Annotated in this window: 49 protein-coding genes, 3 tRNA genes, 1 other RNA gene and 1 pseudogene (1 of these 54 running past the window's edge); 25 read left to right on the top strand and 29 right to left on the bottom strand. The window is 68.5% G+C overall.

Annotated elements, in window-relative coordinates:
• Positions 1–33 precede the first annotated feature (33 nt).
• Both FQ137_RS13565 and gcvT read right to left on the bottom strand, forming a co-directional pair.
• Positions 34–1,125 carry a branched-chain amino acid aminotransferase gene (locus FQ137_RS13565; RefSeq protein WP_149293125.1) on the bottom strand — a complete coding sequence of 364 codons (1,092 nt, stop codon included), beginning with the start codon at positions 1,123–1,125 and terminating at the stop codon, positions 34–36.
• A 32-nt stretch (positions 1,126–1,157) separates the two neighbouring features.
• On the bottom strand, positions 1,158–2,270 hold the full coding sequence (gene gcvT, locus FQ137_RS13560) for a glycine cleavage system aminomethyltransferase GcvT (protein ID WP_149293124.1): 1,113 nt from the start codon (positions 2,268–2,270) through the stop codon (positions 1,158–1,160).
• Between the two features lie 144 nt (positions 2,271–2,414).
• Here gcvT and FQ137_RS13555 point away from each other — a divergent pair, with 144 nt between their 5' ends.
• Positions 2,415–3,929, top strand: coding sequence for a leucyl aminopeptidase (locus FQ137_RS13555; protein ID WP_149293123.1), 1,515 nt, complete (start codon positions 2,415–2,417; stop codon positions 3,927–3,929).
• A gap of 14 nt (positions 3,930–3,943) precedes the next feature.
• Here FQ137_RS13555 and FQ137_RS13550 read toward each other — a convergent pair whose 3' ends face one another.
• Positions 3,944–4,309: an oxidoreductase gene (locus FQ137_RS13550; RefSeq protein WP_149293122.1), complete on the bottom strand. Its 366-nt coding sequence runs from the start codon at positions 4,307–4,309 to the stop codon at positions 3,944–3,946.
• A 290-nt stretch (positions 4,310–4,599) separates the two neighbouring features.
• Between FQ137_RS13550 and sucB the strand changes: the two genes are divergently transcribed.
• The 4 genes from sucB (at position 4,600) to FQ137_RS13530 (ending at position 9,093) form a co-directional block, all read left to right on the top strand.
• Entirely contained in the window at positions 4,600–6,453 is a 1,854-nt protein-coding gene (gene sucB / locus FQ137_RS13545; protein WP_149293121.1) for a 2-oxoglutarate dehydrogenase, E2 component, dihydrolipoamide succinyltransferase, read from the top strand.
• Positions 6,454–6,537: 84 nt separating this feature from the next.
• Complete coding sequence (lipB, locus tag FQ137_RS13540; RefSeq protein ID WP_149293120.1) at positions 6,538–7,215, top strand: lipoyl(octanoyl) transferase LipB; 678 nt, start codon at positions 6,538–6,540, stop codon at positions 7,213–7,215.
• 21 nt (positions 7,216–7,236) lie between these two features.
• Positions 7,237–8,253: a lipoyl synthase gene (gene lipA / locus FQ137_RS13535; protein WP_188065034.1), complete on the top strand. Its 1,017-nt coding sequence runs from the start codon at positions 7,237–7,239 to the stop codon at positions 8,251–8,253.
• Between the two features lie 84 nt (positions 8,254–8,337).
• Entirely contained in the window at positions 8,338–9,093 is a 756-nt protein-coding gene (locus FQ137_RS13530; RefSeq protein WP_149293119.1) for a DUF4191 domain-containing protein, read from the top strand.
• Between the two features lie 73 nt (positions 9,094–9,166).
• On the opposite strand, the gene FQ137_RS13525 is transcribed toward FQ137_RS13530, so the two are convergent.
• On the bottom strand, positions 9,167–9,652 hold the full coding sequence (locus FQ137_RS13525) for an RDD family protein (RefSeq protein ID WP_149293118.1): 486 nt from the start codon (positions 9,650–9,652) through the stop codon (positions 9,167–9,169).
• Positions 9,653–9,871: 219 nt separating this feature from the next.
• Here FQ137_RS13525 and glnA (FQ137_RS13520) point away from each other — a divergent pair, with 219 nt between their 5' ends.
• The gene (glnA, locus tag FQ137_RS13520; protein ID WP_149293117.1) at positions 9,872–11,305 is read left to right on the top strand and encodes a type I glutamate--ammonia ligase; all 1,434 of its coding nucleotides are present in this window, start codon (positions 9,872–9,874) and stop codon (positions 11,303–11,305) included.
• An 87-nt stretch (positions 11,306–11,392) separates the two neighbouring features.
• Here the strand turns inward: glnA (FQ137_RS13520) and FQ137_RS13515 are convergent, their stop codons facing one another.
• A complete protein-coding gene (locus FQ137_RS13515) occupies positions 11,393–11,797 on the bottom strand; it encodes a hypothetical protein (RefSeq protein ID WP_149293116.1) in 405 nt (134 codons plus the stop codon).
• A gap of 207 nt (positions 11,798–12,004) precedes the next feature.
• On the opposite strand from FQ137_RS13515, the gene FQ137_RS13510 reads away from it, so the two are divergent.
• Together FQ137_RS13510 and FQ137_RS13505 are read left to right on the top strand one after the other, a co-directional pair.
• Complete coding sequence (locus tag FQ137_RS13510; protein ID WP_149293115.1) at positions 12,005–12,415, top strand: hypothetical protein; 411 nt, start codon at positions 12,005–12,007, stop codon at positions 12,413–12,415.
• A gap of 40 nt (positions 12,416–12,455) precedes the next feature.
• A complete protein-coding gene (locus FQ137_RS13505; RefSeq protein WP_149293114.1) occupies positions 12,456–13,265 on the top strand; it encodes a DUF1206 domain-containing protein in 810 nt (269 codons plus the stop codon).
• Between the two features lie 35 nt (positions 13,266–13,300).
• Here FQ137_RS13505 and FQ137_RS13500 read toward each other — a convergent pair whose 3' ends face one another.
• The 5 genes from FQ137_RS13500 to glnA (FQ137_RS13480) all read right to left on the bottom strand — a co-directional run bounded on the left by FQ137_RS13500 (position 13,301) and on the right by glnA (FQ137_RS13480) (position 19,713).
• Positions 13,301–13,837: a DUF732 domain-containing protein gene (locus tag FQ137_RS13500; protein ID WP_149293113.1), complete on the bottom strand. Its 537-nt coding sequence runs from the start codon at positions 13,835–13,837 to the stop codon at positions 13,301–13,303.
• A gap of 15 nt (positions 13,838–13,852) precedes the next feature.
• Positions 13,853–14,818: an endonuclease/exonuclease/phosphatase family protein gene (locus tag FQ137_RS13495; RefSeq protein WP_255584362.1), complete on the bottom strand. Its 966-nt coding sequence runs from the start codon at positions 14,816–14,818 to the stop codon at positions 13,853–13,855.
• Entirely contained in the window at positions 14,815–15,174 is a 360-nt protein-coding gene (locus FQ137_RS13490; protein ID WP_255584361.1) for a hypothetical protein, read from the bottom strand. The genes FQ137_RS13495 and FQ137_RS13490 overlap by 4 nt, the downstream gene beginning before the upstream one ends.
• Before the next feature lie 118 nt (positions 15,175–15,292).
• A complete protein-coding gene (locus tag FQ137_RS13485; RefSeq protein ID WP_149293112.1) occupies positions 15,293–18,361 on the bottom strand; it encodes a bifunctional [glutamine synthetase] adenylyltransferase/[glutamine synthetase]-adenylyl-L-tyrosine phosphorylase in 3,069 nt (1,022 codons plus the stop codon).
• Between the two features lie 11 nt (positions 18,362–18,372).
• Positions 18,373–19,713 carry a type I glutamate--ammonia ligase gene (gene glnA / locus FQ137_RS13480; protein WP_149293111.1) on the bottom strand — a complete coding sequence of 447 codons (1,341 nt, stop codon included), beginning with the start codon at positions 19,711–19,713 and terminating at the stop codon, positions 18,373–18,375.
• 188 nt (positions 19,714–19,901) lie between these two features.
• On the opposite strand from glnA (FQ137_RS13480), the gene panB reads away from it, so the two are divergent.
• Both panB and pip read left to right on the top strand, forming a co-directional pair.
• Complete coding sequence (panB, locus tag FQ137_RS13475) at positions 19,902–20,780, top strand: 3-methyl-2-oxobutanoate hydroxymethyltransferase (RefSeq protein ID WP_149293110.1); 879 nt, start codon at positions 19,902–19,904, stop codon at positions 20,778–20,780.
• Positions 20,781–20,782: 2 nt separating this feature from the next.
• A complete protein-coding gene (gene pip, locus FQ137_RS13470) occupies positions 20,783–21,787 on the top strand; it encodes a prolyl aminopeptidase (RefSeq protein WP_255584360.1) in 1,005 nt (334 codons plus the stop codon).
• Between the two features lie 66 nt (positions 21,788–21,853).
• Here pip and FQ137_RS13465 read toward each other — a convergent pair whose 3' ends face one another.
• A complete protein-coding gene (locus FQ137_RS13465) occupies positions 21,854–23,353 on the bottom strand; it encodes an NAD(P)/FAD-dependent oxidoreductase (RefSeq protein ID WP_149293109.1) in 1,500 nt (499 codons plus the stop codon).
• Positions 23,354–23,466: 113 nt separating this feature from the next.
• Here FQ137_RS13465 and FQ137_RS13460 point away from each other — a divergent pair, with 113 nt between their 5' ends.
• Positions 23,467–25,131, top strand: a complete 1,665-nt coding sequence (locus FQ137_RS13460; RefSeq protein ID WP_149293108.1) for a CYTH and CHAD domain-containing protein — start codon at positions 23,467–23,469, stop codon at positions 25,129–25,131.
• 30 nt (positions 25,132–25,161) lie between these two features.
• On the opposite strand, the gene FQ137_RS13455 is transcribed toward FQ137_RS13460, so the two are convergent.
• From FQ137_RS13455 to FQ137_RS13435, 5 genes and pseudogenes are all read right to left on the bottom strand, one after another.
• Positions 25,162–25,371: an SPOR domain-containing protein gene (locus FQ137_RS13455; RefSeq protein ID WP_149293107.1), complete on the bottom strand. Its 210-nt coding sequence runs from the start codon at positions 25,369–25,371 to the stop codon at positions 25,162–25,164.
• Between the two features lie 75 nt (positions 25,372–25,446).
• An RNA gene (gene rnpB, locus FQ137_RS13450) (RNase P RNA component class A) lies at positions 25,447–25,874 on the bottom strand.
• Between the two features lie 15 nt (positions 25,875–25,889).
• Positions 25,890–26,558 (bottom strand): annotated as a pseudogene (locus FQ137_RS13445) (histidine phosphatase family protein); the annotation flags it as partial.
• 8 nt (positions 26,559–26,566) lie between these two features.
• Complete coding sequence (locus tag FQ137_RS13440) at positions 26,567–27,298, bottom strand: zinc ribbon domain-containing protein (RefSeq protein WP_149293106.1); 732 nt, start codon at positions 27,296–27,298, stop codon at positions 26,567–26,569.
• Between the two features lie 11 nt (positions 27,299–27,309).
• On the bottom strand, positions 27,310–28,467 hold the full coding sequence (locus tag FQ137_RS13435; RefSeq protein WP_149293105.1) for a Nif3-like dinuclear metal center hexameric protein: 1,158 nt from the start codon (positions 28,465–28,467) through the stop codon (positions 27,310–27,312).
• Between the two features lie 188 nt (positions 28,468–28,655).
• On the opposite strand from FQ137_RS13435, the gene FQ137_RS13430 reads away from it, so the two are divergent.
• From FQ137_RS13430 to FQ137_RS13420, 3 genes are read left to right on the top strand one after another with little or no spacing between them, the layout of a single operon-like run.
• Positions 28,656–29,324, top strand: a complete 669-nt coding sequence (locus FQ137_RS13430) for an HAD hydrolase-like protein (protein ID WP_149293104.1) — start codon at positions 28,656–28,658, stop codon at positions 29,322–29,324.
• On the top strand, positions 29,314–29,790 hold the full coding sequence (locus FQ137_RS13425; RefSeq protein ID WP_149293103.1) for a low molecular weight protein-tyrosine-phosphatase: 477 nt from the start codon (positions 29,314–29,316) through the stop codon (positions 29,788–29,790). The genes FQ137_RS13430 and FQ137_RS13425 overlap by 11 nt, the downstream gene beginning before the upstream one ends.
• Positions 29,791–29,841: 51 nt before the next feature.
• The gene (locus FQ137_RS13420) at positions 29,842–30,789 is read left to right on the top strand and encodes an SURF1 family protein (protein ID WP_149293102.1); all 948 of its coding nucleotides are present in this window, start codon (positions 29,842–29,844) and stop codon (positions 30,787–30,789) included.
• A 141-nt stretch (positions 30,790–30,930) separates the two neighbouring features.
• Here FQ137_RS13420 and FQ137_RS13415 read toward each other — a convergent pair.
• Both FQ137_RS13415 and FQ137_RS13410 read right to left on the bottom strand, forming a co-directional pair.
• Positions 30,931–31,003: transfer RNA gene (locus tag FQ137_RS13415), tRNA-Val, on the bottom strand.
• Between the two features lie 100 nt (positions 31,004–31,103).
• A complete protein-coding gene (locus FQ137_RS13410; RefSeq protein ID WP_149293101.1) occupies positions 31,104–31,538 on the bottom strand; it encodes a DUF3052 domain-containing protein in 435 nt (144 codons plus the stop codon).
• A gap of 306 nt (positions 31,539–31,844) precedes the next feature.
• Here FQ137_RS13410 and aceE point away from each other — a divergent pair, with 306 nt between their 5' ends.
• The 5 genes from aceE (at position 31,845) to FQ137_RS13385 (ending at position 39,017) form a co-directional block, all read left to right on the top strand.
• Complete coding sequence (aceE, locus tag FQ137_RS13405) at positions 31,845–34,640, top strand: pyruvate dehydrogenase (acetyl-transferring), homodimeric type (RefSeq protein ID WP_149293100.1); 2,796 nt, start codon at positions 31,845–31,847, stop codon at positions 34,638–34,640.
• Positions 34,637–35,890 carry a CdaR family transcriptional regulator gene (locus tag FQ137_RS13400; protein WP_149293099.1) on the top strand — a complete coding sequence of 418 codons (1,254 nt, stop codon included), beginning with the start codon at positions 34,637–34,639 and terminating at the stop codon, positions 35,888–35,890. Before aceE ends, FQ137_RS13400 begins: the two co-directional genes overlap by 4 nt.
• A 155-nt stretch (positions 35,891–36,045) precedes the next feature.
• A complete protein-coding gene (locus FQ137_RS13395; RefSeq protein ID WP_149293098.1) occupies positions 36,046–36,972 on the top strand; it encodes an ACP S-malonyltransferase in 927 nt (308 codons plus the stop codon).
• A gap of 101 nt (positions 36,973–37,073) precedes the next feature.
• Positions 37,074–37,325 carry a meromycolate extension acyl carrier protein AcpM gene (gene acpM / locus FQ137_RS13390; protein WP_095719155.1) on the top strand — a complete coding sequence of 84 codons (252 nt, stop codon included), beginning with the start codon at positions 37,074–37,076 and terminating at the stop codon, positions 37,323–37,325.
• A 255-nt stretch (positions 37,326–37,580) separates the two neighbouring features.
• Positions 37,581–39,017, top strand: coding sequence for an acyl-CoA carboxylase subunit beta (locus tag FQ137_RS13385; RefSeq protein WP_149293097.1), 1,437 nt, complete (start codon positions 37,581–37,583; stop codon positions 39,015–39,017).
• Positions 39,018–39,206: 189 nt separating this feature from the next.
• Here the strand turns inward: FQ137_RS13385 and FQ137_RS13380 are convergent, their stop codons facing one another.
• The 4 genes from FQ137_RS13380 to FQ137_RS13365 form a co-directional block, all read right to left on the bottom strand.
• Complete coding sequence (locus tag FQ137_RS13380; RefSeq protein ID WP_149293096.1) at positions 39,207–39,716, bottom strand: DUF3145 domain-containing protein; 510 nt, start codon at positions 39,714–39,716, stop codon at positions 39,207–39,209.
• A 202-nt stretch (positions 39,717–39,918) separates the two neighbouring features.
• The gene (locus FQ137_RS13375; RefSeq protein WP_149293095.1) at positions 39,919–40,785 is read right to left on the bottom strand and encodes a serine hydrolase; all 867 of its coding nucleotides are present in this window, start codon (positions 40,783–40,785) and stop codon (positions 39,919–39,921) included.
• A gap of 90 nt (positions 40,786–40,875) precedes the next feature.
• A complete protein-coding gene (locus FQ137_RS13370; protein ID WP_149293094.1) occupies positions 40,876–42,456 on the bottom strand; it encodes an ABC transporter permease in 1,581 nt (526 codons plus the stop codon).
• The gene (locus FQ137_RS13365) at positions 42,456–43,406 is read right to left on the bottom strand and encodes an ABC transporter ATP-binding protein (protein WP_149293093.1); all 951 of its coding nucleotides are present in this window, start codon (positions 43,404–43,406) and stop codon (positions 42,456–42,458) included. Before FQ137_RS13365 ends, FQ137_RS13370 begins: the two co-directional genes overlap by 1 nt.
• A 59-nt stretch (positions 43,407–43,465) precedes the next feature.
• On the opposite strand from FQ137_RS13365, the gene FQ137_RS13360 reads away from it, so the two are divergent.
• Positions 43,466–44,560, top strand: coding sequence for an alpha/beta hydrolase (locus FQ137_RS13360; protein ID WP_255584340.1), 1,095 nt, complete (start codon positions 43,466–43,468; stop codon positions 44,558–44,560).
• Positions 44,561–44,575: 15 nt separating this feature from the next.
• On the opposite strand, the gene FQ137_RS13355 is transcribed toward FQ137_RS13360, so the two are convergent.
• A tRNA-Ile gene (locus tag FQ137_RS13355) sits at positions 44,576–44,649 on the bottom strand.
• A gap of 52 nt (positions 44,650–44,701) precedes the next feature.
• Entirely contained in the window at positions 44,702–46,114 is a 1,413-nt protein-coding gene (locus tag FQ137_RS13350) for a carboxylesterase family protein (protein ID WP_188065032.1), read from the bottom strand.
• A 57-nt stretch (positions 46,115–46,171) separates the two neighbouring features.
• Here FQ137_RS13350 and FQ137_RS13345 point away from each other — a divergent pair, with 57 nt between their 5' ends.
• On the top strand, positions 46,172–46,594 hold the full coding sequence (locus FQ137_RS13345; RefSeq protein ID WP_149293092.1) for a nuclear transport factor 2 family protein: 423 nt from the start codon (positions 46,172–46,174) through the stop codon (positions 46,592–46,594).
• 82 nt (positions 46,595–46,676) lie between these two features.
• Here the strand turns inward: FQ137_RS13345 and FQ137_RS13340 are convergent.
• Both FQ137_RS13340 and dnaG read right to left on the bottom strand, forming a co-directional pair.
• Positions 46,677–46,749 (bottom strand) — tRNA-Asn (locus FQ137_RS13340).
• A gap of 81 nt (positions 46,750–46,830) precedes the next feature.
• Entirely contained in the window at positions 46,831–48,852 is a 2,022-nt protein-coding gene (dnaG, locus tag FQ137_RS13335) for a DNA primase (RefSeq protein ID WP_149293091.1), read from the bottom strand.
• Between the two features lie 68 nt (positions 48,853–48,920).
• Between dnaG and FQ137_RS13330 the strand changes: the two genes are divergently transcribed.
• Together FQ137_RS13330 and FQ137_RS13325 are read left to right on the top strand one after the other, a co-directional pair.
• Positions 48,921–50,969 (top strand): TPM domain-containing protein, encoded by a 2,049-nt coding sequence (locus tag FQ137_RS13330; RefSeq protein WP_149293090.1) that lies wholly within the window; start codon positions 48,921–48,923, stop codon positions 50,967–50,969.
• A 106-nt stretch (positions 50,970–51,075) separates the two neighbouring features.
• Entirely contained in the window at positions 51,076–52,413 is a 1,338-nt protein-coding gene (locus tag FQ137_RS13325; RefSeq protein WP_149293089.1) for a serine hydrolase, read from the top strand.
• 8 nt (positions 52,414–52,421) lie between these two features.
• On the opposite strand, the gene FQ137_RS13320 is transcribed toward FQ137_RS13325, so the two are convergent.
• The 3 genes from FQ137_RS13320 to FQ137_RS13310 form a co-directional block, all read right to left on the bottom strand.
• A complete protein-coding gene (locus tag FQ137_RS13320) occupies positions 52,422–53,684 on the bottom strand; it encodes a deoxyguanosinetriphosphate triphosphohydrolase (protein WP_149293088.1) in 1,263 nt (420 codons plus the stop codon).
• 77 nt (positions 53,685–53,761) lie between these two features.
• Complete coding sequence (locus FQ137_RS13315; RefSeq protein WP_149293305.1) at positions 53,762–54,379, bottom strand: YdcF family protein; 618 nt, start codon at positions 54,377–54,379, stop codon at positions 53,762–53,764.
• A gap of 55 nt (positions 54,380–54,434) precedes the next feature.
• Complete coding sequence (locus tag FQ137_RS13310) at positions 54,435–55,829, bottom strand: glycine--tRNA ligase (protein ID WP_149293087.1); 1,395 nt, start codon at positions 55,827–55,829, stop codon at positions 54,435–54,437.
• 189 nt (positions 55,830–56,018) lie between these two features.
• Between FQ137_RS13310 and FQ137_RS13305 the strand changes: the two genes are divergently transcribed.
• Both FQ137_RS13305 and FQ137_RS13300 read left to right on the top strand, forming a co-directional pair.
• Positions 56,019–56,387 carry a helix-turn-helix transcriptional regulator gene (locus FQ137_RS13305; protein ID WP_149293086.1) on the top strand — a complete coding sequence of 123 codons (369 nt, stop codon included), beginning with the start codon at positions 56,019–56,021 and terminating at the stop codon, positions 56,385–56,387.
• Positions 56,388–56,390: 3 nt separating this feature from the next.
• On the top strand, positions 56,391–56,757 hold the 5' portion of the coding sequence (locus tag FQ137_RS13300; protein ID WP_149293085.1) for a Fur family transcriptional regulator. 98 nt of this gene lie beyond the right edge of the window; 367 of the gene's 465 nt are visible here — the first part of the coding sequence; its start codon is at positions 56,391–56,393; its stop codon lies beyond the right edge, outside the window.

The raw sequence follows: 56,757 nt of genomic DNA, 5'->3' as shown, positions 1-56,757 counted from the left end.
CTCTGAGTTTTCTCCTGCGCTGGACGCAGGTCGTCAGACCAGCGTAGTCATCCAGCCGAAGGGGTCCTCCACGGATCCGCGCTGGATGCCGGTGAGCATCTCGCGGAGCTGCATGGTGATGGCGCCCGGCCCGCCGTCGCCGACGGTGTAGCCACCGTCCGCGTGCTGCACCGAACCGACCGGGGTGATGACGGCGGCGGTGCCACACGCGAAGACCTCGGAGATCTCGCCTGAGGCCACGCCAGACGCCCACTCATCCACGGAGACCTTGCGCTCGGTGACACGGTATCCGAGGTGGCGGGCCAGCTGCAGCAGGCTGTCGCGGGTGACCCCCGGCAGCAACGACCCGGACAGTGCGGGGGTCACGATCTCTGCAGAATCGCCGGAACCGAGGACGAAGAACAGGTTCATCCCCCCCATCTCCTCGACGTACTTGCGTTCGATCGCATCGAGCCAGACCACCTGGTCGCACCCCTTGGCGGCGGCCTGCTCCTGGGCTGCCAACGAGGCGGCGTAGTTGCCGCCGAACTTGGCCGCCCCGGTGCCGCCGGGGCTGGCGCGCACGTACTCGGTGCACAACCAGACGCTCACCGGGGCCACTCCCCGGGAGAAATACGCGCCCGCCGGCGAGGCGATCACCGAGTAGAGGTACTCGTCAGCTGGCCGCACGCCGAGCCCGGTCTCGGTGGCGATCATGAAGGGCCGCAGGTAAAGCGACTCCTCACCCCCGGCGGCCGGAACCCAGTCACGGTCGATTGCCACGATCTGGCGCAGCGACTCCATGAACAGCTCTTCCGGCAGTTGCGGCATAGCCAGGCGCTGCGCGGAGCGGTTGAAGCGGGCGGCGTTCTGTTCAGGCCGGAAGGAGGAGATCGAGTCATCGGCCTGGCGGTAGGCCTTGAGCCCCTCGAAGATGGTCTGGGCGTAGTGCAGGACCACGGCGGACGGGTCGATGGACAGCGGTGCGTAGGCCTCGACGACCGGGGTTCCCCACTGCCCGTTCGAGTACGGGAGGGTGACCATGTGGTCGGTGAAGTACTTGCCGAAGCCAGGGGCGGCAAGGATCGCCTGACGCTCGGCGGCTGTTCTCGGCGAGGTGGACGGACGGATGTCGAACTCGGACATTTACGGGTCTCGTTCCTGAATGAAGGGGCGGGTCAGCGGGTGCGGATCTCGACGAGCGGGGGCACCGCGAGGCGGCACGATACCTCTCGACCTCGTACGTCGACGACGACCTCGTCACCCTTCTTCAGGCCCGCTTCCAGTTCGATGAACGCGAGCGCGATCCCCGTCTTGAGGGTCGGCGAGAACGTGCCGGAACTGGTGACGCCTACGTCGCGTCCGCCGGCGCGGACTGCCTGTCCGGCCCGCGGGATCCCGCGCCCGGTGACCTCGAGCGCGTACAAGCGACGGGCGGGACCCGCCTCCTTCTGCCGAAGCAGTTCCTCGCGGCCCCAGAAGGCCGGCTTGTCCCAGCCGATCGCCCAGGCGCAGCGCGCTTCGAGGGGGCTGAGGTCCACGGACAGTTCGTTGCCGTGCAGCGGGTATCCGGCCTCGGTGCGCAACGAGTCACGGGCGCCGAGTCCACACAGCGCGCCCTCGCGGGACAGCACCTGCTCGGCGAGAGCGTCCCAGATCGCCCCGGCCTCGTCCCAGGCGGGCAGCACCTCGAAGCCGTACTCGCCGGTGTACCCGGTGCGGCAGATCCGCACAGTCTGCCCGTTCCAGTCGGCGTCGACGTACGCCATGTATTCGAGGTCGGTCGGCAGTCCCAGCGCCTCAAGCACCTCGCCCGCGAGAGGTCCCTGGACTGCGATCACAGCGCGGGAGCGGTGCTCGTCGGTAACAGTGACCTCGGGAGCCTGCTCGGACACGGCGGCCTGCATTCGCCTCACCACCTCGGCGGTGTTGGCAGCGTTGGGGATGAGGAAGATCTCCTCGTCTGAAACTCGGTAGGCGATGAGGTCGTCGACCACGCCTCCGCTTTCGTCGCAGCACAACGTGTACTGAGCGCTACCGGCGGAGATCCGATCGATGTCGTTGGTGAAGCACGAGTTGACGAATTCTGCGGCACCGGGGCCGGTTACGAGTGCCTTGCCGAGGTGACTGACGTCGAACAGGCCGACGGCCGTGCGGGTGGCGGTGTGTTCGGCGACGGTGCCTGAATACTGCACGGGCATAGACCAGCCGCCGAAGGGGGCGAAAGTCGCACCGGCCTCCACGTGACGGGAGTGCAGTGGCCCCTCGTGAAGGTCCCCTGTTTCTGTCATGTGGCCACTCCTCGCGCTCTCCGGTCCGGCTGCCTGCCCACGTTAGTCGATAGACTATGGTGCCCTCGCCGTGGCGGTCCCGCCACAGTGCCCGGGCGCAGAAGGAACCTTCCCGTCAGTCCCGCCGACCCCCAGGAGCGCTTCATGCCGACCGCGCAGTCGATCCTCACCCACAGCCCGGACCTTGCCCCGATCGAGGCGGTCACGACGCCGGTGGACGCCGATGTCCTGGTGGTCGGGATCGTCGCGGATGCCGGGGCCGCAGACGACGCTGCGCCTGTCGTCATCGCCCCCGGGTTGGACGACGGGGTCGCCTCAATGCTCGCCACGGTCGCCCGCTCGGTGGGCGCGTCCACCAAGGTCGCCGCCACCACTCGCGTGCCCGCACCGGACGGCGTGCAGGCCGGGTCGGTGGTGCTCGTGGGGTTGGGTGCGTCGGATGACGAGGTCACCGATGAGACGCTGCGCCGCGCGGCCGGTGCCGCTGCACGCGCCTGCCGTGGGCTCGGGTCCGCGTTGGTGTTGCTCGATGCCGAACGCGCCGAGCAGGTGGCCCTGGGGGCAGGACTCGGATCGTTCCGCCCGGCCAAGGTCACCGCGAAGAACGACGGCGACGACGAGACCATGGACTCCGTGAAGGTGTTCGTCTCCGACGGGGGTGCTGAGGCCGTCGCCCGCGCGGCCACCATCGCCGAGTGTGTCGGCCTCGCGCGAGACCTGGTCAACACCCCGCCCAACCTGTTGTTCCCCGGGTCGTTCGCCGATCGCGCGGCCGAGCTGTCCCGCGAGGCCGGGCTCGAGGTCGAGGTGCTCGACGAGGCCGCGCTCGCGGAGGGGGGGTTCGGCGGCATCCTCGCCGTGGGCGGCGGTTCCTCGCGCGGCCCACGCCTGGTACGCCTGACCCATCGTGGTCCCAAGGGGCGACCCACAGTCGCGCTGGTGGGCAAGGGCGTCACGTTCGACACCGGCGGCATCTCGATCAAGCCGGCCGCTGGCATGGAGCAGATGACCATGGACATGGGCGGCGCTGCGGCCGTGGTCGCCACCGCCATCCTGGCCGCCCGGTTGGGACTGGACCTCACCGTGGTCGCCACCGTGCCCATGGCGGAGAACATGCCGTCGTCGACCGCATACCGACCCGGCGACGTGCTGACCATGTACGGCGGAAGGACCGTGGAGGTCCAGAACACCGACGCCGAGGGCCGGCTGATCCTGGCCGATGCGATCGTGCGCGCTTGCGAGGACTCGCCGTCGCACCTCATCGACACCGCGACCCTCACCGGCGCGCAGATGGTCGCGCTGGGCAAGAAGACGCCGGGAGTGATGGGCACCGATGAATTCCGTGACCGGGTGGCCGAGCTCAGCCGTGAGATCGGCGAGGGCGGATGGCCAATGCCTCTGCCCGAGGAGCTTCGTGACGGCCTCGACTCCGAGGTGGCCGACCTGACCAACGTCACCCCGCATCGCTGGGGCGGCATGCTCTCAGCGGGCCTGTTCCTCTCCGAGTTCGTCGGCGAGGGCGTGGAGTGGGCCCACATCGACGTGGCCGGGCCTGCCTACAACGACGGCGCCCCCGAGGGGTACTTGCCCAAGGGCGGGACCGGTGTGCCCGTTCGGACGATGCTCGCCGTCTTGGAAGACATCGCGGCCGCCGGCTGAGGCACGACCCGCTGCTAGCGCCCGTCGGCCTCACGCATCTGTTCGCGGAGCCGACGGGCGCGCTCGCGCCGCTCGCGTGTGATGCGGACCTCCTCGAAGTCACGCATGCGCTGGGGATAACCCTGCACGGAAGCGTCGAACAGGGGCAGTTTCAGTTGCGCCGCGATTTTTCGCGCCGTGGTCACGTCGCCGACCGGGCGGCGGGTCCACTCGCCGTCGAAGGCGACCAGGCACAGGCCCGGGACCGAGACGAGCGTCTCGGGCTCGAGGTAGGCCTCGATGCCGACGCGGGTGCGGCACCACCTACGCAGGTGGTCGAGGTCGGCTGGGTCCGCAGGGATCCGCGGCCGACGACGCCGGAACAGGTCACCGATACCCACAGCCGGACTCCTCCCGTCGGCCCCCCGTACGGGGTGAAGGCCGTCTACGAGAAACGATCGTACCGACGCCCGACGGCTGTCACGCTGCGGACAACCCCCGGATCGGCACGTCCGCCGACGCCGACAGGTGGCAGAGGGCACAATGGACGACGATCCTGGGACGGGCGCTACCGCGCATCTACTCTCGGACCATCACAACGAATAGATAACTCACACCCACGACGCCGCTCACGCGGGCGCGGACCGCGCCGGCTGAGAGCGCTTGAGAACTCTTGAGGAGTCACGACACCATGGCCTTCTCCGTACAGATGCCGGCTCTCGGTGAATCCGTCAGCGAGGGCACGGTTACCCGCTGGCTCAAGAAGGAGGGGGACACGGTCGAGGTCGACGAGCCATTGCTCGAGGTCTCCACCGACAAGGTCGACACCGAGATCCCCTCGCCCGCGGCCGGCACGCTGACGAAGATCGTCGCCGAGGAGGACGAGACCGTCGAGATCGGCGGGGAGCTCGCCATCATCGACGATGGCTCGGGCGGATCGGACGATTCCGGTTCCGCGGATGCGGACCAGGCGGATGACTCCGCCGACGATGTCGACGACTCCGCGGACGAGCCCGCCGAAGAGCCCACCCCCGCGGCGAAGCCCTCGGGCAACGACACGGGGACGAGCAAGGGCGGCGGCGGCAAGGGCACCGACGTGGTCATGCCCGAACTCGGCGAGTCCGTCACCGAGGGCACCATCACCAAGTGGCTCAAGTCCGTCGGCGACACCGTCGACATCGACGAGCCCCTGCTCGAGGTCTCCACCGACAAGGTCGACACCGAGATCCCCTCCCCCATCGCAGGCACCCTCCAGAAGATCGTCGCCGAGGAGGACGAGACCGTCGACGTCGGCGCAACCCTCGCCATCATCGGCGACGGAGACACCGCAGACTCCGACGAGGACAACTCCGACGACCAGTCGGCCGAAGAGCAGAACGCGACCGACGACAAGACCGCAGATGTGGACGCTTCCGGTGAGGACGAGGTCCCCCAGGACACCCCGGAGACCGAGTCGAGGGCCGCCGCCGAGGCGGAAACCAGGTCCGAACAGAAAACCGAGAAGAAGGCCGAGAAGCCGCGCGAGTCGGAGAAGCCCTCCGGCGGTGAAGCATCTCGTGACGTGCCGAAGCGGGCCGAGCCCGCAGCGGCCGCCAAGGCCGGGACCTCACCGTATGTCACCCCACTGGTACGCAAGCTCGCACAGGAGCACGGTGTCGACCTGGACTCGGTCAAGGGCACCGGCATCGGTGGCCGGATCCGTAAGCAGGACGTCCTCGCGGCGGCCGAGGGCTCGGGATCCGCCTCCGCAGCCGAAGCCCCCGCAGAGAAGAAGGCGCCCTCCGGCGGTCCTTCCAAGGCTGGTGTGCGACCGGAGCTCGCAGAGCTCCGTGGCACCACGAAGAAGGCCAACCGGATCCGAAAGATCACGGCGCAGAAGACTCGCGAGTCGCTGCAGGCCACGGCCCAGCTCACGCAGGTCTTCGAGGTCGACATGACCCGGGTGGCGCAGCTGCGCTCGCAGGTCAAGGAACAGTTCGTCGACAAGCACGGCGTCAAGCTCACGTATCTTCCGTTCTACGCCAAGGCGGTCGTCGAAGCCCTGGTCTCGCACCCGAACGTCAACGCGTCCTACGACGAGGGCACCAACGAGATCACCTACCACGGTTCGGTGAACCTCGGGATCGCCGTGGACACCGAGGCGGGGCTACTCTCCCCGGTGATCCACAACGCGCAGGACCTGGACATTCCGGGGCTGGCCAAGGCGATCATCGACCTGGCCGAGCGGGCGCGATCATCCAAGCTCACCCCGGACGACCTCCAGGGCGGCACGTTCACCATCACCAACATCGGTAGCGAGGGAGCCCTGTTCGACACCCCGATCCTCGTCCCGCCGCAGGCGGCGATGCTGGGCACCGGTGCGATCGTTCGGCGGCCGGTCGTTGACGCTGACGCGGACGGCGAGTCCATCGCCATCAGGTCGATGGGCTTTGTCCCGATGACCTACGACCACCGCCTGATCGACGGCGCCGACGCCGGCCGCTTCCTCACCACGGTGAAGGACCGGTTGGAGAAGGCCGAGTTCGACGGTGACCTCGACCTCTAGGTTCCGCTGACCCAGGCGACGGGCGCCCTCCTCGATGGAGGGCGCCCGTCGTCGTCAGCGCACTGCTCGGCCTAAGCTGGAGACATGCCTCACACCGGTCAATCATTGCGCCGCGATCCGGCGCCCCCGGAGATCCGTCGGCTCGGCACCGTAGAGTACAGCCCCACGTGGGATCTCCAACGGTCTCTCGCAGAAGAGCGCGCCGAGGGGGTACGCGGGGACACGATCCTGCTACTGGAGCACCCCGCCACCTATACCGCGGGCAAGCGCACCGAGCCGTCCGACCTCCCGACCGACGGGACCCCGGTCGTCGACGTCGACCGCGGCGGGCGCATCACCTGGCACGGGCCCGGCCAGTTGGTGGGCTACCCGATCATCGCGCTGACCGACCCCATCGACGTGGTCGAGTACGTTCGACGCGTCGAGCAGGCCCTCATCACCACCTGCGCGCGACTCGGCGTCGAGGCCGGACGGGTCGACGGGCGCTCCGGGGTCTGGTGCACGGCCTCGGACGGCAGGCCCGAGCGCAAGATCGCCGCCATCGGAATCCGCGTCCAGCGGGGCGTCACGATGCACGGGTTCTCACTCAACTGCGACTGCGACCTATCGGCGTTCTCCCGGATCGTCCCCTGCGGGATCGTCGACGCCGGCGTCACCTCGCTCACCGCCGAACTCGGTCGCCCCGTGCCAGTGTCGGAGGTCCTGGACCAGGTCACCTCCGACATGGTGGAAGCGCTCGATGGCCGACTGCCCGTGGCGTGATTCGCGCGTAGGCTTGCGGCCGTGACTGTGACTCCTGAAGGCCGCAAGCTCCTCCGTATCGAGGCCCGTAACGCCGAGACGCCTATCGAGCGCAAGCCGTCGTGGATCCGGACCCGGGCCACCATGGGTCCCGAGTACAAGGAACTCAAAGGCCTGGTCCGCACAGGTGGCCTCCACACGGTGTGCGAGGAGGCCGGGTGCCCGAACATCTACGAGTGTTGGGAGGACCGGGAGGCGACGTTCCTCATCGGCGGCGAGCAGTGCACCCGCCGTTGTGACTTCTGCCAGATCGACACCGGCAAACCCAGCGCCCTCGATCGGGACGAGCCGCGCCGTGTGGCCGAGTCCGTGCGCGAGATGGGTCTTCGTTACTCCACCATCACGGGTGTGGCCCGCGACGACCTGGAGGACGGCGGTGCGTGGCTGTACGCGGAGACCGTCCGCAAGATCCACGAGCTCAACCCCAACACGGGGGTGGAGAACCTCATCCCCGACTTCAACGGGAACCCCGACCAGCTGGCTGAGGTGTTCGAGTCACGTCCCGAGGTTCTCGCACACAACCTCGAGACCGTGCCGCGGATCTTCAAGCGGATCCGCCCGGCATTCCGGTTCGACCGCTCCCTCGAGGTGATCCGGGCCGCCCGCGACTTCGGCCTGGTCACCAAGTCCAACCTCATCCTGGGGATGGGAGAGACGACAGACGAAGTCGTCGACGCGATGCGCGACCTGCACTCCGCGGGCTGTGACATCCTCACCATCACGCAGTACCTGAGGCCGAGCCCGCTGCACCACCCGATCGACCGCTGGGTCAAGCCCGAGGAATTCGTCGAGCTGTCGGATCAGGCCCGCGAAATCGGCTTCGCCGGGGTCATGGCCGGCCCCCTCGTTCGCTCCTCGTACCGCGCCGGCAGGCTGTACGTCCAGGCGCTGGAGCACCGCGGCCAGGAGGTTCCGGACCATCTGGCGCAGCTGACGACCGGCGGGGCAGCGTCCCAGGAGGCCTCGAGCGTTCTGGAGCGCGAACGCACCCGCGTCTGACCATTCCTCGCCCGCGCCGGCAGGTCACCCCTTCCACGAGCCGCAGTTCCCGGACCGCGTTCGCCGCCACGTATCCTGGTGGGCATGGCGAAGAGCGAGCTCACCAAGGCGGAGAAGAAGGCGGCCCGAACCGCCAGGCGGCAGGCGGGCAAAGAACAGCGCGGCCAGATGTGGCAGGCGCTGAAGATCCAGTCCAAGCAGGACAAGCTCCTGTGGCCGCTGATGATCGGTGCGCTCGTGGTGTCGATGGTCGTGTTCTTCCTGCTCGGCACTCTGTGGGGTGGGGAATGGTGGATGCTCCCGCTGGGAGTGCTCACCGGCCTCATGCTCGCGATGGTGATCTTCTCGCGCCGGGTACAGGGCACCGTCTACGGCAAGGCCGAGGGGCAACCGGGTGCCGCCGCGTGGGCCCTGGATCAACTGCGGTCCGGATGGCGGGTCAACCAGGCCGTCGCCGCCACGACGAGCTTCGACGCGGTCCACCGCGTGGTCGGTCGGTGCGGAATCGTGATCGTGGGCGAGGGCGAGCCCCGGCGCCTCAAGCCGCTCATGGCGCAGGAGAAGAAGAAGGTCGCCCGGGTGGTGGGCGACACCCCGATCTACGAACTGATCGTCGGCAACGAGGAGGGCGCGTCCCCTGAGCAGGTGCCGCTGCGCAAACTCAATCGTCGCCTCACCCGCTACCCGATGAACATCAGCCGGGCCAAGGTCGACGCCCTCGACACCCGCCTCCGCGCCCTGAGCACCAAGACCGGCGTGCAGAACCAGATGCCCAAGGGCCCGGTCCCCCAGGGTGCGAAGGTCCGGAGCATCCAGCGTAGCGCCCGCCGCCGAGGCTGACCGCCCGCCGTTACTGGCGACCCCGCCGGGTCCCCGACGCCTGCCGCCCACCACGGGCCGCGGGCGTCGGTTGTTAGCGGGTGCGGATGAGCGCGGTGCCGGTGGCGCGGTCGTGCATGCCGCGGCCGTCTTCGTCTTGGATGAGTGGAGGCAGCAGGAAGAAAATGAAGACCACTCGAACCAGCGAGCGACCGAAACCCACGCGTTCGTCGGCGTCAATCCGAGCCGTGCCGATACCGACCACTGCCTGACCAGGCGTCTGCGCGAACAGCCACACGCAGATCACGCCGCTCGCGCCCCAGATCAGCGGCACCGCCCAACTCGCGACAGCGGAGAACGACTCACCTCCCAGCGCTCCCGGGCCGCCCACCATCACGATGACCCCGACCAGCCCGTAGGCGAGGAGCCAGTCCACCACGAGGGCACTCAACCGAACGCCGAGCGGGGCGATCGAGCCCGTGCCGGACGCTGGGAGGCCGAGACGCTCGCCCTTGTATTTCTGCTCCGGCCCAGTGCCGGAGGTGGGTCCGGACAGCCATGATCCCGCAACGTCACGCATGGTGCCCAGGGTAGCCCGGCGCCCTGCCGATCCCCATGTCGGCGACACCCCTACCCGCACGACTAAGCTGACCCCATTGGGAGGGACCACACCCGGCCGGTGGCGTAACACCGGCGAAACATTCGGTTGACGGCCGGGCAACACCTCGCCCATATCGTGAGGTCATCGCACGACGGGAGACACCGGTCACCCGTCGCACAGAAAGACGAGGAGCGAATCGTGGCATTCTCCACTCCGGACGAGGTCGTCAAGTTCATTAAGGACGAGGGCGTCGAATACATCGACATCCGATTCACGGACATGCCGGGCAACGAGCAGCACTTCACGATCGCCGCAGCGGCGTTCGACGAGGACATGATCGAGGAAGGCTTGGCCTTCGACGGCTCCTCCATCCGGGGCTTCCAGTCGATCCACGAGTCCGACATGATGCTCCTTCCGGATGTCGCCACGGCCCGCCTCGACCAGTTCCGCAAAGCCAAGACGCTCAACATCAGCTGCTTCGTCCACGACCCCTTCACCCGTGAGGCCTACAGCCGCGACCCGCGAAACGTCGCCCGCAAGGCCGAGGAGTACCTGGTCTCAACCGGTATCGCGGACACCTGCTTCTTCGGCGCCGAGGCCGAGTTCTTCATCTTCGACTCCGTCCGCTACGGCAGCGGAACCAACCACGGGTTCTACGAACTGGACTCTGTCGCCGGGCACTGGAACACCGGTGCCGAGACCGAAGCCGACGGTTCACCCAACCTCGGCTACAAGGTTCGCTCCAAGGGCGGGTACTTCCCGGTCGCCCCGTACGACCACTTCGTCGACTTGCGCGACGAGATGTCTACCAACCTCACCAACGCCGGCTTCGAGCTCGAGCGTCTGCACCACGAGGTTGCCGGCGCCCAGCAGGAGATCAACTACAAATTCAACACACTGCTGCGCGCCGCCGACGACGTCCAGCTGTTCAAGTACATCGTCAAGAACACGGCCTGGAAGAACGGCAAGTCGGCCACCTTCATGCCCAAGCCGCTCTTCGGCGACAACGGCTCGGGCATGCACGCCCACCAGTCGCTGTGGAAGGACGGAAAGCCGCTTTTCCACGACGAGTCCGGGTACGCAGGGTTGTCCGACATCGCTCGGTACTACATCGGCGGCATCCTGCACCACGCGCCGTCGCTACTGGCGTTCACCAATCCCACGATCAACTCCTATCACCGGCTCGTCCCGGGCTACGAGGCCCCGATTAACCTGGTGTACTCACAGCGCAACCGATCGGCGTGCGTCCGGATCCCGATCACCGGCAACAACCCCAAGGCCAAGCGCATCGAGTTCCGCTGCCCCGACTCCTCCGGTAACCCGTACTTTGCGTTCGCCGCGATGATGATGGCCGGCATCGACGGCGTGAAGAACAAGATCGAGCCTCTGGCCCCGGTCGACAAGGACCTCTACGAGCTCCCGCCGGAGGAGGCCGCCGACATTCCGCAGGCGCCCACTTCGCTATCCGCGGTCATCGACCGCCTCGAGCAGGACCACGAATACCTCACCGAGGGCGGCGTGTTCACCGAGGACCTCATCGAGAACTGGATCTCCTTCAAGCGTGAGAAGGAGATCGCGCCGGTCAATCTCCGCCCGCACCCGCACGAGTTTGAGCTCTACTACGACTGCTGACGAGCTCCCAGTCCTGACCTGCGCCACGAGCTGATGGCGTAGGTCAGGACGACATTCGTCTCTGGTGTATTCGGTTCAGGACTTCGACTAGCTGGTTGCGTGCCCGAAGGTCCAGGCGTCCACGGACGATAGTCGCACTCGCATGGCTGGGATCGTGCCCTTCACTCCGCGCTGCCAGGCGTCCTTGATGTGGATGAACGACGCGACTCGGTCCTCTCCGTCCATGGCCTCCTCGTACTTCCTGATGCCGATCTGACGGAACGTACTGGCCTGAGCGTCGGCCACCTGCTCGGACTTCTCGTCACCCGAGAGGGCGTCGAAAATCCCCGCCTGGATCCGCATGAACTCGCCCTCGGGGATCAAGTACCCTTCCCACCCCTGGCCGTCGATCACGAACGTGATCGGGAAGTTCACGGGCGCCTGCTCTATGCCCTCTGCCATATTTCGGAGCAAGTAGTCGAGGTCAGTAGCTCCTTCATTACCTGTAGTCACAGATCCAGCCTACCGATACCGACAGGCACCCAGGCGTTGCGCGCCGCCGCCACAAGCCACCGGCGGCGTCAGTGGATGAATTTCTACTCCAGAGTCTTGTCCAAATCGGATAATCCGGAACGTCGCGGCAGCACCGCCCTTGCGCTTACGGTGAGGGCAGGGAACCAGCCACTGCAGGGCGTGTCGCCGGGAAGGAGTCGGACCATCATGGATACCGATGGAGTCGACTTCCGGAGCTCCTCGCCCCGGGCCCGCCCGCTGAAGGTTGTCGCCGCGGCACTCGACCCCGACCACGTCCCCGAGCCGGACCGGCAGGGCCAGGGCTATCCCGTGATGCTCAAGCTGTCGAGGGTGTTGGACCCGGAGGAGGCGCGCCTCATTCTCGAGCGCAATCCGTTCCTCCACGCCACCGCTGGCTCCCGGAAGCTCGTCGCCATGGACACCTCGGTCGAGACACTCCGCGAGCAGAAGGATCGGCTCCAACTCCTGCTCGCCGAAGTCGAGGCGGACGCCCTGGCTGAACAGGCCCGCCAGCGGGTCGAAGAGCACCGCGCGGCCGAGCTGCGGGTGGCAGAGATGCGCCGGCGCACCGAGATCCTCGGCGAGATCGAGTGGTAGCGCCGCGGCGACATGGGCGGCGACATGGGAGAGTTCACCCATGAACACACCGCTCCGCTCCCGTTCCGTCTCAGGTGCCGCACGTTCCGCAGTGGACCATCCCGCACTCGAGTGGCTGGCCCGGGCCGGGTTCGTGATGAACGGTGTGCTCCACCTCCTCATCGGCTGGATCGCCGTCCGGATCGCCATCGGGTCGGGCGGCGGTGAGGCCTCCAACTCTGGTGCGCTGGCCGAGATCGCGAGCGCCCCGGGTGGGCAGGTCATGTTGTGGCTCGGCGCGGTCGCATTCATCGCCCTTGCCCTGTGGCAGACGGTCGAGGTGTTCCTCGGCTCCGACGAGGTCTCCGACCGGGCGAACGCCGGAGCGAAGGCTGCCGTCTACCTGGCGCTGGGGCTGACCACCGCGCGGTTCGCCTCCGGCGGCGGCGGGTCCGACTCCGAGACCGCCTCCAACACCACCGCCGGGTTGCTCGGTTCCGGGGCAGGGAAGGTCGCCCTTGTCGTCGTCGGTCTCGTGCTGCTCGTTGTGGGCGGGTACCACGTCTACAAGGGGGCCACGGCGAAGTTCGTCGAGGACCTCGAACGCACCGGCGGTGGGAACGTCGGCCGGGCCATGATCATCGCGGGCCGGGTGGGTTATGTGGCCAAGGGCATTGCGCTCGCGATCCTGGGTGGCCTAGTGATCGCCGCCGTCGTCACCGCGGATCCTGAGAAGGCCGGGGGTCTGGATGCTGCCTTGCGCACGGTCGGCGACCAGCCCTTCGGGCAGGTGCTGCTGGTGCTCACCGGGGTGGGGATCGCGCTGTTCGGCCTTTACTCGATCGGGCGGGCACGCTACGGCCGGATGTGACCGACCTGGCCAACTCGCCCCGGACCGGACGTGATTCAGCCGAGCTTGGGGAAGTTCGCCGGGCAGTAGGTCCCCACCGCGGCACCGAGGAAGAAGCCCTGACCATCCGGATCGAGTCTCGCGCGGTCCCCCAACCATCCGGACACCTCGTCCATCTGCTGGCCGCCGTCGAACCGGCCGCAGGCCTCCGTGGCCGTCGCGACCGGGTCCACGCCCTCGGGCAGGGTGACGCCCCGCCGCTCGAGCAGTGCCTCGAAATCTCCGCCTCCCGGGGCGGGCACTCCGGGAGCGGGCTCCGCCGACGCTGGTGCGTCCTCGGGTGGCGGCAGCGGCTCCGGCTCGCCCGGCATCGGTTCGGCCGCCGGCGACTGCGGCGGAGGAGGCGGGACCGGGCCGGTGGGCTTGCTCGGCCGTTCCTGAGCGAACGGCGAGGACGCGGTGGCCGACGCGGTGGGTTCCGAGGACACCTCCGGGGCCTCCCCGTCCACCGTCGCACCGCCGCACCCGGCGAGGACGGCCACCAGCACGGCAGTGGTGGCACCGATGGCGGACAGACGCGAACGTGAACTCATGGTGCGCATGCTAGGTCACCTGAGCCGAGGTGCGGGAAGAAGTACCGTGGCGAGCACGCCGAGATGATCCGTCCTGCCCACCTCGACGGTGTCCGTTTCACCCACCGTGACCGCGCCACGCGCCAGCACGTGGTCGATCCCGATGAGCGGCGGGATCCGCCGGCCCGCCGGCCAGGTCGGCACCCAGCCGTCGCTCCCGCCGGCAACAGAATCGGTGTACCCAAGACTCCTCAGATCACGGAATCGCACGTGGTCCCAGGTGGCGTTGAAATCCCCGCCCACCACGACCGGCGCGGGGCCCGGCAGGCTGCCGAGGTACCAGCGCAGTCGCTCGGCCTCCTCGACCGCGGCGGGAGTGTCGAACAACGGGGCCACCGGGTGCACGGCAACCACCGTCACCGGCCCTCCCGGCCCCGCCATCTCAGTGCGCACGAGCCCCCGACTGAAGCCGGAGACCCGCTCGGGCGGAGAGAGGGGGAACCGCGACCACACCGCCACCCCGTGCGTCGTGGGAGCGGTCGCAGCGGCCTCGTGAGGAAGTAGCCCCGTCAGGCCCGCCGTGCGCAGCGCGTCCGCCGCCTCCGACGTGGTCTCCACGGTCATGAGCAGATCAACCCCGCTGGTGCGGACGGCCCGCACCACGTCGTGTGGGGCGGCTCGGCCGTACTCGAGGTTCTGCACCATCACCCGCATCGGGATACCTTCACCGTCGTCGATCCGGCGTGGCGGTGCCACGAGGGGCCCGTACTGGACCACCCCGACGCCCACCAGTGCGACGGCGATGATCCCGAGCAGCACCGACCGCGCGCGCACGGACGCGATCAGAGCGACGATCGACAAGGCCCACGCGGCAGCGGCGAACGTCGCGAGCACCACCACGGCGGGGAACTCCGAGCGTGAGTGATGCAGTGCCACCCCCGCCCCGGCGACGAGCGAGGAGAGGATGGCGATGGTCCGGGCGATCGGGCGCCGGGGTGTCACCGCAGGAACTTGCGCAGGTCCCCCAGCGCGGCGATCACGCGGTCCAGGTCGTCGCCGTTACGCACCATCGAGCGCACCGTCTCGGCCACCGACGCCACCGTCGGGGAGGACGGCGCCGGTGCGGTGCCTTCCACTGGCTGGCCGGCCAGGGCACCGGAGGCCGCTCGCGCCGCGCCCGAGCGTCGTCTGTCCGGGCCGAGCTCGACCTCGAAGCGGTCGCCCTTGTCATCGGAACCGAGGCAGCGGACGCGCTCGTCGGCGGGGACCCCGGCGGCGCGCACGGCATCGACGAACTCGTAGAGCTCGCCGTAGGTCACCCCGTCGAGGGTGAGGGTGAGGTTCATTGTCACAGGCATGAGCCCAGGTTATCGGCGCGGACGCACCCGACGCATCAGGGACGACCCTGGTTGCGACCATGGCCCACCCCCGGCCCGGGCACGGCACGACCACCACCCGTGGCCGAAGCGGTAGCCGTCAGTCCTCACCCCAGAACACGTGGTCGACAGCCTTGCGCCCCAGCCGGGTCACCCGGAGGTACTCGTTGAGGAACCCCGCGCCGTCGGCGGAGCCTGTACAGATCATTGCCACCGCCGCCAGGATCTTGCCCTGACCGGGCAGCTGGTCGACCGCCTTCCCTCGTGCCAGAACCAGGGCGTTCCGGGCGTGCCCGGCCATGAGCCAGGACTGCACCAGCGCATCACGCTCCCCCTCCGAGATCAGTTCTGCCGAGGCGGCGGCGTCGAGAGCCTCGAGCGTGGACGTAGTGTGCAGCCCTGACACCCGGGCAGCGTGCTGCATCGTCAACAGTTGGGCGCACCACTCCACGTCCGCCAGCCCACCGCGACCGAGCTTGGTGTGCGTCGCCGGATCCGCGCCTCGCGGCAGGCGCTCCGTGTCGATCCGTGCCTTCATCCGCCGGATCTGTTGGACGACCTTCGGAGGCACTCCCTGCTCCGGGTAGCGGAACTCGTCGACCATGTGGAGGAAGTCGAGCCCGAGGTCACGGTCGCCGGCGGCAAACGACGCACGTAGCAGTGCCTGCAGTTCCCAGGTTTCGGCCCACTTGGCGTAGTAGGCGCGGTAGGAGGCCAGGGTGCGCACGAGCGGGCCGTTGCGGCCCTCCGGGCGCAGGTCGGCGTCGAGGTCGAGCGGGGGATCCGACGACGGCGAGGCCAGCAATCTGCCCACGCGCTCCGCCACCTGCGAGGCCCACCGAACCGCCTCATCCTCCGCGACCCCCTCGGCCGGGTCACAGACGATCATCACGTCCGCATCGGATCCGTAGGACAGCTCGTCACCACCGAGCCTCCCCATCCCGATGTAGGCGATACGCGCGGGCTGCCGGCCGCCCTCGGGCATCATGTCGCGGACCACGGCGGCCAGCGCCGCCTCGAGCACTGCCCGCCATACCGCCGACAGCCGCCTGCCGACGTCAGGGACGGAGATCATCTGCAGGACGTCGGCCGCGCCGATCCGGGCCAACTCGGCGCGGCGCAGCGATCGCGCCGTGGCGATGACTCGCTCGGGGGTCGGGTGCCGGGCGGCGGAGGCGGTGAGAGCGGACGCGATGTCGGAAACCTTGGAGGCCACCAACACAGGCCCTTGGGCACCGTCGGTGAGGTCGGGGATCACCTCGGGATTGCGCATGAGCAGGCCCGCGACGAACGCGGAGGTCCCCAATACGTGCACGAGGCGGCGAGCGACGATGCTGTCGTCGCGCAGCGTGCGCAGGAACCAGGTCACCTCCTCGTTCTCCTCGCATAGGCGCCGGTAAGCCAGCAGGCCCGCGTCGGGGTCCGCGGTGTCGGCGAGCCACTCCATGAACGTAGGAAGCAGCAGCGCCTGGATGCGTCCCCGGCGACTGCTCTGCCCCGCCAGTGCACGCAGGTGCCCCAACGCATTGCGAGGAGCCGCGAAGCCGAGAGCTGCCAGCTGGCGTTCCATCGCCTCCGGACTGAGCGAGAGGGCCTCGGCGTCGTAGGAGGCGATCGAGTCGAGCAACGGACGGTAGAACAGCTTCGAGTGGAGGCGGCGGACCCGCCCGCGCAGCTCGCGCAGGCTCCGCCGCAGAACCTGGGCGGCATCATTCGGCCCGTCTGGCCGGATGTGCGCCGCGCGGGCCAGCCAGCGGTAGGCCTCCTCGTCGTCGTCCTCCGGTAGCAAGTGGGTGCGCTTGTAGCGCTGCAACTGCAGGCGGTGCTCGAGCAGGCGGAGAAACTCGTATGCGGCTACCAGTTCCGCGCTGTCTTCGCGGGCGATGTACCCGCCGTCGCGCAGGGCGCCGAGCGCGTCGACGGTGCTGGTGACGCGCAGGACCTCATCGGTGCGCCCGTGGACCATCTGCAGCAACTGCACGGCGAACTCGACGTCGCGCAGCCCCCCGCGTCCCAGTTTCAGTTCACGTTCCCGCAGGGCCTCGGGCAGGTTCTCCTCGACACGCCGTCGCATCGCCTGCACGTCGTGGACGAAGTCGTCCCGCTCGGCGGCGGTCCACACCATCGGGTAAACGGTGTCGTGGTAGTCCACGGCCAGCGCTATGTCGCCGGTCATAGGCCGCGCCTTGAGCAGAGCCTGGAACTCCCACGTCTTGGCCCAACGCCTGTAGTAGACGGCGTGCGACTCGAGGGTGCGCACCAGCTCGCCGGACTTGCCCTCCGGGCGCAGGGCCGCATCGACCTCGAAGAAAGCCATAGACCCGATGCGCATCATCTCCCCCGCCACCCGCGCAGTCCTGGCGTCGGCGGGCTCGGCTACGAAGATCACGTCGACGTCCGAGATGTAATTGAGTTCGCGCGCCCCGCCCTTGCCCATGGCCACCACGCCAAGGCGGGCTGGCATGGGCGAATCCGGGTAGACAGTGGTCACGGCTACCGCGAGAGCGGCGGTCAACGCGGCGTCCGCAAGGTCGGACAGACGCCGCCCCACCTCGGTGAACGGCAATGCCGGTTCGTCATCCTCGACGGCGGCAGCCACGTCGTGGGCGGCGAGCAGGGCTACGTGGTCGCGGTAGGCGGAGCGCAGCACGTTGACCGCGGCACCGCCGGTGACCCCGGCGCGATACGTTCCGACGCTGCGGAGGTCCTCGCGCTGGGACGGCTGTGGTGCGTCCTCGACGGCCTGTTCGGGGACCGCCTCGACCGCCCCAAGCATGTCGGCTAGGACGTCCTCGAATGCGGGCAGGTCAGCGCGCAGCAACGCCCACCGACTGGGTTCGGCGACCAGGTGGTCCCCGAGCGCGCTCGATGACCCGAGCAACCCCAGCACCCTCGCCCGCAACCGCGGGTCGGACCGCAGTGCGTGGTCCAGCGCCTCGACCCCGGTGGCGGCGTCCCCGGCCGGTTCGGAGGCCAACGACTCCCGCAACCGCACCAAGGCACCCAGTGCGAGGTCGGGGTCCGGCGCACGGGACAGCGCCCACAACACGGGGACCGCATCATCGTCGGTCCAGCCCAGGTAGCCGAGCCAGTCCCCTGCCCTGTCGTCGAGCAGGCCGAGGCGCCCCGGGCTGGGTAACCGTCGGCGCGAGGAATCCCTGCTCACCATGCCCCCGCTGGTCACAAGTTGAGGTAGTGCCGCAGCTCGTACGGGGTCACTTCGGTCCGGTACTCGTGCCACTCCCGCCGCTTGTTGCGGAGGAAGAACTCAAAGACGTGCTCGCCCAGCGCCTCGGCGACGAGCTCGGACTCCTCCATGGCATCCAATGCCTGCTCCAGGCTGCCCGGCAGGTCGGTGTAGCCCATCGCCCGCCGCTCGCGCCGGCTCATCGTCCACACGTCGTCCTCGGACTCCGGTGGCAGCTCATAACCCTCCTGCACCCCCTTGATTCCTGCGGCGAACATGACCGCGTAGGCCAGGTACGGGTTGCACGCCGAATCCGGGCTGCGGACCTCGATCCGGCGGGAGGACGCCTTGTTCGGCGTGTACAGCGGTACGCGGACGAGGGCCGAGCGGTTGGCCCGGCCCCAAGTGGCGGCGGTAGGGGCCTCACCGCCGCCGATGAGCCGCTTGTAGGAGTTGACCCATTGATTGGTCACGGCGGAGAACTCGGGCGCGTGGCGCAGGATGCCCGCGACGAACGACTTCGCGGTGGTAGACAGCTGGTACTCGTCGTCCGGGTCGTGGAACGCGTTGGAGTCCCCCTCGAACAGGCTCATGTGGGTGTGCATGGCCGACCCAGGATGATCGCGCAGGGGCTTGGGCATGAACGACGCCCACACCCCGTTGTTCATGGCCACCTCCTTGAGGACATAGCGGAAGGTCATGATGTTGTCCGCCATGCTCAGGGCGTCGGCGTAACGCAGGTCGATCTCCTGCTGCCCTGGTGCACCTTCGTGGTGGGAGAACTCCACCGAGATGCCCATCGCCTCGAGCGCCTCGATCGCGTGACGCCGAAAGTGCGGGGCGATGTCGTGGACAGCCTGGTCAAAGTAGCCGCCGTTGTCTGTGGGTACCGGTTCCGCGCCGTCAGTGTCCAGGTCCTTGAACAGAAAGAACTCGATCTCCGGGTGTACGTAACACGAGAACCCGAGGTCCGCGGCCTTGCTGAGCTGACGCCGCAGGACGTGCCGGGGGTCCGCCCAGCTGGGGCTGCCGTCCGGGTTGAAAATGTCGCAGAAAATTCGCGCGGTGTGCTGCTTCCCGTCGGCATGGGCCCACGGGAGCACCTGGAAGGTCGACGGATCCGGCTTGGCGACGGTGTCCGCCTCGGACACCCTGGAGAAGCCCTCGATGGCGGAGCCGTCGAAGCCGATCCCCTCCTCGAAAGCCCCCTCGAGCTCGGCCGGTGCGACCGCGACCGATTTGAGGGTCCCGAGAACATCGGTGAACCAGAGTCGGACGAACCGGATGTCGCGCTCTTCCAAGGTCCTGAGAACGTACTCCTGCTGGCGGTTCATGCGGTCCAACCTAGTGCCTGTCGTGTTACGAGCGTGTGACATCCACCTCGCACCACGCACGCCGACCCCCGCGGGGCGGGCGTGGCAGACTCGTCGGCGACGGATAGCACTTTCGTCACCGCCCCCTGCCCACCCGGGGACCGGCCACAGCAGCCGGCCTCGAGGTCACCGAAGGAAGGCCACACGTCATGAGCGACACCCCCGATACCCCGGTCTACGGCGCCGGCAGCGCCCCGAACCAGGCTCCGCAGGGCAACGGTGAGCCGGGCCTGACCAAGGTCACCCGTCTGCACCACCTCGCAGAGCTCAAGGCCGCCGGCGAGCCGTGGCCGATGCTCACGGCCTACGATTTCGTCTCCGCTCGGCTGTTCCAGGAAGCGGGGATTCCCGTACTGCTGGTGGGCGACTCGGCTGCCAACGTGGTTTATGGCTACGACACGACGGTCCCGGTGACCGAGGACGAGATGATCCCGCTGGTGCGGGCGGTCACCCGCGGCGCCCCAAAGGCGCTAGTCGTGGCGGATCTCGTGTTCGGCAGCTACGAAGCCTCGCCGACGCAGGCGGTGGCCGCGGCCACCCGCATGATGAAGGAGGGCGGTGCCCAAGCCGTCAAGCTCGAGGGCGGGGTGCGGATGGCCCCGCAGATCCGCGCGATCGTGGACGCAGGGATTCCCGTAATGGCCCACATCGGCTTCACACCGCAGTCGGTCAACGGACTGGGCGGGTTCCGGGTCCAGGGCCGCGGCGACGCCGCAGACGAACTGCGCGCCGACGCGCGAGCAGTCCAGGAGGCCGGGGCGTTCTCGGTGGTCATGGAAATGGTGCCCGCCGACCTGGCCCGCGGGGTCACCGACGAGCTGGAGATCTCCACCGTCGGCATCGGTGCCGGAAACGGCTGCGACGCCCAGGTTCTGGTCTGGCAGGACATGGCCGGCTATGGCACCGGCCGCACTGCCAAGTTCGTCAAGAAGTACGCGGCGCTCGCCGACGATCTGCGGGACGCCGCCCGCGAATACGGCGCGGAGGTGCGTTCGCGCGCCTTCCCCGGGCCCGACCACTCCTTCTGATCGTGGCCCCACAGGACCCCGGGCGCCGCGGGCGGGACGTCCCGTACCCGAGGATCGAACCCCACGACAGCGGCATGCTGGAGGTGGGCGACGGCCAGGAGCTCTACTGGGAGTGCTCGGGCAATCCCGACGGTGCCCCGGTGATCTTTCTCCACGGCGGCCCCGGCGGCGGCACCAGCCCGGCCCACCGTCAGATGTTCGATCCCGCCGCCTACCGGATCATCCTGGTCGATCAGCGCGGCTGCGGGCGCAGTACACCTCATGTGGCCGACGGCGCCGACCTCGCCGTCAACACGACCTGGCATCTCGTGGCCGATCTCGAGCGAGTGCGTGAACACCTGGGGGTCGAGCGCTGGCTGGTGTTCGGCGGTTCCTGGGGATCGACACTGGCGCTGGCGTACGCGCAAGAGCACCCCGACCGGGTCCGCGGCCTCGTGCTGCGGGGAATCTTCCTGTGCAGGCAGTCGGAGATCGACTGGTTCTACCGAGGCGGGGCCGCACACCTGTTTCCCGACGAATGGGAGGGCTATCTCGCACCCCTGATCGCCGCCGACGGCGCAGCCGCGGTGCTGCAGCCCGGGTACGACCATGTGGCCTCCTACCACCGACTCCTGCACTGCGGGGACCCTGAGGTGGAGCTCGTCGCGGCGCGGGCGTGGACTACCTGGGAGAAGTCCACCTCGACCCTGCTCCCCCGCCCTGCTGGAGTATTAGGCGACCCGGACCGATTCGCGCTTGCGTTCGCCCGAATCGAGAACCACTACTTCGTCAACGACGCTTTCCTGACCGGCGCCTCGATACTGGACCGGATGGACCGCATCGACCACCTGCCGGCAGTGATCGTGCACGGGCGCTACGACGTGGTGTGTCCGGTGGCCAACGCGTGGGAGTTGCACGCGGCGTGGCCGGGGTCGGAGCTGCACATCGTCCCCGCCGCCGGGCACGCGATGACCGAACTCGGGACAACCCACCTGTTGCTCGAGGCGACCGATCGCTTTCGCCCCTGACCCGCGATCTTCGTCGAGACCCGGTAATCTCGGGCGGTTAGACGCCGGAGCAGCCCAGGCGCCGGCTCAACGGCCGACTTCCTGCCCGGCCCGCGCGGTGGCTGCGGGGGTACGCGTGTAGGCGCTCAGGTCGAACTCTCGGGTCTCCCGGCGGAACGCGAATGTGAAGTCGGGCCACACGGCGGGCGCGTTCCCCTTCGCATCGAGGTACCAGCTGCGGCAGCCGCTCACCCAGACTGTGTCTCCGATTCCGTCACGTAATTCCCGGTTGTAGGCGTCCTGCACGGCCCGGCGGATCTCGACGGTCTGCAGTTCGCGGTCGCGCATGGTGCGCATGGCGTCAAGCAGGTAGTTGAGCTGGGATTCGATCATGTAGATCATCGAGGAATGCCCGAGACCGGTGGCGGGGCCGACCAGTACAAAGAGGTTGGGGTAGCCGGCAACCGTGGTGCCCTTGTAGGCCTCCATACCCTCGTCCTCCCACCTGTCTGCGAGGGTGCGGCCATCGGCACCTCGGACCCGATCGAAAAACGGTGAGTCGGTCACGTGGAAGCCGGTGGCCACCACCAGCACGTCCGATGGGTGCTCGACACCGTCGCTGGTGACAATCCCGTCCTTCGTGACGCGGCTGATCGGCTCGGTGATCACGTCGACGTTCTCCCGTGCCAGCGTCGGATACCACGTGTTGGACAGCAGTATGCGCTTGCACCCGATCTCGAAGGTCGGCGTGAGTTTCTCCCGCAGGCGGCGATCGCGCACCTGCATCGCCAGGTGGGCGCGCCCGAGAGCCTTGATCGGGGCCAGCGCTGCCCGCGTGCGGGTGAGTCCGACCACCTGGAACTCGCGGCTGGCGTACTGCAGAGCCCGCATCGCGCGCTGCAGGCCGGGAATCCGGCGGTATGCTGCGCGCTCTATCTCCGGGTACTTCCGGTCCATCCGTGGCAGGACCCAGGGCGCGGTCCGTTGGTAGACATCGAGGTGCGACACCTGCGGTGCGATCGACGGCACCACCTGGATCGCCGAGGCTCCGGTGCCGATCACCGCCACCCGCTTGTCCGCCAACGTCACCGAGTGATCCCACCGGGCGGTGTGGAAGACGGGGCCGTCGAAGTCGTCGATCCCGTCGATGTCCGGCCGCTTGGGTTCGCAGAGCGCGCCGACGCCCAGCACCACCACGCGGGCGTCGTATACGTCCTCGGAGGTCCGCACAGTCCAGCGCCCGCGATCCTCTTCGAATTCCACCGCGGTCACGTCGACCCCGAACCGGATCTTCTCGCGCACCCCGGCATCGTGCGTGACCCGGCGGATGTAGTCGTAGATCTCCCCCTGTGGAGAGAACGCCCGGGACCAGTCGGGGTTGGGAGCGAATGAGAAGGAATACAGGTGGGACGGCACGTCGCACGCCGCACCGGGATAACTGTTGTCCCGCCAGGTCCCGCCGACGTCGGAGCCTCGTTCGAGCACCACCAGGTCGTTGAAGCCCTCCTGTGTCAGCCGGATGGCCGCGCCGAGACCGGAGAACCCGGCCCCCACGACGAGGACGTCGACGATCTTCGGATGATCCACAGTTTCCCCCAACGATGAGCGTGTGATCCTTGCCACCGACCTTACCCGCTGGTAAGTCCGCGCAGGGTGGAGCACAGCGGGCGGAGTCCACCCTTTACTGGTACAACCGGTCCATGACGATCAACGAGACCGTCGAGGTCGAGAGCAAATTCGAGGTCGACGAACACACCCCGCCGCCCTCCCCCGATGCATTCGCGCCACTCGTCGCCGACACTCCGGTGCAGCACGAACTCTCCGCTGTCTACTTCGACACCGCGGACCTATCGCTCACCCGCCACAAGGTCACGCTGCGTCGCCGCACCGGCGGTGACGATGAAGGCTGGCATCTCAAACTTCCCGCCCGGGAGGGCCGAGTCGAACTCCACGCCCCGCTCGGCGAGGGCGAACCTCGGGACGAGGTTCCCCCACAGGAACTCATCGCGGCCGTCGCCGGGCTGGTCCGCCGCCGGACTCTCGACCCCATCGCCCGCATCGACAACCAGCGGCAGGTCCTCACCCTGCGAGACCCTGACGGGGTCGCCGTGATCGAATTCTGCGATGACCGCGTCTCGACCCGGTCCTTCATCGCGGGCGGAGCCACAGCCGGGTGGCGGGAGTGGGAGGCCGAACTCGTTGATCCGGCGCGTCCCAACGCCCACGATCATCTCGCGGCCGTCGCCACTGCGTGCACAGACGCGGGCGCCACGACCTCGTCGTCGTCCAAACTCGCCCGAACCCTCGGCCCCCTCCCCGAGGCCTACGAACGCGGCGTCTCCCCCGTACGCGACGCACTGACCCAGGACCTGCAGCAGCTTCTCGACCACGACCCCGCCGCCCGGCGCGTCACCATGGTGGGCGTCCACCAGATGCGCGTCGCGATCCGCGGCCTGCGCAGCACCATCAGCACCTATGCCGACGAACTCGCGGCAGAGACCACCGGCACCGATATCGCCCCGGCGGGAATCCTCGACGAGCTCAAGATCCTCGCCGCCGTCCTGGGCAAGGTCCGTGACATCCAGGTGGTCGATGAGCGGATCACGTCGCTCGTCGCCGGCTACCCCGATAACGTGGTGAGCCCGCAGACCCGCCATCGCCTGAGGGTCGAGTTGGACTTCGAGGAGGATCGGGCGGGCAAACGTGTCACCGCAGCACTGAATTCCGACCGGTATCTCGATCTGATCGACCGCCTCCACGAACTCGTCAGCGTCGCCGGCACCGGATCCGCCGCCACCGAACCCGCCACTGCGGAGGACGAGAAGTCCACGCAGGGCCGCAAAAAGCGTCGTTCGCGAGAGAGCATGATCCTGCGCGGGGTGGATCGGCAGTTCAGGGAGTTTTCCACGGTCCGCACCCGCACCGAGCGCGACCTGGCCTCACTCGACCTGACGCTGGCACAGCGGGAGGAACTCACCCACGTGGTGCGCAAGCGCGCAAAGGCACTGCGCCGCAATATCAGCGCGCTGCCGAACTCGGACGATCTCACGGTGGCGCCGCTGCGCACCGCATGCGATCGGTTGCACACGGTGCTGGGCGAGGTCCAGGACAGCGTGACGACCAGGCAATGGATCCGGCGCATCGCGCGGCGGGCCGAGTCCGCGGGCGAGTCGACATTCGGCCTCGGGGTGATCTTCGAGCACGAACGCGGGTTCTCCGAGCGCACGCTCGAGGGGTTCGAGAGCGATGCCGCGGCGGTGACGGCCGCCTACCACGAATTGTCAGCATCGCGCCGCACGGCCCAGAAGCGCACGAAGAAGACCGGCAAGAAAAAGAACAAAAAGAAGAAGAGCGACGGAAAGTAGGACCGCTCCACCGGCCGGGGCCCGAGGCGGTCAGTCCTTCTCGTCTTCGGCGTCCCACGCCTCGTTGCGGGCCTTCGCCCTGGCGAGTGCCGCCTCCGCCTCACCGCGCGATGCGTACGGGCCCATCCGGTTGTCCCAGTTGGTCACTTTGCCCTGCTGCGCCTGGCCAGTAGCGATGTCGTAATACCACTGCTCTTCCGACATGGCGGACCTCCTCGGATCGATGGATGCGCGATACACGACGGACCCTACTAGCAGCGCCCCGACCCGCCACCGCGCGTCCCCCAGCCGATCATCCTGACCTCAGGGCCGTGGCGAACGAGTCGGCCTGTAAGCCGGATCCTGTGCCCTCCGCGGACGGAGGGCGACGACCATCCATCTGGGCACACCGTCACCGGGTACCTCGAGCGGTCCACCCGCGGACTCGGGCGAGCAGCCCTTCCGTGCATCGCTGCACACCATCCGCGCGTCCGCACCGCGAGCGGTGCGGCCTTCGACCTTGCTCCGGGCGGGGTTTACCTAGCCGCCCCGGTCACCCGGGGCGCTGGTGCGCTCTTACCGCACCGTTTCACCCTTACCGCGCCCAGTGGCGCGGCGGTCTGTTTTCTGTGGCACTTTCCCGCGGGTCACCCCGGGTTGCCGTTAGCAACCGCCCTGCTCTGTGGAGTCCGGACTTTCCTCGGGCCGGGGCCTGATCACCTTGTGGCGATGGTTCCCCAGTCCGCGGCCGTCCGGCCGACTCGTTCGCCCCAAGGAGTCTAGTCGCCCGCGACGGCTGGTCGGGGCGCGGGCTGGTCGAGGTGCGAGGTGTCGTTGACCAGGTGGACTGAAGTCGGCCCGTCGGAGTAGAAGCGCACGTCGGAGACGGAGGCGAGGTCTAGATGCAGCCGGAACAGCAATTCGTCACCGGCATCCAGGCCCGCCCGGATCGCCAGTTTGATAGGCGTGACGTGACTGACCACCGCGACCACTCCACCGGGGCGGTCGGCGACGATGCGCTGCAGGCTCCGTTCGACGCGTGCCCGCACCACGGCGAAGCTCTCGCCGCCCGGGGGTGCGACGGCGGTGTCGCCCAGCCACCGCGAGTGAATGTCCGGGTCCTGCTCGGCGGCCTCCCGGAAGGTAAGCCCCTCCCATCGACCGAAGTCGGTCTCGATGAGGTCCTCGTCCACCACCAAGGGCACGCCCGCGGCGTCGGCGGTCTGCTCGGCGGTGGCGAGGCACCGGCGCAGCGGGGACGACACGACCGCGGTCAGGCCCGGAAGTGCCGCGAGCCGGGCCGCGGTGCGCTCGGCCTGGGCCACACCGAGGTCGGTGAGTCCGGGATCGCCCTGGCCGGAATAGCGCCGGTCCACCGACAGCGGGGTCTGACCGTGGCGGGCCAGCACGATTCGGGTGGGGCGGCCGGTGGCGCCGGTCCAGCCCGGCCCGCCGGTCACGAGTTGGAGGTGCGGACGACGATCACGCCGCATTCCGGGCAGGTGAGGACTTCGTCTTCGGCGGCGGACCGGAAAGCCGACACGGCCCTGCGGTCCAAGTCCATACCGCACGCCGAACAGCGTCCCCCGTTGAGAATCGCCGCACCACGCCCTGCATCTGCAGCGCTACGCGCGTAGAGGTCGAGCAGCTCGGCGGGGAGGGTCTCGGCCTCGCGGGCCCGTTCGGCGATGGTCGTGGTGATCGCGTCCTCGAGCTCGGCAAGGGCATTGTCCCTCATGGTTACAGCCATCCCGATTCGGGCATCGAAGTCGGTGACCATCGCCCCTGAGTGGCGGACATCAGCTTCCATGGCCTCGTAGCGTTCGGTGAGCTCACCGAGTTCCCCCTCCAGTGCATCCTGGCGGCGGGCCAGCGAGCGCAACTCGTAGTCCAGCTCTGTCGACTGCCGCTCGGACAGGCCACCCGCCGCCAGCAAGTCGGAGTCCGCGGCACGGCGCCGATGCACGGCGTCCAGGTCCGAGCGCAGTTTGGCGAGGGCACGGTCGAGATCTTCAAGGTGGATCCGGGCGCGTGCCACGGATTCGGTGGCGGCTCGTCGCTCAGCTTTCAGCCCATCGAGCGTCGCCTGCTCGGGTAGCCGCGAGCGTCGGTGCTCGAGACCAGCCAGGCGCTGGTCGAGGTCGGCGATGTCGACGAGTCGACGCTGGTGGTGCGGATCGGCCTTCATGGGTGCCAAGACTACCGCTGCCCGCGCGCTCCCCCGGCGGCCACCGTCCAGGGATCGGTCCGCTGCTCGCACACGGTCGCGGTGAGGTCCGCTCCCTCCTCGAGCAGGGCGACGGCCTGGGCGCACCACGGAAACTCCAGCGCCCAGTGAGCGGCCTCTACGAGCATCGGCCCGCCATCTCGCAGGTGCTCGTCCACCACGTGGTGACGTAGGTCCCCGGTGAGATAGACGTCTGCGCCCGCCGCGCGCGCCGCGCCCAGCAGTGAATCCCCGGACCCGCCGCACAACGCGACGCGACGGATCTCGGCGTCGGGGTCGCCGGCAGCGCGCACTCCCCACACTGTGGTGGGAAGACGCTCGGCCACGAGCTCAGTGAACTGCGCGAGCGTCAAGGGACTGTCGAGTTCGCAGATTCGCCCGAGCCCAGTGTCCTCGGGCCCCGGTCCGGGACCAGCGTGATTGACGAAGACGTCCATGGCAGGCACCTCGTACGGGTGCCCGGCCAGGACGGCACGCCGCACCGAGGACCGCAGCTCCGGGGGCGCGACGAACTCCACGCGCGTCTCGGAGACCTGTTCGGATTCGCCGACGCTGCCGATGGTCGGGTCGGTGCCGTCGCCGGGGCGGAACCGACCGGTGCCCTGAACGGAGAATGAGCACTCGGTGTAGCCGCTCATCCGTCCCGCGCCGGCGGCGAACACCGCGTTCAGCAGGTCGTCGAGGTCGTCGTCGGGCACGGTCACCACCCACCGGTCGACGGTGCCGTCGCCAGTGGGGGCCAGGGGGCGGCCGGGGGTCAGGCCGAGCGCGTCGGCGAGGGCGTCGTTGACGCCGGGCCGGGCGGAGTCGGCGTTGGTGTGTGCGGAGTACAGGGCGCACCCGCCGGTGATGAGCCTGTGCACCAGCCGGCCCTTGGGGGTGTCGGCGGCCACGGAGTGTACGCCGCGCATGAGCGGCGGGTGGTGGACCAGGAGCAGGTCAGCGCCCTCGGCGAGCGCATGGTCGACCACGGAGTCGGTCGCATCCACGGCCACCACGACCCGTTCCACCTCGGCCACCGGGTCACCCGCGACCAGCCCCACGCGGTCCCACGACTCGGCCAGACGCGGTGGGTAGGCGTGTTCCAGTAGGTCAATCACGTCGGCCAGGGTGGGCCTCCCGATGGTCATGGTTACTCCCCTTCCAGTTCTTCCCGCCACGCCAGGACTTCTCTGTGCCAGGCGTCGACGATTTCGTCCACCATCGTGCCCGCACCCACGGCCACGCGCAGGCATGTGGCGCCGGGCGCGCCCCAGCGCCACTGGGGACCCCACACCAGTGCGGGGCCCCACCCGGCGGACTCTGGGAAGATGGCCGCATGACTGACCGCCCGATCCTCCTCGTGGACCTCGACGGCACCATTACCGACTCTCTCGATGGCATCGCCAAGTCCCTCCACCACGCGCTCGACGTGGTGGGCGCACGCTGGGACGACTCCCGCGACATCCGTTCCATCGCCGGCCCGCCCATGGTGGACACGTTGTCCTCAGTGGGACTCTCCGGGGCCGATCTGGACCGGGCGGTCGCCGCGTACCGGGACCGCTACGACGAGGTGGGGTGGCTGGAGAACGCCGTCTTCACCGGGATGGACACGCTCCTGAACCGGCTCGCCGTGGACGGCTACCGGATGGCGGTGGCCACGAGCAAGGACGAGGTCGCCGCGCGCAGGATCCTCGGACACTTCGACCTCGCCGCGCCATTCGAGTTCATTGGAGGGGCGGACATTTCGGTCGGCCGGATGGCCAAGGCCGACGTCATCGCACACTCCCTCGCCGAGATGGGAATTGACCCGGTGCCAGCCGACGGCGGTGGGACCGAACAGGTGCTCATGATCGGCGACCGCGAACACGACATCGAGGGTGCCGCCCGCTACGGCATCCCCACCGCGATCGTCCGGTGGGGATACGGACGGCCCGACGAGTGGGACCGCGCCCACTGGTCGGCCGTCGACACCGCGGCGTTGGAGGAGACCATCCGTGAGTGGTGAGTCGCGCGTACGAGTCGTGTTCGTCTGTACCGGCAATATCTGCCGTTCCCCCATGGCCGAGGTCATGGCCCGCCGTGCCTTCGACGACGCGGGCCTGGACGACCGGGTGTCGGTCTCCAGCGTTGGCACCGGCGACTGGCATGTCGGCGACGGCATGGACCCGCGCGCCTCGGCCGAGCTCGCTGCGCACGGCTATGACACCGACCACGTGGCCGCGCATCTGTCCGAGGACGACCACGACGCCGACCTCGTCGTCGCGCTCGATGGCAGTCACCGCGACCACCTTCTCCGGGCGGGGGTCGACCCCGGCCGGATACGGTTACTGCGCGGCTACGAACCCGGCGCCGACGGTGCGGATGTCGCTGACCCCTACTACGGTGACGCCAGCGGCTTCACCCGCACCCGCCTCCAGATCTCCCGCGCCCTGCCCGGCCTCGTCGCCGAGGTGCGGGATCTCCTGGGGTAGCGGTCGCACCTGCGCAGGGGCCGTCCGGCTCGGGACCGTTACCCTGGGGACATGCGGACACTGCGGCGCTTTCTGACCCCCGGGTGGGTGATCGGCGTAATCGCCGCAATCCTGTTCGCGTGGGCGTGCTTCGCATTGCTCGCGCCGTGGCAGCTGAACAAGAGCGACGATCTCGACGCCCGCAATGCTCGGCTGATCGAATCTGTCGAGGCTGAGCCGGCTCCGCTGGCGCAGGTGGTCGACAACCCGCGGGCCTACGTCGAGCGCGAATGGCGCCTGGTCACCCTCGCCGGACAGTGGCGGCCGGAATCCGAGGCGCTACTGCGCCTTCGGTCGGTAGACGGCGAGCTGGTCTACCAGGTACTCACGGTCTTCGACCCCGTGGACGGTCCGGACATTCTGATCAACCGCGGGTATGTGCTTGTCGGCGAGAACAACGCGGTGCCGGCCTACCCCGCGGCGCCAGCTGGGCAGGTCGCGATCACCGGACGACTGCGAGCCGCCGAGCCTGGTGAGGCCGAGCCCATCCCCTTGGACGGCCGGCCCGCGGTACGGGTGGTCGACCCCGCGGTCATCGGCGACACCCTAGGCCACGACCTCGTCTCGGAGGGGTACCTGCAGCTGAGCGGGGACCAGCCCGGATCACTCTCGCCTGCGCCGATCCCCGGCGTCGAGAACGGTCCGTACCTGTCCTACGGACTGCAGTGGCTGGCCTTCGGAGTGCTCGCCCCAGCCGCCCTCATTTACTTTGCGTGGGCAGAAATCCGGGCCCGACGCCGCGACACCGCGGACGCAGCCGCGGATGCCGAGCAGTCGTCAGGGACGTCGGACGGAGACTCTTCCACCGGAACAGGCAGCGACGTGCAAGGCGCCGACCGGGACGCAACCGACGTCGACGGAGACACCGCCCGCGAACGCGCGCTGCGGGCTCGCTACGGCGAGCGCAATGATGCCGAACGGCGCCGGGCGTTCCGTCGCGCCGATCGGCTACGGACCTGACCACCGCACCCCGTGCACCCAGGGTGTTCTACTACCCTGGCCAGCCGACGATCTCCGTGCCTCGGCATGGGGCGGTCCCTGCTCGATGCCGCAGGCACGGGCAGGGCAGGGCAAATGAATTCGCGACACACGAATTGAGAGTGCGCGCGGAGGGAATCGAACCCCCGACCGCTGGTGTGTAAGACCAGAGCTCTAACCGCTGAGCTACGCGCGCTGACGCACCGACGCGCGTCGAACGCGTAGGTGCGGTTCAGATTATCCCACCCATGACAGCACCCCACCCGGGGGCGGGTGAGGGGTCCCGGATCCGGGGATCACTTGCGGGGCATGCTGTTCTTCCGCAGGGCGAGCCGACTCCCGGCCCAGTCCCCCAGCGCGGCGGTACGTGTCTGAAGCATTCCCGCAGTCTGCGCCGACTCCGCAATCACCGCAGGTTCCACGTGCCCGTCGAGCCCCGTCTTGGGGGTGAAGACCCACACGGAGCCCTCGTCCGCCAGAGGGGTCATGACGTCCATTAGTCGATCGACCAGGTCCCCGTCACCGTCCCTCCACCAGAGCAGCACCGCGTCGACCACCTCATCGGTGTCCTCCTCCAGCAGCTCTGATCCGACGGCGTCCTCGACGGCCTCGCTGATCGACTCGTCACAGTCGGAATCCCACCCGACCTCCTGAACGAGCATGCCCTCCGTCAGTTCAAGCTGACCAGCTACCTGGCCCGCTCCGTCCTGCTGGTTCGCCGCGGCGACCACCGTGGTGTTCCTCCTTCTAATCCGTTTTTAGCTTCTCGGTCTTTCGCTGACCAGGAACACTACCCGCGCGCACTCGCAGGGGAAACGGCTACCGCCCATTTCACGAGGCAACGCATCGGCTGACGGTGTCATGCGTCACGCTTTGGGGCACAATCGGAACTGGTGGGCCTACGGTGGCCCGCCCCGAGCCCGACACGCGATCCGCCCACACCTGCGGGTTGCAACCAGGCCCGACGATGTACCACGAATTTTGGTGGCCCCACCGGGCCGCCACGGTACGAACCACAGAAGTGAGGACGATAACGCATGACCGGAAAAGCAGGCGCCAGGGAAGGCTCCGCACCCACTAACGTGCCGGTTCTCCGGGAGGGAGTCGCGTCCTACCTGGCGGACTCCGATCCGGAGGAGACCCAGGAGTGGATGGACTCGCTCGATGGTCTGCTCGCCGCGGCCGGACCCGAGCGCGCCCGTTACCTGATGCTCCGCCTCCTCGAACGGGCCTCCAAGCAGCGCGTTCCCCTGCCGGCCCTCACTTCCACTGACTACGTCAACACCATCCCCACCAGCCTCGAGCCCGAGTTCCCTGGCGATGAATCGGTGGAGCGGACCTACCGCCGGTGGATCCGCTGGAACGCCGCCATCATGGTCCACCGTGCGCAGCGACCGGGGATCGGCGTGGGCGGCCACATCTCCACCTACGCGGGGGCCGCACCGCTCTACGAGGTGGGCTACAACCACTTCTTCCGAGGCAAGGACCATCCCGGCGGCGGCGACCACGTCTTCTTCCAGGGCCACGCCTCCCCGGGCATGTACGCCCGCGCGTACCTCGAGGGCCGGCTGCGGGAGCACGATCTCGACGGCTTCCGGCAGGAGAAGAGCCATCCAGGGCGTTCGCTACCCTCCTACCCCCACCCCCGCTCGCTGCCCGAGTTCTGGGAATTCCCCACGGTCTCCATGGGCCTGGGTCCACTCAATGCCATCTACCAGGCGCGGTTCAATCGCTACCTGCACAACCGCGGCATCAAGGACACCTCACAGCAACACGTGTGGGCCTTCCTCGGAGACGGCGAGATGGACGAGGTCGAGTCGCGCGGCGCGCTCCAGGTCGCCGCGAACGACGCTCTCGACAACCTCACCTTCGTCATCAACTGCAACCTCCAGCGTCTCGATGGGCCGGTCCGCGGGAACGGGCAGATCGTCCAGGAACTCGAGTCGTACTTCAACGGCGCCGGGTGGAACGTCATCAAGGTGGTCTGGGGCCGCGAGTGGGACGCACTGTTCGACAAGGACACCGAGGGCGCCCTGGTCTCACTGATGAATTCAGTCTCCGACGGTGACTACCAGACGTACCGCGCGAACGACGGCGCCTGGATTCGCGAGCACTTCTTCGGACGCGACCCACGAACGGCCAAGCTCGTCGAGGACATGACCGACGACGAGATCTGGGCGCTGCGCCGAGGCGGACACGATTACCGCAAGATCCACGCCGCGTACAAGGCGGCGATCGAGCACACCGGTCAGCCAACGGTCATCCTCGCCCACACCATCAAGGGCTTCGGCCTCGGCCAGAACTTTGAGGGTCGCAACGCAACCCACCAGATGAAGAAGCTGACGTTGGACGATCTCAAGCAGTTCCGCGACACGCAGCAGATCCCCATCACCGACGAAGAGCTGGAGGCGGACCCGACGCAGCCGCCGTACTACAACCCGGGACCGAACTCTCCGGAGATCCGCTACATGCTGGACCGCCGGTCCGCGCTCGGCGGGCATATCCCCGAGCGACGCCAGACCTTTACCCCGCTCTCCGTTCCTGACATCGACTCGTTGAAGTCCTTGCGTAAGGGTTCGGGTAAGCAGGCAGTGGCCACCACGATGGCTCTGGTGCGGACGGCCAGGGAGCTCATGCGCGACGATTCCCTGCGCGACCGCTTCGTCCCGATCATCCCCGACGAAGCCCGCACCTTCGGCATGGACTCGTGGTTCCCCACTCTGAAGATCTACAACCCGCACGGGCAGAACTACACGTCAGTGGATCACGACCTCATGCTGAGCTACAACGAGGCCAAGGATGGCCAGATCATGCACGAGGGCATCAGCGAGGCGGGATCCGTCGCCGAATTCACCGCCGCAGGGACCGCCTACGCCACCCATGGCCAGCCGATGATCCCGCTGTACATCTTCTATTCAATGTTCGGGTTCCAGCGCACCGGCGACGGCATCTGGGCCGCTGCTGACCAGCTTGCCCGTGGCTTCCTGCTGGGTGCCACCGCCGGCCGCACCACCCTCACCGGAGAGGGCCTCCAACATATGGACGGGCACTCGCCGCTGCTAGCCGCGACCAACCCCGGCATCATCTCCTACGACCCGGCATGGGCGTACGAGGTCGCACACATCGTGCGCGCCGGCGTCGAGCGCATGTACGGACCCGGGGCGGCACACGAAACGGAGACCGACGGCATCGACCGCAACGTCTCCTACTACATCACCCTGTACAACGAGCCCGTCCCCCAGCCGGCGGAGCCCGAGGATCTCGACGCCGACGCCCTGCTGCGCGGTCTATACCGCTTCCGCGCAGCCGAGACCGGAACCCACAAGGCCGCGATCCTCGCGTCCGGAGTGGCGATGTACGCGGCGGTCGAGGCGCAGGCGATGCTTGCGGAGAAGTGGGACGTCGCCGCCGACCTGTGGTCCGCGACCTCGTGGACGGAGCTCGCGCGCGACGGCTTCGAGTGCGAACGGCATGAACTGCGACACCCCGACCAGCAACCGCGCACCCCGTTCGTCACCGCCGCACTGGCCTCGACCCAGGGTCCGAAGGTGGCGGTGAGCGACTTCCAGAAGGCGGTTCCGGACCAGATCCGCGCCTGGGTGCCCGGCGACTTCACCGTCCTCGGATGTGACGGCTTCGGATTCTCCGACACCCGACCCGCCGCCCGTCGCTTCTTCAACACGGACGCGGAGTCGATCGTCGTTGCGGTCCTCGCTGGCCTGGTCCGTGAGGGCACCATCGAGAAGTCCACCCTGCTCGACGCCGCGCGCCTGTACCGGATCGACGACGTCATGGCCGCCCCCGAACCGACGACTGATCCCGGAGTGGCGTGACAGACAATCCTGCCCCCGGGGTCGGGGAGAAAGATGCGCAACCCCTCCGGCGGCGTTCCGCGACGCCGCCGGAGCAGCGTCCGGTCTCCGACGCCCTGCTCAAGCGGATCACCCGGTACTCGGGAACCCTGTCCACGGAAGCGGTCCGCGCCCTCGAACAGGAATTGCCGTTCTTCGCCGAGCTGTCCGCCGACCAGCGCGCCGAGATCCAGTTGATCATCCAGAGCGCAGTGCGTGACTTCGTCACCTGGATGCGAAATCCCGAGGCACCGCACACGGACACGATCGCTGGATTCAAGCTGCTACCCAAGGGGCTGGGTCAGGGGCTGACCCTCCAGCAGACCGTGCAGCTTGTCCGGTCAACACTGGAGTACTTCGAGTTGGTGATGCCCCGGATCTCCCACAACGAGCGGCAGCGCGGATTGATGATCGCCGCAGTCCTCAAATTCGGCCGCGAACTTGGCTTCACCGCAGCGTCGGTGTACGCCGCCGCGGCAGAGAACCGGGGCGCGTGGGACACCCGCATGGAGGCGATGATCGTCGATGCTGTGGTGCGCGGGGACCGCCACGCGGATCTCACCTCGGGGGCATCAGCACTGAACTGGGACCCGACAACCGCTGCCACGGTGATAGTCGGGTCCCCTCGAGAGGACCTTGGCCTCGCCTCGGTACCGGCCGTGCACCGGGCCGCAGTCGCAGCCGGTCGGCACGCACTCGCAGTGGTGCAGGGAGCCCGTCTCGTCGTCATCCTCTCGGGGGAGCTCGAGTCCTCCGCATCGATCCCCCCAGGGGTCCTCGACGCCTTCTCCTCGGACTCCCCCGTTGTCCACGGCCACACCGTCCGGTCCCTCGTCGAGGCACCCGACAGCGCCTCAGAGGCGCTCTCGGGGGCGACGGCCGTGAACGGCTGGCCCGGCGCGCCACGACCGGTCGCCGCGATCGACCTGCTGCCCGAGCGGGTCCTCGGTGGGGACCGCAGTGCCGCGGCTATGTTGGTCGACCGGATTGTCACCCCGCTACGCGGAGCAGATGTCTCGGTCGAGGACACATTGCGGGCCTACCTGGACTCGGGAGGACACGTCGAGGCGTGTGCCCGCGAGTTGTATGTCCATCCCAACACCGTTCGATATCGCCTCAAAAGAGTGAGCCAAATCACCAAATTTGACCCCCTGAACGCACGGGACGCTTTTGTGCTGAGAATTGCGCTTGTCCTCGGGAAGTTCGCCGAGCAAAGTACTCAGGAGTCCTAATTAATCACATTGGCAACAGTGTGTAACGAAACCTGACCATCAGGAGATGGACGTCCTGCCAACTCGGCATTTGTGGGAACCCTACAAAATCCGGGCTTTGTTTCTGGCTTGGGGAACATCATCCGAAGTGGGTGCAGCCGTGTTGTCTGATACCCGTGCTTTGCCTTACTGCCCCTGGACAAGGGTCCCAGAAAGCCGGAATGCTCGCGCCCTGGCTCGAGCTCTCCGGTGCTTCAGACCGCCTCGACGAGTGGTCCGCATCAAGCGGACTCGATCTCGAGCGCCTGGGCACCACGGCGACCCTGCAGGAGATCACCGACACTGCGGTGACCCAGCCACTCGTCGTCGCCTCGGCCCTCCTCGGTGCCGCCGAGCTGCGCCGCCGGGGTGAGGTGCCCTCAGACACGATCGTCGCGGGACACTCGATCGGCGAGATCGCCGCGCTCGCAATCGCCGGGGTGGTGTCCGAATCCGACGCCCTTCGCCTAGCGTCCGTCCGTGGCTCTGCGATGTCCCGGGCGTGCGCCGAGCGACCCACCGGCATGATCGCGGTCCTGGGCGGAGTCGAAGCCGACGTGCTGCTCTCTCTGGACACCGCGGGCCTGCAACCAGCCAACCGCAATGGTGCCGGTCAGATCGTGGCCGCGGGCCCTCTCGAAGCCTGCGACGCACTGGAGAAGAACCCGCCGAGCCGGGCTCGTCTGCGCCGCCTGGAGGTCGCGGGGGCGTTCCACACCCACCACATGGCTCCCGCCGTCGACGAGGTCCGCGAACTGGCCGACACGGTCGAGGTCAACGACCCTGACATGTCTCTGGTGTCCAACGCCGACGGCATGATCATCACCTCCGGCCGCGAGGCCCTCGACAGGGTCATCTCGCAGATCACGCACCCGGTCCGTTGGGATCTGTGCACTCAGACCATGCTCAAGCTGGGGGTCGACACATTCGTCGAGCTCCCGCCTTCCGGTTCGCTCGTGGGGCTGGCCAAGCGCATGATGCGCGACGTCCCCCGCTACGGCGTGAACACCCCCGAGGACCTCGAACTCGCCCTCGAGTCGGTCCCCGCACTCAGCGGCGCCTGACCGCTCCACCCACCCGCGATCGCCGGCTCGGCCGGAGATCGGGACTAAACCGTCCGTCGCGCCCACCGGGCACGACTCCACCCATCAGAAAGGGACACCACATGGCACGCACCGAGGCCGAGATCATCTCAGGACTGGCGGAGATCGTCGAGGAGGTCACCGGGATCGAACCCTCCGAGGTGACGCCGGAGAAGTCCTTCGTCGACGACCTCGACATCGATTCGCTCTCCATGGTGGAGATCGCCGTGCAGACCGAGGACCGTTACGGGGTGGAGATCCCCGACGAAGACCTGGCCAAGTTGCGTACTGTGCAGGATGCGGTCGACTACATCCAGAAGATCGACCAGAGCTGACACCCGGTCCCGTGTGCCGGGGCGGGGACGCAGTCAGGGCCGAAGGTGCGGTCGGTGCACCACGTCGAGCCCGCGTCCCCTCCCCCACTCAGGGCCACCACGTTATTCATCCCGCCACTCGCGGGGTGCCGGGCGAAAGGTTCGGACCGGGACGGGGGTCCCGATCCGGAGGCTTTTCGTCCACAAGCCAGTCCGGGGGTCCATCGCAGGCGTGCTCTCCCTACAGGGACACGCGCCGAGGAAAGGACTGCACGCATGACCATCACCAGCGCTGTTGACCAGAACACCCAGATTGATCCACGAGATCCCGTCGTTCGGCTCGAGAACCTCTTCGACCCGGCATCGCTCGAATTCATCACGGAGCCCGACGCCTCGGGCGCTTTGGCTGCCCGCGGCCTTATCGACGGCGAGCCCACCGTCGCGTACGCGACAGACGCGACCGTCATGGGCGGCGCAATGGGCCTGGACGGGTGCCGGCACATCGTCAGAGCCATCGACGTCGCGATCGACGAGCAGCTGCCCGTGGTGGGCATCTGGCACTCGGGTGGCGCCCGCCTCGCAGAGGGGGTGGAGGCGCTGCACGCCGTGGGCACCGTCTTCGAGGCCATGGTCCGCGCGTCGGGCCTTATCCCTCAGATCTCGGTCGTACTCGGCCCCGCTGCCGGCGGTGCCGCCTACGGCCCCGCCCTGACCGACGTCGTGATCATGGCTCCGGCAGGCAAGATCTTCGTCACCGGGCCCGACGTGGTCCGCTCGGTGACCGGCGAGCAGGTCGATATGGAGGGACTGGGCGGCCAGGACGTGCACCACCGCAAGTCGGGGGTCTGCCACATCGCCGCGACCGATGAGCGGGATGCCCTCCACCGGGCGCGCCGGCTCGTGACCCTCTTGTCCGCGCAGGGCGAGTTTGACCCGCGTGCGCTCGAGGACGACCACACTGATCTCGCGGGGCTGCTCCCCGCGTCCCCCAAGCGCGCTTACGACGTTCGTCCTCTCGTGCACGGGCTGCTCGACTCCTCTGAACTCGACGGCAGCACCACCTTCGAGGAGTTGCAGGCCAAGTGGGCTCCCAGCATCGTCGTGGGCTTCGGCCGGATGGCCGGCCGCACCGTCGGCGTCATCGCCAACAACCCACTGCGGCTGGGCGGCTGCCTCAACTCCGAGTCCGCGGAGAAGGCGTCCCGCTTCGTCCGCCTCTGTAACGCCTTCGGCGTGCCCCTGGTCGTGATCGTCGACGTCCCCGGCTATCTGCCGGGCGTCTCACAGGAGTGGGACGGCGTGGTGCGACGGGGCGCCAAACTGCTGCACGCGTTCGCCGAGGCCTCGGTTGCACGTGTCACGCTCGTCACGCGCAAGATCTACGGGGGTGCTTACATCGCGATGAACTCCCGTGCGCTCGGCGCCTCCGCCGTATTCGCCTGGCCTGATGCCGAGGTCGCCGTGATGGGCGCCAAGGCAGCCGTCGGCATCCTCCACAAGCGAACCCTCGCCGCGGCACCGGAGGAGGAGCGAGAGGCGCTGCACGAGCGTCTGGCGGACGAGCACGCGGCCATCGCAGGCGGTGTGGGCCGCGCGGTGTCGATCGGGGTGGTCGACGAGGTCATCGAGCCCACCGATACTCGCCGTCGGCTCGCCGAGGCCCTGGACGCGGCCGCGCACACCCGCGGACAGCACAAGAACATCCCGCTGTGATCTGATCCCGGCCGGAACTCCTCCGGCAGGGTCTGCGATCGACGACTGCGCCCTCTTCCCGATTTCCGGGAGAGGGCGCAGTCGCATGACACGAGGTGGCGGACGGGAGGAGACACGGACAGCGAGAAGGCGCCCGCCCCAAGAAGATGGGTGCGGGCGCCTTCTGGCGAGTGCGGGAGTGCGGGTGGGTCAGCCGACCCGGGAGAGCCAGGTGACCTCGGTGGCGGCTGGGTGGCCACGCAACGGCTCGAGTGCGCGATCCCAGGCCGTGCCGAGTTCGTCCTCCACGGCGGCGTGAAAGGCTGCTGGGCCTGCCTTCATGAGGTGGCGGAGACGGTTCTCGCTGATCACCACATCGCCGCTGGCACCGGTCTGCCCCCGCCACATCCCGAGTTCGGGCGTGTGCGAAAAGCGTTCGCCGTCGACGAGGTCGCTCGGGTCCTCTGTGACCTCGAACGACAGCATCGACCACTTGGCCAACGAATCGGCCAGGCGCGCGCCGGTGCCGACCGGGCCGATCCAGTCGACGATCGCCTTGCGAGCGCCTGACTGGGCCGGCTGGTCTTCCCAGCGCATGGCTGAACTGGCGTCGAGTGTGGCTGCGAGAGCCCATTCGACGTGTGGACATAACGCGGTAGGCGCGGCATGAATGAACACCACGCCGGTCGTTGTATCCGCGAGATAGTTATGGTCAGACATCGCTTCACTCCCGACTCACTGAGGGACGTCTTCCCCAACGACCTCACGAATCGTGTGAACGATGTTGCAGATGTTTCTTGTAGTTATCACTGTGCCTGAAGTGATCGAGTTGTGCCAGCGACACTTCTCGACTCTCAGCAAAGTTACAGCACCGTGATTCCGCCGTCGGGCGAACGTCCGGCGTGTCGGAGACCTACTCGGCTCAACCGCCCAAAGCGCGCGATCGCCGAGTAGCCGCATCGACGACTCTGTCGGACAGTTCAGGCCACAGCGGCTTAGCCCAGTCGCCGAAGTCACGGTCGGTGAGCACGATCAAGGCTGTGGAGATCTCGGGCTCGACCCAGAGAAAAGTTCCGGACTGCCCGAAGTGGCCGAAGGTGCCGGGTGAGTTGTGGTGGCCGGTCCAGTGGGGATGCTTACCATCGCGGAGTTCGAAGCCGAGACCCCAGGGACACGGCTTCTGCATGCCGTATCCGGGAACGATCCCGTCGAGGCCGCTGAACTGGTCGCTGACGGCCTCCTTCAGGGTTTCGGGCGCGAGTAGTCGCGGTGCCACGAGTTCGCGGGCGAACGCGATGAGGTCGGCCAGGCTGCCTGACGCTCCGTGGCCCGCGGAACCCTCGAGGGTCGTGGAGTCCATCCCTAGCGGTCGGCACACCGCCTCATCGAGGTACTCGCCGAATGCGATCCCGGTTGCGTCGGAAATGTGGTCGGCGAGGACCTCGAACCCGGCCGAGGAATAGATCCGCCGCTCCCCAGGCGAGGTGCGCACCTTGTCGCGGTCGGCGAAATCCAGCCCCGAGGCGTGGGAGAGCAGGTGGCGCACCGTGGAACCCTCGGGTCCGGCGGGCTCGTCGAGGGCGATGGCCTCCTCCTCGACCGCCAGGAGCGCGGCCACCGCCACGAGGGGCTTGGTCACCGACGCCAGGCGGTACACGCGGGTGTCGTCACCGTGGACCGCGAGGGCACCGTCGGGGCCGACCACTGCAGCCGAGACGTTCTCCACCGGCCAGTCCGCGACGATTTCCAACGCGGTGGTGAGCCTGTCTCGATCGAACTCGTCTGACATCGGATCCTCCCTGATTCGCGAACGTCGGGCCGCGCCGCTAGCCGTACCGGCCACGACGGCCAGTCTGTCAGGTCTGGTCGGGCGCGGCGATCAGGTTCGCGGCACGTCGCGGCGCCGGAAGCCGACCAGCCCGACGACGATCAGGATGCTCGTCAGCGTGATGAGTGCGGTCACGCCGACCGGGTCCACGGGGCCCACGGGGGCGCTACCGACCGCACCGAACGGCGACAGTCGCATCTGGTCGTCGGTGAGGCGGAGCGTCGGGCCCATGAAAGTGACGACTACGGCGACTGCGAACGGCGCCCATGCGAGCACCTGCAGCCGTGGGAGTGCGCCGAATAATGCGACCGAGATCCCCACGAACAGGCCAGCGGCGGCAGCCTGCCACGCCCCGGCTGCGAGGATCCGGCCGGCTAGTCCCGGGTCGCCCAGTGCCGTGGCCGCGCAGATGCCGAAGGCGGCCGATCCCGCCAGCACCACGATGACGGTTCCGGCGGACACGACCGCGGTGTGGGCGGCGAGCCAGGACCATCGCGAGCGGCTGACGGACAGGGCCATTTCGAGCCTCCCTGAGGTCTCCTCGCCCCGTAACCCGGACAGGGTCTGGAGCGCGAACCCGGCGCCGAGGAACCCGACGAGGGTGATGAGTGTCTGCACGATCGAGTCCACGACCGTCCCGGAGTCGGCGAGGAATGCTGCCAGCCCGGGGTTGGACATGATCGCCTCCACAACCACGTTCATCAGCCCGCCGTAGACGACCATGAGGGCCACCCCGCCGAGCGTCCAGCCGGTGAACGCCCCCAGGTGCTGGTGCACGGCTGTCCCCGCACGCGACGCCCGCCATGCCGACGCGGAGGCCGGTCCGGTCCGGGTGGGGATCATCCCCTGCCCCACGTCGCGGTGGCTGGCGAGCCAAAGCGCGAGCGCCGCAAGCCCGGCTGCGACGCCGACCGCCACAATCAGCGGCCCCACGGACGGGTCACCGAAGGGCCGGACCATGCCCTGCCACCCCAGCGGGGACGTCCAGCTGAGCCAGTTGCGATTGGTGTCCCCGACCCCACGCGTGATGAGGGTCAGTCCCGACGCGGCCATCGCGGACGCCCACACAGTGCGGTTGTGTGACAGGACTTGGGCGAGCACGGCGGTACCGGAGGCGTACACCCAGCCGGTGGCGGCGATCGATACCGCGTATAGGACCGCGCCACCGCGGTCGATGTCGAGGGTGAGGGTCACCGTCCACAGCGCCACGCCCAGGACCGCGAACACTCCTGCGACGACGACGAGGGCCGCCGCCGTCGGGGCGAGCCGACCGACCCGACCAGCCAACAACAGCTCCGACCGTCCCGACTCCTCCTCCTTGCGGGTGGCCCGCGCGGTCAGGGCGATCGCCATGACCGGAATACCGAAGGCGACCAGGAACGAGTACTCGTTCATCAGGATGCCGCCGAGGGTGTCGAGTCCGGCCACCCGGCCGGTGAGCATGACAGTCGACTCCCCGATCGAGGCGCCGTAGGTGGCCAATTCCTGTGGGGTGTCGTACAGGGCCCCGATGGATAATCCGGTGATCAGGTACAGCGAGGCCAGGCCCACGACCCAGGCCGCCGCAGTCCGCCAGCCGGTGCCCAGCGCGATGCGTACCAGCAGTCCCGTGCCCGCGAACGGCGACGTCATCACCGCTCCCCGGGCAGGTCGTCGTCCCGGGTTTCCGTCCAGCTCCCGGTATAGGCGCTGAGGAAGAGGTCGTCCAGGCTGGGCGGGGTCGCCGTCAGAGTGTGGATTCCGGCCGCGTGCAGGATGCCCGTCACCTCGCCGAGCCGCGGAGCGGGCACGTGACAGCGGACCTCGAACCGTCCATCGGTGGAATCGTCGATCCGTAGGCCGTCGACCCCGGCCACTCGCTCGAGTGGACGCGGGTCGGCGTCCGTGACGGCATGGACCTCGGTCGTGGTGTGGCGCCGCAGCTCGGCCAGCGTGCCCGAGGTGACGGTACGGCCGGCGCGGATGATGCTCACGCGGTCCGCGAGGGCCTCCACCTCGCCCATGATGTGGCTGGACAGCAGGACAGTGGCCCCGCGTGCGATGGTCTCGCGGACGCAGTCCTGGAACACCTGCTCCATGAGGGGGTCCAGTCCGGAGGTGGGCTCGTCCAGCACGAGAAGTTCGGCGTCCGAGGCCAGCGCCGCGACGAGTGACACCTTCTGCCGGTTGCCCTTGGAATAGTCCCGAGTGCGTTTGGTCGGGTCCAGGCGGAAACGCTCGACGAGTCCGTCCCGCCTGGCCGGGTCCAGCCCCCCGAGAGCTCGGCCCAGCAGGTCGATGCTCTGGCCGCCCGTCAGTCGAGGCCACAGGGCCACTTCGCCGGGGACGTACGCCATCCGGGCGTGGAGCTCTACCGCATCGCGCCACGGGTCCCCGCCGAACACGGTCACCCGGCCGGCGTCGGCGCGCATCAGCCCCAGCAGAATGCGGATGGTGGTCGATTTTCCCGACCCATTGGGCCCGAGGAAACCGTGGACCTCTCCGCGGCGAACATCCAGGTCCAGCCCGTCCAGCGCCCGAGCGCCTCCAAAGGTTTTAACCAGGCCCTCTACCCGAACCACGTTCTCCTGCCCTGAACGCATGACCAGCTCCTTCGCCCGATTGCCCTGATCATCCCAGGAATTCGCGCCACAATGTGGCTATGCGTTCTCCCATGTCCGGCCACCGCGCCTACTCCCCGTCGATCCCGGACCGCCTGACCCGGGCCGCTATGACCGCTGCCGGATCATTGCCGGCGCCGCTGCTCGGGCTCGTGGGCGGGACCCCGCGGCGACTCGACGGGCAGGTCCTCGACCCGCACTTCCAGGCCGGGCTCCGAATCATCTCGCTGATGTCGGAGGGTGAATACCAGGACCTGACCGTCGAGCAGGCCCGCTTGGTCCTCGAGCGATCGGCATACACCGTTTCGGGCACCAAGATCGACCTCGCCGTCGTCGCCGACATGATCCTCCCTCTCGGCGGCACCGATACGGACCGGGCGGACCTGCCGGCGCGCCTGTACTCGCCGGTCGACGGGGAAGAGTCACTGCCGGTGCTCGTGTACTTCCACGGCGGCGGGTGGGTACTGGGCAGCGTTGACTCGCATGACGCGACCTGCCGCTATATCGCCGCGACGGGAGGGCTCAAGGTGATCAGTGTGGACTACCGGTTGGCGCCCGAATTCCGCTTCCCCACCGCCGCTGAGGACGCGCTCGCCGCGTTCCGTTACGTCCGCGACAACGCCGAAGAGCTCGGCGTTGACCCGAGGCGGATCGCGGTGGGTGGCGATAGCGCGGGCGCCAACCTGGCGGCGGTGGTCTGCCAACAGACTCGCGATGCCGGCGAGAAGATGCCGGACTTCCAATTGTTGTTCGTGCCTGCCACCAACATGTCCGCACGGACGCGCTCGTACGAGCTGTTCGGCGAGGGATTCTTTCTCACGAGGGAGAACATGGACTGGTACGAGGAGACCTATATCCGCTCGGACTCCGACCGACTCGACCCCCGGGCCTCGCCTCTACTGGCGGAGGACTTCTCCGGGTTGCCTCCCGCGCACGTGGCGACGGGCGGGTTCGATCCGCTGCGCGACGAGGGCGAGGCGTACGCGCGCAAGATGGCGGACGCTGGTGTCCCGGTGTCGCTCAGGCGTCACGAGTCACTGGTCCACCCGTTCGTCAACGCCGTCGGCGCCAGCCCTCGGGCGCGGTCAGCGCTGTCCGAGGCGGTGGGCGCAATGCGGATGGGGCTGGCCTACTGACCGGTCTCGCGGAGGTGGGGCCAGCGGGGCTCGAACCCGCGACCAGCGGATTATGAGTCCGCGGCTCTAACCAACTGAGCTATAGCCCCCTGCGCGCGCCGGGAGCGTCACCGGCACGCGCCGCGCAATCGTAGCAAGACGTCAAGACCCGCCGCCCGGCCACCAGACCTCCCGGACGTCGGCGAGGCCGTCCTCGACGACGACAGAGGGCTCGTCCCACACCTGCACCTGCCTCCCCAGGGGCTCATAGCGCGGGAAACCCGGATCTCCGGTACGGACGAAGTCGACCCACGACCGGTGCATGTCCGCGACGAGTTCCGTTGGCGCATCAGCTCCCAGGTAGGACCGCACATTGGGGGCCTCCGGCACGGCCCAGAAGAACGGCAGGTCCGCGCAGTGGACCGCGCCCCTGCCCTCGGACCAACGGAAGTCGTACACCCAGGTGGGCGCGCCGCCCACCATCCTGGTCTCGGCCGCCCGGACGACGGTCGAGTGGATGGTCGCGGCGTCGACCACCGCCCCCACCGCTCGGCGCAGAGACCTGCCCGCCGACTGCCTGGCCAGCGCGCGCAGTCCTGCGGTGGGCAATTCCTGGGACCGCAGGATCATGACCGCGCCCGGCAACAGTGCCGGCCGGGGCAGGGACCGGACGACTCCTTCGAATTCCGTGGCGGTGGAGCCGATGAGCAGGGGTAGGTCGAGCCCCGGCCCGCTTCCGATGCCCTCCAGGGGCGGAACCGGGACGGTGTCGTCGCCGACCGTCGGTCGGAACGGCATGAGAAACGGATTGTCCTTGCGCAGGCGCCGGTGGAACTCGTCGACGGCGCCCCGCCCGCCTGCTGCCAGCTCGGCGGCTGTCGCCCCGATGGGGGCCTGTGCGGCTGGCGACCGCAGAACAGCCGGCGACGAGGCGATCCCGCGGTGGAACAGTCCGGCCGCCGCGGGAGCGGCGAGCAGACAGAGCACCGCCCCGCCTCCGGCGGACTGGCCCGACACCGTGACCTGTCCAGGGTCACCGCCGAACGCCTCAATCTCGTCGCGGACCCACTCCAGGGCCATAATCCAGTCCCGCACCCCGCGGTTGTCCGGCGCATCGGGAAACGCGGTGAATCCCTCGACCCCCAGGCGGTACCCCACCGAGACCACGACGATCCCGGCGCGGGCGAAAGCGGTCCCGTCAAACCAGGGCTGGTGCGAAGATCCCGACTCCCAGCCGCCGCCGTGGATCCACACCAGCACCGGGTGTCCCAACCCTTCGGTAGGAGCCCACACGTCGACGTGGAGGATGTCCGTGCCCGCGACGATCGGCTCCGGAATCGCCGGGTTGGCGTCGAAACGCAGGCGCTGCGCGGTGGCCGCCGGCCGGGTCGCATCACGAATCCCGTCCCACGGCACCCGTCGAACGGGGGCTGCGAACCGGAGGTCGCCGATGGGGTCCTCCGCGTACGGGATGCCGTAAAAGCGGAGCACATCCCCCAAGTCAGCCCCCCGCACACGGCCGGTAGACAGTGCAATCTCGACCTCGCCATCGCGTCGGGTTCCGGGGCGGCTCATTGCGCCAGATTAGCGAGACAGACCGATTCTGCCGGTGGTTCCTGCTAAGACAATGGGATGAGCAGTGTCACAGACCAGATCGTCGAACGGCTCGCCGACGTCGCCACGGCCCTGGACACCCGTGACTGGGACGGGCTGGGCGCCCTCTTCACAGAGTTCGCGACCGGGTACGGCGCAACCGGCCGCGAGGCGATCGTGGAGAGGGTCCGGGACCATCTGGGGGGTTGCGGCCCCTCGCAACATTTGCTGGGCAACCACCGCGTAGAACTCGACCTCGACGGCGATCCAGACCGCGCGCGGAGCCGGACATACGGGCGGGTCCTGCACCGGGGTGCCGGCGACCTCGCCGGACTGACCTACGAATGCATCGGCGAATACACGGACCAGTGGACGCGAACAAGTGAGGGATGGCAGATCAGTTCGAGGTGGTTCGAGCTCAGCTTCGACCTCGGCGACGCCCGAGTGCTCCGGCGGGAGTGACGTCTAAGGCGCTGGAATCCGCCGTACACGCGGAAATGCGGAGAGGGCCCGAGGCAATGATGCCTCGGACCCTCTCCCGGAGCTCCCCCAATTGGACTCGAACCAATAACCCTTCGATTAACAGTCGAATGCTCTGCCAATTGAGCTATGGGGGATCAGTGCTGGTGACCGGCAGTCATGCCGGATACCGAGATCTCACCTTAGTGCGCCTGTACCCGCCAGACCAAATCGGCAGGTCAGGCAATGTCCGGGGTCGCCCCGACCGCCTGATTCAGCAGGCCGCGCCGGTACTCCTCCAAGGCCACCAGATCACCGAACAGCGCTGAATAGCCCTCGGGATCCTCCGCCGGACTCATCCGCTGGACCTTGGACTTGAGATCCGCGATCTGGCCCGAGACCCACACCTCCTGCAGTCGCGCCAACACGCCGGAGATATAGCGCGGCAACGCGTCCTCGGACACCCGCAGCGTCTCCACGGCCAGACTCCCGGCCAGCCTGCGCAGCCCGTCGTCGCTCAACCCCTGGGAGACCTCGGAGACCCAGTTGGCACCGCTCTTGCCTGCAGCGCACCCCCCGGCCGTGGAGAGCGCCTGGGCGATAGTGGCGTACGCCGGGTGGGTGAAGCACTCCTCCGGCAAGGAGTCGAACAACGGGCCCGCCAGGCCCGGGTACTGCAGGGCCGCCTTCACCGCCTCCCGCTGCGGCCACAGCACGGGGTCGGCCGCGGCGGGGATGGGCACGCCCGCCGGAACTTCCGGCGTCGGCGGAGCTTCGCCGCCGGCGGGCTCGTCGTCGTACCCCCCACGCCCACGAACGCCTCCCCCACGCTCAGCGGCGTCCCGCCCCGGTCGGGTGCCTCCGCCCGGGGTCGCCGGAGCGCGCCTGCGTAGCCCCGGACCCGATGTCGAGCGCGACCGGCCCTTCTTGCGCGCCTCCTCGCGGACGCGACGCACCACCGTCGCTGGGTCGTCCCAGCCCACCCACCCGGCGAGTTGGCGGGCGTACTCGTCCCGCAGCGTCGAATCGCGGATGTCCGCCACTACCGGCACCGTGCGCCGCAGGGCCTCGACACGTCCCTCTGCATGGTCGAGGTCGTAATCCTCGAGCATCGAGCGGATCGCGAACTCGAACATCGGCACCCGCGCAGACACCAGATCCCGCACTGCCGCGTCGCCCTTGTTCTGACGCAAGTCGCAGGGGTCCAGCCCGGGCGGGGCCACCGCCACGAACGTCCGACCCGAGAACTGCTGATCGCCCGAGAACGCCCGGAGCGCAGCCTTCTTGCCCGCCTCGTCGCCGTCGAAGGTGTAGATGATCTCGCCGCGGAAGTAGTTGTCGTCCAGCATCAGACGCCGGAGCGTGGACAGATGGTCCTCGCCGAACGCGGTGCCACACGCGGCGACCGCGGTCGTGACGCCGGCCGCGTGCATGGCCATGACGTCGGTGTACCCCTCGACGACAACCGCGCGGCGCTGCGAGGCAATCTCCCGCTTGGCTAGGTCGAGACCGAACAGCACCTGCGACTTCTTGTACAGAATCGTCTCGGGCGTGTTCATGTACTTGCCCAGCGTGTCGTCCTCGAACAGCTTGCGCGCGCCGAAACCGATCACCTCACCGCCGAGGTTGCGGATGGGCCACAAGAGTCGGCGGTGGAAACGGTCGATGAGCGTGCCGCGAGAACTCGTCTTGGACAGCCCTGCCGCCTCCAGCTCCTTGGGTTCGAACCCCTGCCGCATGAGGTGTTTGCTCATGGTGTCCCAGCCGGCGGGGGCGTATCCGCACCCGAAGTGCTGCGCCTGGGCCATGTCGAACCCACGGTCGGTGAGGAAGGTGCGCGCGGTCTCGGCCTCGGGATCCTCCGCCAGCCGCTCGGCATAGAACTTCTGCGCGGCGGCGTTCGCCTGCGCGAGTCTGGACCGCGTGCCGCGATCGCGCTGGATGACCTGACCGCCGCCCTCGTAGGAGATGCGGTAGCCGATACGGTCGGCCAGCTGTTCGACCGCCTCGACGAAGCTGATGTGCTCCATCTTCATGAGGAAGGCAAAGACGTCACCGCCCTCCCCTGTGGAAAAACAGTGGAAGTAGCCGTGTTGCGGACGCACGTGGAACGACGGGGTCTTCTCGTCCGTGAACGGGGACAGCCCCTTCATCGAGTCGATGCCGCCGGGTTTGAGCGCGACGTACTCGCCGACGATCTCCTCGATGCGAGTGCGTTCGCGGATCGCGGCGATGTCCTGCTCCGGAATCCGCCCTGCCATGACGCCCAGAGTAGCCGCCTCCGGCGAGGACCGGCGTGCCCCCTGTTCGAGGCCGATACGCTGGGGTCATGATCGTCGCCCAACTCCTGCCCGACGCCGCCCGGCGACCCCGTTCCCGGTTCAGCCAGGCCCCGGTGACAGTCGTCGCGACGGTGGTCGCGTTCCTCGCCTGCGCGCTGGTGTGGGCCGCCCCCGGCGCCTCCGCCGAGCGCCCGTCGAACCTGCAGCAACAGCTCACCGACTCCGCTGGCGTGTTGGGCGGCGACACCCGCGAGGTGGAGAGCCGACTGGCCGAGCTTCGCTCGACCGATCAGATCCAACTGTGGGTGACGTTCGTCGACAGCTTCGACGGGATCCCGCCCGACCAGTGGGCCCGGCAGACCGCGCAACTGTCCGACCTGGGGTCCTCGGACGTCCTGCTCGCGGTGGCCGTCGAGGACGGCAGGTACTGGTTCGAGTCCACAGACCAGCGTTCCGACCAGCGGATCGCCGACCGGGACATCGAGCCGAAGCTCGCGGTCGATGACTGGTCGGGCGCCGCGATCGGGGCAGCCGACGGCCTCGAACGTCAGGGGTCGGGCTCCGGCCTCTCCGTCGGTGCACTGCTGGCGATCATCGCGGTGATCGCGGCCGCGGTGGCGCTGCTCCTGGTGGTCACCCGCCGACGCCGAGCCACCCGGACTGCTCGTCAGGCAGAGTCGGCCCGGGACATCCCCGGTGACGACACCGCGCGGATGTCCGCGCTACCTGTGGAGGTTCTCGACGCACGGGCGCGGGCCGGTCTGGTGGATGCCGACCAGGCAGTGGATGAGTCCACCTCGGCCCTCGAGACCGCCGCTGGGGAGTTCGGCGAACTGCGTACCCGGCCGTTCCGATCCGCGCTCGACTCGGCGCGATCCGAGGTTGCCGCTGCACACTCCCTCGTCCAGCGCCTCGACGACGACATCCCCGAGACGCCCGACCAGCGCAAGGCCATGCTGCTCGAGGTGGCCGCCCGCGCCGAACGCGCCGAACGCGGCCTCGAGGGGCAGGCGAAGGCCTTCGCCGAGATGCGCGACCTGCTCATCAACGGCGGCGCCTCCGTCGACGCGCTCACACGTCGCACGGTCACCCTGCGCGCCCGCCTCCCCGAGGCCGAGAAGACGATGTCGGACCTGCGCGAGCGGTTCCCCGCAGCGGTCCTCGCCTCCATCTCCGACAACCTCTCCCTGGCCGAGCAACTGATCGACGCCGCGGAGGGCGAGACCGCGCGCGCCCGGGCCGCCCTGGCCAGGCCAGTGGGCGAGCAGGGCGAGGCCGTGGACGCCATCACCTCCGCCGAGGGCGGATTATCGCGCGCCGAGAAGCTGGTCGACGGGGTGGACCATGCCTCCGACGACATCGCCGCCGCGCGTCGTGACCTCGATCCGCTGATCGAGGAGGTCGAGGAGGAGCTCGCGCAGGCCTCACAACTGCTGGCGTCCACCGACATCAGCGACTCCACCAGCAGAGAGCTCACCCAGGTGGCGACCACCGCCCGTGAGGCGGTCGGAGCGGCCCATCGCGACGGACAAACCGATCCCCTGGGCACCTTCTCCCGCCTCATCGACGTGGACCGTGACCTCGACGAAGCCCTCGCGGCCGCCGGGCACGAGGCTGAGGAGGCGAGCCGCGCCCGCGCCGCTCGTCGGGCCGCAATCACCCGCGCAGCCGGAGCGGTGCGCGAAGCCGACGACTTCATCGGCAGCCGCTCGTATGTCATCGGCCAGGCGGCCCGTACCCGGCTCGCGGCGGCGAAGAACTCGCTTTCGACCGCCGAGGCCACGGTCGGTCCTGCCGCGTTCCCCGCCGCTGAGCGCGCCCTCAACCTCGCCCGCGAGGCCCTGCGGCTGGCGCAGAGCGACGCCTCCCGGCCCCAGTACACCGGCGGCTACGGAGGCCGGGGCGGACGTGGGGGGTCCAATACCGGTGCCATGGTCGGCGGCATGGTCGCCGGGGCGCTGATCCAGGGGATGCTCCGCGGCGGCGGGGGCGGCTTCGGCTCCTCCCGCGGCTTCGGCGGCGGGGGCGGCTTCGGCGGGGGCTTCGGGGGCGGTGGCGGCGGTTTCGGTGGGGGCGGCGCGGGCGGGCGGTTCTGAACGCGCCTGTCCGACAGTCCTCGCGGCCGGGTTTCTCCCGCTTCTGACCGGATGAGGAGAGCCAAGTCGGCTCGGCTGTCGGAACTCGCAACTAGCCTCCATAGTCATGACACGTCGGCGCACAACGCTCATCGCGGTGATTGCGGTAGTCGCTCTCATCGCAACCGCGGTAGCGGTTGGTGCCTGGTACCGCCCGATGCTGCTCACCGGCACCGGCTACGCCGCCCACAATGCATGTGCCCTGCACTTCCTCGTAGGCCGCGAGGACTACGAGTCCGATCTCCCGCCCAACCCGCTGGTCCCCTTGATGCGGTCGTCGATCGACGAGGAGGCCGGGACCGCGACCTCCTCGGTCCTGGGGGTGGCCTTCCGGCAGAGCGCCCACGTCTCCGAGTACGGCTGCGCACTCGGGGGACGCGCCGCTGGATCCCAGGGCAACAGACCACCACCACCGTTACTCGAGGACGGCCCACCGGGTGTGCTCCTAACCGAGGCGGCCGATGCCCCGGACGAGATCTCGCCGGCACTCGACGAAGCCGCAGCACAGGACGGGACGCGTGGACTCGTCGTCGTCCACCGCGGCGAGATCCTCGGCGAGCGGTACGCCGACGGTTTCGGCCCGGACACCCGCCAGCTCGGCTGGTCCATGGCCAAGAGCGTGGCCGCCACGCTCGTCGGACGCGCCCAGATCGAGACCCCCGACGTCGACCTCGCCCCCGACGCCACGGGTCTGCGCCCCGAGTGGACCGACGATCGCTCACAGATCTCCCTGGATGACCTGCTTCGCATGACTTCCGGCCTGGAGTGGGACGAGGAGTACGACCTGGGGACGCCCATCACCCAAATGCTCTTCCTCGAGCCCGACATGGCCGCATTCGCCGCCTCCCAGCCGCTGGCCCACTCCCCCGGCTCCTACCGCCAGTACTCGTCGGGCACTTCCAACATCGTCTGCGACCTCCTGCACGAGCGCACCGGGCTCGGTCCCGAGATGGCCTCCGAACTGCTCTTCCGCCCGCTCGGGATGCGCAGCGCGGTCCTCGAGGCAGACGCCTCGGGCGGGTCCGTCTGTAGCTCGTACCTATGGGCGACCCCGCGGGACTGGGCCCGGTTCGGTCAGTTCGTGCTCGACGACGGCGAGGTGGACGGCAGGCGACTGCTGCCGGCCGGGTGGATGGACTACGCGACGACCGGCGTGCCGGCCGGCGGTGAACCCGAACCGTACGGAGCACAGTGGTGGCTCAACGATGCCGGGGACGGCTCCCCGCTCCGATTCGCGGACATGCCGGCGGATGCCTACTGGGCGTCCGGGCACGACGGGCAATACATCGTGGTGGTCCCCTCAGCCGACCTCGTGGTGGTCCGCACAGGCTTCTCCCCCGGATCGAGCATCGACTCGCTCGGAGTCGACCGACTCGTCGGCGAGGTCGTTCGCGCCGTCGGCTGACCCGCAGCTCAGCCCCACGCGGCCTGGATGCCGGCACTCGCGCGGTCGACCCGCTCCAGCCGGCTCTCGGTGTACAGGGCGATCTGGTCAACGATCACTCGCATCCGTGACTCGTCATCCGGGGCCGAGTCCCACAGCGGACGCAGGACCGGGTCGAGACTTGCGGGAGCGGACTGGGCGAGGAACTCCGCCACCCGGTGGATCCGGTCGCGCTGGCGATCCTGACGGAGCCGGTGCCCCGGGTCGCTCATGACGTAACGCACCGCCATCGTCTTGAGCATCACCACCTCAGACTCGACCTCCGCCGGCACTTCAAGATCTGCGCTGTAGCGCCCATGCGGCTCGGCGCCGTGCACCTCGCGGGTGGCGTGGATGGCAGGCATGACGAACCGGCCGACCAACTCACTGGTCAGAGCCTTGAGCGCCACGAACCCACTGAAGCTCGCGTCGAAGGGCTGCACGGCTCGAACCACGTCGAGCGCGCCGAGGCGGCCAGCAGCCTGCTCCAACTGGCCGGCATCCGGTCCACCGAACTCCTCTGCCCCCAACTCTGCCAGCGCGGCGACCTCTGACCGATCAGAGAGCGACCGCAGATCCAACCGGCCGGCAACGATCGCGTCCTCGACGTCGTGGACCGAGTACGCAACATCGTCGGAGAAGTCCATGATCTGCGCCTCGAGGCACCTGGTGTCCCCGGGCGCGCCCTGACGGATCCATGCGAGGGTGTCCGCGTCGTCCGCGTACGCGCCGAACTTCCGGGTCCCCTCCCGCGGCAGCCACGGGTATTTTGTGGCGGCGTCCAGGGCCGCCCTGGTGAGGTTCAATCCCACCCCGCGGCCGGACGCGTCCACGACCTTGGGCTCGAGACGCGACAGGATCCGGACGGTCTGCGCGTTGCCCTCGTATCCGCCGAAGCCGCGGGCAACCTCGTCCAGCGCGCGCTCGCCGTTGTGACCGTAGGGCGGGTGTCCGATGTCATGGCTCAGGCCCGCCAGATCCGCCAGGTCCGGGTCACAACCCAGACCAGCCGCGATGCTGCGGGAGATCTGCGCAACCTCGAGAGAATGGGTGAGGCGGGTCCGCGGAGTGTCCCCGTCACCGGGACCGACCACCTGCGTCTTGTCGGCTAGACGGCGCAGCGCCGCCGAGTGCAGGACGCGAGCGCGATCCCGGTCGAACGGGCTGCGCTCACTGGCCTTCCCCCGCGTCCGGCCGGACGCTTCGTCCACCCGGCGCTCGGCGTCCGCGGCCTGGTACGCGTAACCCGTCATTCACGTCTCCTCCGGGCGTCGCCGCCCCGTAATCCTGCGGCCCGGTCGAGCCTGACCGTGTGGCCCGCCCTGGCGGTTCAGCCCGGGAAGTCCACCTTGCTCCCCGCGATCCGGTGGTACTGATACCAGAGCACTGCGCCCGTCTCGCGGACGATGCCCAAGATCTGGTTCTCCCGCGTCCACACCGCCGGCCCGTGACGAGTCGGCGAGGTCCACGCGTCCAGGCCCGCATCCCGAGCCATCATGCGCGAACGGTACGAGTGGGTGGGATCGCTGACCAGCACCACCGACTGGCCACCCTGGTCGCGCACGGTCTGCGCGACCGCATCCAGACTGCCCTCGGTGTTGGTCCCGGTTTCTACCGCCAGGATCGCCTCAGCGGGCACCCCGAGCTGGGTCAAGTAGGCCCGACCGGACCCTGCCTCGGTGTAGAGGTCGCCCGGCTGGTTACCGCCGACTGTGATGATCTGCGACGCGACCCCTTGATCGAAGAGCACGGCCGCATGTTCCAGCCTGGCCTGAAACACGGGGGTGGGGGTGCCGTTGTGCTGAGCCGCACCCAGCACCACGATCGCATCCGCCGGGGAACGGTCGTCAACACGAGCCACGTGCCATACCCGGAAGGCAATGAATCCGGGTATGACCAGGCACAACAGCAGTGCGATGCCCAGGAGCCAGCTGACGGCCCTGGACACCACGCGAAGCGGGGACCGGGATCTTCTCACCCAACCAGTGTGCCAGGAGAGTCAGTCAGCACCCGATCAGCCGCTGCGCGAGGTACCCCTCGACCTGGTCGATCGCGACGCGCTCCTGCGCCATGGTGTCGCGCTCACGGATGGTCACGGCCTGGTCCTCAAGGGTGTCGAAGTCGACCGTGATGCAGAACGGGGTGCCGATCTCGTCGTGGCGGCGGTAGCGGCGGCCGATGGCCTGGGCATCGTCGAAGTCCACGTTCCAGTTCTTGCGGAGCTGGGCCGCGAGGTCGCGGGCCTTGGGTGACAGGTCGGCGTTGCGCGACAGCGGGAGCACTGCGGCCTTGATCGGCGACAGCCGGCGGTCGAGCTTGAGCACGGTCCGGGTGTCCACCCCGCCCTTGGCGTTGGGGGCCTCGTCCTCGGTGTAGGCGTCGACGAGGAACGCCATGAGCGAGCGGGTCAGGCCGAAACTCGGCTCGATGACGTAGGGGATGTACTTCTCTCCCGAGGCCTGATCGAAGTACTGCAGGTCCTCGCCCGAGTGGGTCTGGTGCTGCGTGAGGTCGTAATCGGTGCGGTTGGCGACGCCCATGAGCTCGCCCCACTCGTTGCCAGAGAACCCGAACCTGTACTCGAAATCGATGGTCCCCGCCGAGTAATGAGCTCGCTCGTCATCCGGGACGTCGAACCGACGAAGGTTCTCCGGATTGATCCCCAGGTCGACGAACCAGTCCCAGCAGTCCTCCACCCACTTCTTGAACCACTCGTCGGCCTCCTCGGGCTTGACGAAGTACTCGATCTCCATCTGCTCGAACTCCCGGGTGCGGAAAATGAAGTTGCCGGGGGTGATCTCATTGCGGAACGCCTTACCGATCTGACCGATGCCGAACGGCGGCTTTCGACGCGCGGTCGTCATGACGTTCTTATAGTTGGTGAAGATGCCCTGAGCGGTCTCCGGCCGGAGATAGTGCAGTCCGGTCTCGTTGTCCACGGGTCCGAGGAAGGTCTTCACCAGGCCCGAGAACAACTGTGGGTCGGTCCACTGCCCCTTGGTGCCGCAGTTCGGGCACGCGATCTCGGACATCGGGGCGTCGGCCGGTGAGTCGAGCTTCTTCTTGGCCGCGTACGCCTCCTGCAGATGGTCCTGGCGCAACCGGGTGTGGCAGGACCGACACTCGACCAGCGGGTCGGTGAACGTCTCGACGTGCCCGGAGGCTTCCCACACCTTGCGGGGCAGGATGATCGACGAATCCAGGCCCACCACGTCGTCGCGGCCGGTGACGAAAGTCCGCCACCACTGCTTTTTGATGTTGTCCTTGAGCTCGACGCCCAGAGGGCCGTAGTCCCACGCCGAACGGGTCCCGCCGTAGATTTCGCCACTCTGGTACACCAACCCCCGGCGCTTACAGAGGTTGACAACGGTATCGATGACGGAAGCTGAGGCTGCCACGTCGGGGGTTCTCCCTTTGGTGAGTCGTTTGGCGGAGGTGTCGGGTGGACCACCTCGGCGCGGGCCGGCGCCCGGGCACTTGTCCCCAGGGTATCCGGTCGGGCCCCCGGGTCTGGGATACTGGGGTCCCCTACCCGATACGGTGCCGGCGGCGACCGAGCCCATCAGCGAGCCCGGAAGGCGGAGACGATGCCAAGCGGACCCCGATCGACCGGACCCGAGCCGGTCACGGACGTCCACGACGCTGACCACCGGGCCGCACCCGTTCCGCTGCCACCCGAGCAGGTGATGACCGCAGCCGGGGGACTACTCAGGGCCCTGTCCGCCCCGCTGCGCATCGGGATCGTCCTCCAACTGCGGGAGGGTCCGCGGTGCGTGCACGAGTTGGTCGACGCACTCGGCGTCACCCAGCCGTTGGTGAGCCAGCATCTGCGGGTTCTCAAGTCGTCCGGAGTGGTCTCCTCGCACCGGCAGGGTCGGGAGATGCGCTACGAGCTGTTGGACGGGCACCTGCTCAACATCGTCGAGGCGGCCGTCGGGCACGCCGAGGAGCAGTGAGAGTTGACCACTCCGGGTAAACCGATCGGCGTACGGTCGACGCGTCAGCGCAGCGCCATCTCCGCTCTCCTGGACGAGTCCAAGGGCTTCCGTTCGGCCCAGGACCTGCATGCTGAACTCCGTGAGCGGGGCGACACGATCGGGCTGACCACTGTGTACCGGACACTGCAGTCGATGGCCGACGCCGAGGCGGTCGACGTGCTGCGGACCGACTCCGGGGAACTCATCTTCCGGAAGTGCTCCGACTCGCACCACCACCACCTCGTGTGTCGAGCGTGCGGGTTCACCGTGGAGGTCGAGGAGCCCGGGGTGGAGGTGTGGGCTCAGAAAGCAGGCCGGGCGCACGGGTTCACCGATGTCAGTCACACCG

It is taken from the genome of Dietzia sp. ANT_WB102 (genome assembly GCF_008369165.1).
Classification (GTDB): domain Bacteria; phylum Actinomycetota; class Actinomycetes; order Mycobacteriales; family Mycobacteriaceae; genus Dietzia.
This window is presented reverse-complemented; position numbering and strand designations above follow the sequence as displayed.

Excerpts from the sequence above, each read along its gene's own strand:
- FQ137_RS13565 (WP_149293125.1), bottom strand. The coding sequence starts at position 1,125 with ATGTCCGAGTTCGACATCCGTCCGTCCACCTCGCCGAGAACAGCCGCC.
- gcvT (WP_149293124.1), bottom strand. The coding sequence starts at position 2,270 with ATGACAGAAACAGGGGACCTTCACGAGGGGCCACTGCACTCCCGTCAC.
- FQ137_RS13555 (WP_149293123.1), top strand. The coding sequence starts at position 2,415 with ATGCCGACCGCGCAGTCGATCCTCACCCACAGCCCGGACCTTGCCCCG.
- sucB (WP_149293121.1), top strand. The coding sequence starts at position 4,600 with ATGGCCTTCTCCGTACAGATGCCGGCTCTCGGTGAATCCGTCAGCGAG.
- lipB (WP_149293120.1), top strand. The coding sequence starts at position 6,538 with ATGCCTCACACCGGTCAATCATTGCGCCGCGATCCGGCGCCCCCGGAG.
- FQ137_RS13530 (WP_149293119.1), top strand. The coding sequence starts at position 8,338 with ATGGCGAAGAGCGAGCTCACCAAGGCGGAGAAGAAGGCGGCCCGAACC.
- FQ137_RS13525 (WP_149293118.1), bottom strand. The coding sequence starts at position 9,652 with ATGCGTGACGTTGCGGGATCATGGCTGTCCGGACCCACCTCCGGCACT.
- FQ137_RS13510 (WP_149293115.1), top strand. The coding sequence starts at position 12,005 with ATGGATACCGATGGAGTCGACTTCCGGAGCTCCTCGCCCCGGGCCCGC.
- FQ137_RS13505 (WP_149293114.1), top strand. The coding sequence starts at position 12,456 with ATGAACACACCGCTCCGCTCCCGTTCCGTCTCAGGTGCCGCACGTTCC.
- FQ137_RS13500 (WP_149293113.1), bottom strand. The coding sequence starts at position 13,837 with ATGAGTTCACGTTCGCGTCTGTCCGCCATCGGTGCCACCACTGCCGTG.
- FQ137_RS13490 (WP_255584361.1), bottom strand. The coding sequence starts at position 15,174 with ATGCCTGTGACAATGAACCTCACCCTCACCCTCGACGGGGTGACCTAC.
- FQ137_RS13485 (WP_149293112.1), bottom strand. The coding sequence starts at position 18,361 with ATGGTGAGCAGGGATTCCTCGCGCCGACGGTTACCCAGCCCGGGGCGC.
- glnA (WP_149293111.1), bottom strand. The coding sequence starts at position 19,713 with ATGAACCGCCAGCAGGAGTACGTTCTCAGGACCTTGGAAGAGCGCGAC.
- panB (WP_149293110.1), top strand. The coding sequence starts at position 19,902 with ATGAGCGACACCCCCGATACCCCGGTCTACGGCGCCGGCAGCGCCCCG.
- FQ137_RS13460 (WP_149293108.1), top strand. The coding sequence starts at position 23,467 with ATGACGATCAACGAGACCGTCGAGGTCGAGAGCAAATTCGAGGTCGAC.
- FQ137_RS13440 (WP_149293106.1), bottom strand. The coding sequence starts at position 27,298 with ATGAAGGCCGATCCGCACCACCAGCGTCGACTCGTCGACATCGCCGAC.
- FQ137_RS13435 (WP_149293105.1), bottom strand. The coding sequence starts at position 28,467 with ATGACCATCGGGAGGCCCACCCTGGCCGACGTGATTGACCTACTGGAA.
- FQ137_RS13430 (WP_149293104.1), top strand. The coding sequence starts at position 28,656 with ATGACTGACCGCCCGATCCTCCTCGTGGACCTCGACGGCACCATTACC.
- FQ137_RS13420 (WP_149293102.1), top strand. The coding sequence starts at position 29,842 with ATGCGGACACTGCGGCGCTTTCTGACCCCCGGGTGGGTGATCGGCGTA.
- aceE (WP_149293100.1), top strand. The coding sequence starts at position 31,845 with ATGACCGGAAAAGCAGGCGCCAGGGAAGGCTCCGCACCCACTAACGTG.
- acpM (WP_095719155.1), top strand. The coding sequence starts at position 37,074 with ATGGCACGCACCGAGGCCGAGATCATCTCAGGACTGGCGGAGATCGTC.
- FQ137_RS13385 (WP_149293097.1), top strand. The coding sequence starts at position 37,581 with ATGACCATCACCAGCGCTGTTGACCAGAACACCCAGATTGATCCACGA.
- FQ137_RS13380 (WP_149293096.1), bottom strand. The coding sequence starts at position 39,716 with ATGTCTGACCATAACTATCTCGCGGATACAACGACCGGCGTGGTGTTC.
- FQ137_RS13375 (WP_149293095.1), bottom strand. The coding sequence starts at position 40,785 with ATGTCAGACGAGTTCGATCGAGACAGGCTCACCACCGCGTTGGAAATC.
- FQ137_RS13370 (WP_149293094.1), bottom strand. The coding sequence starts at position 42,456 with ATGACGTCGCCGTTCGCGGGCACGGGACTGCTGGTACGCATCGCGCTG.
- FQ137_RS13365 (WP_149293093.1), bottom strand. The coding sequence starts at position 43,406 with ATGCGTTCAGGGCAGGAGAACGTGGTTCGGGTAGAGGGCCTGGTTAAA.
- FQ137_RS13360 (WP_255584340.1), top strand. The coding sequence starts at position 43,466 with ATGCGTTCTCCCATGTCCGGCCACCGCGCCTACTCCCCGTCGATCCCG.
- FQ137_RS13350 (WP_188065032.1), bottom strand. The coding sequence starts at position 46,114 with ATGAGCCGCCCCGGAACCCGACGCGATGGCGAGGTCGAGATTGCACTG.
- FQ137_RS13345 (WP_149293092.1), top strand. The coding sequence starts at position 46,172 with ATGAGCAGTGTCACAGACCAGATCGTCGAACGGCTCGCCGACGTCGCC.
- dnaG (WP_149293091.1), bottom strand. The coding sequence starts at position 48,852 with ATGGCAGGGCGGATTCCGGAGCAGGACATCGCCGCGATCCGCGAACGC.
- FQ137_RS13330 (WP_149293090.1), top strand. The coding sequence starts at position 48,921 with ATGATCGTCGCCCAACTCCTGCCCGACGCCGCCCGGCGACCCCGTTCC.
- FQ137_RS13325 (WP_149293089.1), top strand. The coding sequence starts at position 51,076 with ATGACACGTCGGCGCACAACGCTCATCGCGGTGATTGCGGTAGTCGCT.
- FQ137_RS13320 (WP_149293088.1), bottom strand. The coding sequence starts at position 53,684 with ATGACGGGTTACGCGTACCAGGCCGCGGACGCCGAGCGCCGGGTGGAC.
- FQ137_RS13305 (WP_149293086.1), top strand. The coding sequence starts at position 56,019 with ATGCCAAGCGGACCCCGATCGACCGGACCCGAGCCGGTCACGGACGTC.